The organism is Halobacillus sp. H74 (genome assembly GCF_052246715.1).
GTDB lineage: Bacteria > Bacillota > Bacilli > Bacillales > Halobacillaceae > Halobacillus > Halobacillus litoralis_A.
The window spans coordinates 288,357-346,027 of the sequence record NZ_JBQQCI010000002.1 but is presented as its reverse complement, the minus strand read 5'-3'; the positions used below and the strand labels follow the sequence as shown (position 1 = coordinate 346,027).

Below are 57,671 nucleotides of genomic sequence, written 5' to 3'. Positions count from 1 at the left end.
GAAGGCTTGGTAAGGATTCGTTTTCTGTTGTTGTTCTTCTACGAGTATATCCTTCAGATTGACTTGACGAGCTTCTTCAGCTTCAGCTTCTGTGATCTTACCGTGTTGTACCATCAAACTTAAAACGGTACTCATGCGGTCTTTAGCTAAATCCGGGTTATCAAAAGGCATATAACCACTTGGACGTTGAGGCAGGCCTGCTAATAAAGCTGCTTCTGGCAACGTCAACTTACTGATGTCATTTTTTCCGAAGTACGTTTCAGCGGCTTCTGCTACGCCATAGGCACCAGCACCGTAATAGTTCTTATTCAAGTACATCTCTAAGATTTTTTCTTTGGAATAATCCTGATCTAATTTTATGGCTAAGTACTGTTCTTGAACTTTTCGTTTCAACGTTTTGTCCGAGGTCAAAAAAGATTGTTTAACAACTTGTTGGGTGATTGTACTTGCACCCTCAGCCCCGAAACCTTCAGTGATGTTTGCCAGCACGGCACCGCCAATCCGGCGGAAGTCTATACCGAAGTGGCTATAAAACCGAGCATCCTCGGTAGCGATGACAGCATCCTTCAGGACAGTCGGAATCTCATCATAGGTTACTTTTGTTCTCCGTTCATCACCAGCCAGGTCAGCCACGAGTTCTCCATTTTCGTCATAGACTTTAGATGAGAAAGGAACAGATAATTTCGATTCGTCTAACTCTGGTGCAGCTGCTACATAATATGCGAATAATCCACCGACACCGAGCATTAAAACAATTCCTATAGTAAGAATTGTCATAAAGATTTTTTTGAACTTAGGAGACTTTTTACTTTTTTTAGATGTTTTCATTTGTTTTCTTCTTGCTGTTCGAGACTGGCTATCGTTTGCCATTTATCTTTCCTCCATTTCAGAAATAAAGCTTATCGAGAGCAGCAGCATAATCCACCCTTGCTTGGAAATGGAATGGTATTTGAATTCCTTCCTTTTCGACAAAAGCATATGGAATCGATTTTCTGCCACCATTCCATTGATCATCCCAATACAGGAAAAGTCCTGAGGAAGGGAGCAGGTAAACCTCATCAAGCGGAGAGAAGCAGAGAATCAGGAAGCTGATGCCTCCATGCTTTTCAATCGCCTTCATATGATCAATCTGGTGTTGGTGCACATTACTGAGGGGAAAAGAAGTTTTATTTTTTGTTTCTTTCGCCTCGAAATCAATGTACTTACCGCGATAAACTCCATTGAAGTCAGTCGTAGATGCTTGTTTGAAATAAGCTTCTTTAATGACGGCAGCACTCCGTTTAGGGTAATCGACATTCACAATTTGTACAGGCGTCGGTTTTTTATGAACGACAGCAATTCCTGCTTCCAAATAATATTGATTGGTTACATTGATATCCTCTTCTAATGACATCCCACGATTACTAAAATCAGGTTTTATCTTTCCTTTTGGGGCGTGACTTTGTTTAGTACTCCGCTTCCCATTGGGATAATTCAAACTTCATCCCTCCCTATAGCCATGAGAGTATCATATCAAAAATTCATGTCCAAGGATATATACAAAAGGTTCAATTACTTTAGACGTCTGTACAAGTAAAAGGTTTCATATTTCTATAAATTCGACAAAAAATAAATAGTACGCGTGAATAGTTCCCTGATTGGTTCGTCGTTAAACCCCAATTAATTCATTCGAATACCCAATACATTTTAAGGGGGAGATTACGAACTAAAGTGCAAGCGCCTTGTTCACCCCCGCCAAGCATAAGCAAACCTTTGAAGTGGCGATTTTTGCCTCATGAGATATTTAAATAATATAAGATGAAAAAAGCTGTTGCTAAAACGTTAGCAACAGCTGGAATGATACTTAAGTGGAAGGACGGTTTTCACCAGCTAATTTCGGGTTATCTGTCTTTGCTGGTGTGGGTTTTTTCTTTTTCTTTTCTGGCTTTTTAGCCATATGAAATCCTCCTTTTCTGTCGAAGGGTCAGGTCATATTTGACTTGTTTTGTTGCTTTAGTTCTAGTCTTGTCATTCACAAAGGAGTTATGCACCCTTTAGAGAATTTATTAAAGACCATAATAGAGGAGGAGATATGGATGATGAAAAGCAGGGTTGTCACACCGGAAGAATTTGAAGAACAATTGTCTCAACTGCGCGAAAAATTCTCCTTGCTTGAACGACGTTTATCCTTAAAAGCAGATGAAATTGTATTCACGATGACGGTATCCCACCGGAAAGAAGTGGACGATTTGAAAGATGAAGTGTTTTCTCTGAGGGATGAATTGAAGAAAATGAAAAAAGAACGGCAACATGCCTATTTAGGAAAGGTTGCGCAACAAGCTAAACGTAGATCTGTAGGTTAAAATATTGCTGACTGTCTCACCCTCATGATACAGTGAAGAAAAAAGGTGAGGGAAACATGTCTCTTAAAACAAATACAGAAAAAATCAAACAACTCATTGACCGACTCCATGAACGATTTCTCAATACAGAAGGTCCAGTGGACAAAAAAAGTCATGAATTTTTCAATAAAGTAAAAGAAGATACAGCTCCTATGTTCGAATTGACACAGACTTGGATGGAGGAAGCAGAGGAATTCGTCAAAAGCAGGAAAGCGAATGTCCATCCCAATCAAGTGAAATCGACACATGAAAATCTTGAAATGATTATCCTTCATAGTTATTATCTGGACATTCCCATGAAAAGGTACAAAGAATTATACCAATCCTCTCATTATGTCCTGGATATGATTTTAGACGATTTGAAGAACGCATGAATAAACACCTGTTTACCGAATAAGAGGAAGGGTGTAGACAGCACAAAATATCCCCTTACTGATATTTTATAAAACCCAGACGAACAAACTCCTTATAGTTGGAGTCCATTGCAACTTTTTGGATTATGCATCAAATAAAGAAGCCGAGTTTGACGATTTTATCGTTCAACTCGGCTTCTTTTATAATTTTGATGAAACTCTTTTCAGATGGGCCTCGTTGATTCCACGCGGAGCGTTCAGTGGTGACGCCTGCGGGAACAGCGCGAGCCGAAGATCCACTTGGTCAAAAGATCTTCTTGACCAAGTTAGCTGAGGCCGTGCCCGCGCAAGTATCCACCGGCAAGCAATTCGTGCGAAGAAACTATAAACTTTAACAGCTCCTCTAGACCGAAAAGATTTTTTCAGTTGGCTTCTATAGATGGGGAGCTTTTTTTCTTCAGGTTAAGACTTGGTTGCTGGCTTATTTGTGATTTTAGCAATGATCAGGTAGAAAGCAGGCACCAGTATTAAGGTGAGTACAGTAGAGAAGAGAAGGCCTGAGACGATGGATACGGCCAACGGCTTAAACAAGACATCACCAGAATAAATGATCGGTGTCAATGCAGCGATCGAGGTGAGTGAAGTCAAAACGATCGGTCTGATTCTTGCTCTTCCTGCTTCAATGACAGCTTCAACAATGCTGCTATAATCCTGTCTATTTTGTTCGATGAATTCAACCAATATGACAGAATTTCTGACTACGATTCCTGATAAGGACACAATCCCGAGGGTTGCCAAGAAACTTAATGGCTGGCCTGATACGAATAAACCGATTATAGCTCCTGTAATAGCGAGGAAGACAGTACCTGTAATCAGCATAGGCATCAACAAAGAATTGAATTGAATCGCGATCGTCAAATATATAAGGAATAGGACGATTACGAATAACTTCGAGACTTCGATAAAGAATTCAGTGGTTGCATCAGATTCCCCACTTTCAACAAGTGAGTACCCTTCCGGTAGATTTTCTTTTATTTGCTCGACTTTCTCCGAAGCCTTCGCTGAGAAACTTTCTTCCATTCCTTCTTCTGGATATGCTTCAATAGTTATCGTTCGTTTACCATTCAAGTGAGGAAGCACACCAATGCGTTGAGTTTGATCCACAGTAATGATCTCATCCAAAGACAATGTCTGTGGTGGTTGAGAACTTGGGGAATCACTTCCACCCCCTGCAATCTTCAAATCACTTGGCGCTACCCCCTCACTGTTGCCGTCAACTAGTATCACTTCCATCTGGAGACGGTTTCCGCCGTTGTCATACGTACCGAGAGGAATTCCGGTATTTGCTAATTGAAGTTGTGAAGTGACTTGATCGATGGATATATTGTTCTCAGCCAGTAACTCTCGATCCGGGTTATATTCTATAAAAGGCTGTTTTTCTCCCGCATTGATCGTAGCAATTTCAGCCCCTTCTACATCTGCAAGTCGATCGCGAGCTTTTTTCGCTTCTTCAATCAAGGGTCCAGTTTCGTTCCCTTGTATTTGCACCTGGATCGGCGGTGATGGAGGAGGGCCGGAAACGATGGTTTCTAAAAATATTTCAGCGTCAGGAAAGGCCTCTCTTAATGGTTTTTCCCATTCCTTAATGAAATTGGAAGCACTAGTTTGCTCCCGGTCAACCCTTATAAGCAATTGCCCTGTGTTTTCACCGCTCCTTTGTAAACCAGAGCTGAACAAATTAGGAAGACCGGATCCAGCATAAATGGCAGTTTCTGTAATATTTTCTTCGCGGTCTTCTAAAAATTGAACCATATCCTGCAATTGTGTCTGTGTTTCCTCTATAGGTGTCCCTTGTGGATTTTCAATGGAAACAGTAACTTCAGGTCTATCTGCCGCTGGAAAGAATTCGAATGGTATCCTAATGACTAAAAGAGCAAGGGCTGCACATAATGCTAAGCCAGTCACCGCTGTCACCCATGGCTTTTTGGTAGTCTTAGGCAAAATTTTATCTGCGTAGATATTTTCCATCCCATCGAATGCTCTTCCTAACACCCCTTTCTTTGTTTCTGAATTTCGTTTTTGGCTGCGTTTCCTTACGTATTGTACGGTGGGGATAAAGGTTAAAGCAATGACCGTAGAAGCGACGACTGTGAAAATCAGTACAGAAGGTAAAGCACGGATGAAGTCCCCGTTCGTACCTGATAAGAACATAAGTGGAAGGAAGCTGAAAATTATCATTAGTGTAGAAGTAATGATTGATTTTCCTACTTCCTTCACTCCACGAATGGTACCTTCCAGAGGGCCATCTCCAAGTTGAAACCTTCGTTGGATATTGTCGTTAACCACAATTGCGTCATCCACAAGGATCCCGATGGCGATGATCATGCCTATGATAGAGATTTGGTTCAAGTCCACACCGACATAAGGAAGAGGAATCAGTCCGATTAAAATAGATATAGGAATAGCTAAACCAACAAGGATTGCAGATGATATCGGAAGACCAAGAACCATAATGATGAAGACGGCAATTAATGAAATAGAAAATGATGTGACAAGGTTTGTAAAAACTTCATTAATGATAGTACTTTGTGTATAAAAACGGTCGACTTGTATAGAAGCAGGGAGTTCGTTAGATAACGAATCGACTCTATTTGTAATTTGTTCTTGCAGGGCAGATATGTTGACCCCATCTTCAGCCAGAATAGTTACAGATAGAGCGGATTTGCCTTCATGATTTATCAAATCTTCAGCGTCTTTATTTGTAATTTCGATGGAGCCGATGTCAGAAAGTGAGAGTACTTCTCCATCATTATTCTTACCTATAGAAAGGTTTGAAAGCTCCTCAATATCTGAATACTTATTGACTATCAATTGTTTGACCTCATTACCATCTTCTTCAGTCCCAATTGCGGCCGGCCCGATTTCTTCCCTTAGCAAATTGATGATAGAGAACGGCGAAAGTCGGTTTTCATTAAGCAGATCATTATCGAGTGAAATAGAAACCTGCTGCTCCGGGAGACCTTTAATCGAAATGGATTCGACACCTGAAATCTCAGTTAATTGATCTTCCCATTCATCCAGCTTGCTCCGGAGTTCATAAAGGGCGTTGGTGTCCTCCGCTAATAAGTGATAAGAGGCAACGGCTGAAGTGGATAAGTCAGTGTTAATATCAGGGTCCTGTACTTCGTCTGGAAAACTCCTGGCTGCATCGGAAACAGTCTGTCTGATTTTTGAGTTGACTGTATTACGGTCAGCTTCTCCACTAAGAGTAGCAGTGATGGATCCAAATCCTGTTGTAGAGGCAGAGGTTACTTCTTCAATCCCCTGGATATTTAATAGTTCATCCTCTATCGGATTCGTAATGGTTCTTTCGACTTCTATAGGAGTCGCACCTGGATACACGGTTGAGATAGACGCTGCATTAACGTCAATTTCCGGTATTTCTCTTTTGGGCAATTGTAAATAGGTGAATACCCCGGTGAAGATTAGTAATGCGATAAAAACCCAGACAATCTTATTGTATTTAAGTATCGACTTCATGAAGTCATTCCCTCCCCTTAAATTATGGTGACGCTGCTTCTTAGTATAAACGTTTATTTGACACTTGTGTCAAATAAACACTTTTTCAATGTGTTCTGTTCATAGTTGTGAAACCGCTTTACATTTTCGGGTTATTCATATATAATTGCTTTCCCATCATGAGGGAGGGATAACAATGGAATTAGGACAATTGATCGAAAAAGCTAAATATGTACGTGAGAAAGCTTACACACCCTACTCAAAGTTTCAAGTAGGCGCTGCCTTGCTAACTGAGGACGGTTCATTATACACCGGGTGCAACATTGAAAATGCTGCGTATCCTGTTACATGTTGTGCAGAAAGAGTAGCTATTTTTAAAGCTATTTCTGAAGGCCGATTTCACTTCAAAGAAATAGCAGTAGTAGCGGACACGAAAAGGCCAGTGCCGCCTTGTGGTTCTTGTCGCCAGGTGATGAGCGAATTCTTTTCATCCGATGTAAAGATCCACACAACTAATCTTCAGGGAGAAACGAAAACTTTTACAATGGAAGAGATTCTTCCCTTTTCGTTTGCATCATCTGATCTTCCCGAAGATCAGTCTTAATATTCATTTATACTTAAGATATAGGAAGGGATGAGAACTCATCCCTTTTTTTATTTGGAGTTCAAAGATACCATTCAAACACTTGAACATATTAATTATTCCGTAGATATGAGAATATCGCCCAGTACATTCGATGGTTTTGTGACATACGCTGATAAGGAATAACAGAACAAGGAGTGAAAGCATAATGCATAATCATTCAATGCAAGGTTCTTGTGGCTGTGGACCGTCTGGACCTGCAAGCAATCGTCGCCCGATCGTTTGTCCAATGCAACATTGCGTGCTGGATAATTACTTTTTAGAAAATCAAGACTATATCCACCCGACACACATCCTCGTGCAGAACCACCACATGCTGAATAACAACCATTACTTCCCTTATATGGTGTCTGAACAGAATAGCTTCCAAACACAGGATTTCGCTTTTCCTCAAGGGTCTTCCCCAGATTACAATTGGATGGATTATATGAACCCTCAGGAGATGGGTCAAATGCCAATGGGTCAAGGCCAAGGGCAAGGGCAAATGCCTATTATGGGTCAGGAAGACATGGGAGAAATGGGTCAAATGCCTATGATGAATCAAGAGGGTATGGACGGTATGGGCCAAATGCCTATGATGCCCGGACAAATGATGGGACAGGGACAAATGCCGATGGGGCAAGGTCAAGGGCAAATGCCTATGATGGCTCAAGGTCAAATGCCAATGGGCCAAGGTCAAGGTCAAGGGCAAATGCCAATGATGGGGCAGGGCCAAATGCCTATGATGGGCGGATCCGGATCGAACAGTTAACTCTAAATAAGCCACGTTTTAGTGGCTTATTTTCTTTTTTTTGATAGAAGTATTAGAATAGTAAGTGAGCGGATCACTTAACGTTGTTGTGGTTTAAGGAGGAATACACCATGAAAACCATAGTTGTAACTGGGTATAAACCGATGGAAATGGGAATTTTCAAGCCGAACGATCCGAAAATTGCTTTTATTAAAGAATCCATCAGGAAAAGATTGAGCGCCTTCATTGAAGAAGGTCTTGAATGGGTGCTTGTATCCGGGCAAATGGGTGTTGAATTATGGACATCAGAGGTGGTGTTAGATTTGAAAGAAGAATACGAGATCAAACTTGGTATCCTTCCTCCATTTGAGAATCAACAAGAGCGGTGGCCGGAAGATCTACAAATGATTTATGAAGAAGTAACGATGAGTGCTGATTTTTTTAAGCCAATCTACAAAAAAGGATACGACGGGCCTTATCAATTTAAAGCGAAAGATCAATTTTTAGTGGCGCATTCAGATGGGTGCCTCATATTGCTTGATGAGGATACGAAAGGGAGCCCCGAATTCTTCTTAAGAGCAGCTGAAAAAGCAGCTGAAAAAGAGGATTATCCAATTTTATACATAACACCTTTAGACCTGGAAGAAACCGTCGAGGAGCTGCGAATGGCGAATCCTGACTATTGGAGTCAATAAAATTTTTACACTTAAAATTGACATTTGCTCCACCTTTTGAAAAAATGAGTGTAATGTGTTAAACAGAGGTGAGGTTAAAATGAATTTAGAAGAGTATCAATTGAGCGGTAAGGATATACTTGAGAAAGATTTCAAAACATCCATGCGTGGGTATAATCAGGAAGAAGTCGATGAGTATCTAGATTTGATTATTCAGGATTACGATCGTTTTCAACAGGAAATTGAACGTTTGCAGCAGGAAAATGATAGACTGAAAAAGATGTCTTCACGTGAAACGACCCAAAGGCAGAGACAGCCGCAACCGTCTACGAATAATCATCAAGTCAATTATGATATTCTCAAACGTGTATCCAATTTAGAAAAAGCTGTTTTCGGTAACAAGTACGCAGATTAATCCCTGGTATTTCCATATGACAAAGCAATACGAATTTGTTATAATGGTTGAGCGTGTCTGTGATGACACCTTGAATGCACAATCAAAACAGATTTTGAATACTCGGGTAATCGCTGTATGGTTCACCATGCAGAGGAAAGTCCATGCTCGCACAAGCTGAGATGCTTGTAGTGTTCGTGCTTGACGAAACCATAAGTCAAGGGAGTTCTTAGAACTAACGGCAAGGAAAATTCCTACGTCTTTAGATATGGAATGATTACTTTGAAAGTGCCACAGTGACGGAGCCGTAGTAGAAATACTGCGGGTGGAACGAGGTAAACCCCACGAGCGAGCAACCCAAATATAGGTAGGGGCACTCTCTGAAAGGAAATGAACAGAAGGAGAGGTCGTTTTACGGCAGATAGATGATTGCCACCGGAGTACGAGGTTGACCACCGTTTGTAGTACAATGGAACAGAACATGGCTTACAGAGTATTCAAAAGGTCTTCATTTAAGTACAATACACCCTTCTGGAAAGCCACACGCTTTTTGGAGGGGTTTTTTATTGCCATACATATTTAAGGAGGTAAGAGTGAATGTCACAAAATGTAACATTAATCGCTACTGCAGCCATGGGGTTAGAAGCGATTGTCGGAAAAGAAGTAAAAGCACTAGGGTACGAGGATGTTCAAGTGGAAAACGGACGTGTTTTTTTTGAAGCAGATGTCTCCGCCATCCCACGTGCTAACTTGTGGCTGCGTACAGCGGACCGTGTCAAATTACAAGTCGGAAGGTTCAAGGCGACGTCTTTTGATCAGCTCTTTGAACAAACGAAGGCTCTCCCATGGGAAGATTTCATTGCAGAAGAAGGCGAGTTTCCTGTGGTCGGAAAATCGGTGAAGTCAAAACTTTACAGTGTTCCTGATTGTCAGTCAATCGTGAAAAAAGCCATTGTTGAACGCTTGAAAGTCAAACATGGAGCCACATCCTGGTTGAAAGAAACAGGTGCCTTGCACCGGGTCGAGGTTGCGATCCATAAAGACGAAGCCTTGCTGACATTAGATACTTCCGGGAGCGGCCTGCATAAGCGCGGATACCGTGTCGGCCAAGGGGAAGCACCATTAAAAGAAACACTTGCCGCAGCACTGGTCCAAATTACGAATTGGCACCCGGATCATCCTTTCGTCGACCCCTTTTGTGGGTCTGGCACAATTGCTATCGAAGCGGCTCTGATCGGCCAAAATATCGCTCCAGGTTTCAATAGAGAGTTTGCTTCAGAAGACTGGCACTTCATTCCACAACAAGCTTGGGAGGATGCCTTTCAGGAGGCTGAAGAAGCAGCAAACTATGATCAGCCCTTGAACATTGTTGGATCTGATATCGACCCGGAATTAATTGATATCTCTAAGAAGAATGCGATGGAAGCAGGTCTTGGGGATTTGATTTCGTGGAAGCAAATGCAGATCAGTGATTTCAATCCGAAGCAGGATAATGGCTATGTTGTGTCTAATCCTCCTTATGGAGAGCGGATGGGCGAACGTGAAGAAGTGGAGCAGATGTATCGTGATCTTGGGACAATCATGCGCGATCATCCTTCCTGGAGTATTTACGTGTTGACTTCCCATGAAGGCTTCGAAAAACTATACGGGAAACCTGCTACGAAACGCAGAAAGCTCTTCAACGGATTCATCAAAACCGATTATTATCAGTATTTCGGAAAACATGTGAAGGCAAAACCCACTAGTGGCAAGGGTTTCAGCGTCTGAAAATAATCGGTGCTTTCTTTAACTAAAGTGATTTGAGTTGACCAAATTCTTTTTCAAATTAGAAGAAGGATGTGGTCTTATGTTATTGAAGTTTGCAATTCAAGAGTTTTTGCAAGACAGAGAATTTCAAAACCTTTCTAAGTACACCATTAAAATGTATCGACAGAACTTAAGGTTGTTGCAGGACTATTGCACAGAGAAAAGTATTGCAAATGTGGAGGATATTAATTCGTCAGTAGTTAAAGGTTTCTTAGTTGATGCCAAGCAACAAGGAAACCAACCATCAACTCTGAACAACAAACTGCGTTCTATAAAGATTTTCTTCAATTATTTAGTTAATGAGGATATCCTCGAGCAAGGATATCACCCAACCTTAAAATTGAAGCCTATAAAAGAAGAAATCAGAATAGAGGTTCTGAGCGATGCTCAGATACAAAAGATACTGAAGTATTACGAACGCTTTAGCTTCAGAAATAACTCCTTCTATGCGTATCGTAGCCGCATGATCATTGTATTCCTCTTATCAACTGGGGTGAGAAGGGGAGAGCTTGTGAATTTAAAGTGGTCAGATGTTGATTTCAACAACTATGTCATTCATGTGTATGGTAAGAAGCGGCAAGTAGCCAGCATACCTTTCACAAGAAAACTTTCTAAGGAACTAGCTGAGTATAAAGTGTATTTAGAGACTTTTTATGGTGATACAGGAAGGCTTGACTATGTCTTTCCGAGCACAAGACAAGGTAAGATTAGTGATGAGACTATCTCTAGTATGTTTAAACGCTTAAAGAAGGTAATGGACTTTAAAAGTGTGCGTTTGTCCTGTCACACCTTTAGACACACTTTTGCACACCGATCTTTAATGAATGGTATGGATGTATTGACTTTACAGAAAATTCTTAGACATGAAAATTTAGAAATGACTCAGAGGTATGTGAACTTATGGGGAACAGCCTTGAAAGAACAAAATGACAGATATAACCCACTAAATAACTTAGATATATAAATCCAAAAAAAGAAAATGTCTTGAATTAAAAGGAGTAGTTGTTTCTACTCCTTTTTTTACTGGTTCTGTTAAAGATTATTGAACACACCCTTTAGGTGAACACTCGAATCAGAGATAACTTTTTCATTTTAGATAATTTACCGAAATTTTCGAGTATTTACTCCTATTTCTTATCTACATTAACTCCTATAAGAAAACGCACCAGCAATACTAAATACCCCTCCCAAATATTTAGTATAACTGCTCCGTTGAATAACCTTGCAAAAACTAAGGTTTATTTTGGATTTAGAATATTATGGTTTATTTTCCAATACTCGTATAGTAATATTATATTACCTAGATTAAGAGAAAAATGGAGGATTTTATGTCAAATTCAGGTAATGTATCGCAAAAAGGAACTATGGAGGGTTATGTTAAAACACTAACGGAAAAAAGGTTTTCAAATGACGGGAAAGATGTACTTTTAGATCAGTTAAATGAGGTCTGTAAAGTCCTTGTTTTAAGAGCTGAAGAACATTGTCTGTCTTCTGGTAGAAGCACAATATTTAAAGAGGATCTACATAAAGCATATGAAGAACTAATGAAGCCACATGTATTTGTGGAAGAAATAACATTAAAATTAGAGAACCAAAAAACAGAACTACAAGAGCTTGCTGAAAAATCAATTACAAGATTTTTAGAGGATGTTTAATGTATGGATATAAGTTTAATTGATAAAGACAAAAGCACATTCTTTTTTAGGAAAGGTGAATACTCAGCTAAAGAAATGACAAAAAGAATATTTTCTGAAGATATCATTGAAGAGTTCAAAGGCTACTCTAGTGAAGGAGCTTCTCCAACTAAAAAAGGATGCTTAGTTGGATTGTACGAAGCAAATCAAGAGAATGAAGAAACCTATAGAGAAAAAATAAAGCATGCTTTCATAAAAAAAGGGAGAAGAGGAGATAACATGAGTCTTCATCTATACAGACTTTTGATCGACTCCCTAAATATTTCATATGAAGTGGAAAGCTCTATTGCAAGTATTTGCTCTTCTGGACAAAATTTAAAGTTATCAGGTTCTTTATCTAATGGAATTAATTACGATTTATATATTGATGATTTATTTATTAATGAAACCCGAACAATACTAGATATAAGATTCAAATCAGTGACCAATGACGTGATAGCCGATCCCTATCCGATATTTAAGGAAAGAGAAACTTTTATCGAAACAAGGCTGTATGTTAATTCTGGAATCGTAGCCTTATATAATTCATCAGATAACGAGTCCATAGAAAAAGACATACTTAGTATTCTATTTTATTTTTTTCAACGTCACTCAAAAAGATATGAAAAAGTTAAGTTGGATGAGTCACAGTTAATGATGACAAAGTTGAGTATGAATGGTGAAGTATTGTCACCTAAATATAGGTCGGAAGACCCCGATAACGCATTTCGTTTAGATATGTACGGAGTTACCCCTGAACACGAAGGTCACGAAGTCGTAAAATTTATTGGCGACTCACACTTGAGCATGTATGAATTTTCAATTAATTGCGTAATAGAAGGATACAATTGCAGACTTAGAATTACTGAAGATGGTGGTTTATTTATTTCTACACCAGTCTCTCCGAAAGTCCTTGATGCAATAGTTTCCATTTTATCTTGGGTTATATTGAAAGAAGACTATTATGAAGGCACTGATCGAACAATATCAAAGCTCATGAGAACAAAAAAACCCTCTGTTTTAGAATATAAGATAACTCAAAAAATAGAAAACGTTTCAAATAATATAAGAGAGCTAATAGCTCAAAATGGTGGAAGTGATCAGGAAAGAAGGTTGTTCATTACAGTATTAGTAAACATTAGTTTTATGATGATTTCGGAAGGATATATATACGCAATAAAAGAAAACTATTCTGAACTAGAAGATAATGAGAACGTTGGCAAAAAGAACTTTAGAGCTTTAATTGTAGATTATTGTGTTTTTTACGAGAACATTCAATCTGATGAAGCTTTAGAGTACGCAGAGTTATTACTTAAGTTTTTGGTGCATATCTTATTACCATCAGCTGTAAATGTAGTAAAACTTATTGTGAATTTTGAAGACATGCAAAAGGAATGGTCTCAATGTTTAGCAGAGAGAACATCATAAATATTAATGAAATAAGTTTTTTAGATAGTATCTTCCATTTAAGTGGCTATAGAGACTTAAGTAATTTAACAGTGAGAAAAGATGTATTAGTTAAAGATTCTGAAGATCACCAAAATTTGGACTCTCTCCGTGCAAAGGGTGTATTAAACATTGAAAAAAAGTCCTTCCTAGATGAGAAATCTCTTGAGCTACAAGAAAAGACTATTGAACTTGTGAAACTTTCTGTCAAAGGACTTTGTGTAGCATGGCTGAACACCATCATGGTAAGAAGTGGCAAAGATATGGGGGAGGCTAATATTACTGATAATGGAGATGGTGTCCACGTATCTGACTTATCAGTGGATAATATAAGTATCAAATTAGTTTTTATTACCAAAAAAATAAATGACGTTTCCTTGTTAACTAATAAAGACTCCTTGTTTATTTCGTTTGTACCTGTAGTTCAAAATATTGATGAAAATAATTGTGTTGATTGGAATTTACCCCTAGAAGATTCTAAAACATTTCTTAGTCTTTTAAGAGAACATAGTAAAAAAGTGGGTTCTGATAATTTTGAATTTATTGACCTTCCTTTGGGTCTAAAAGATAAAGAAAAAGGTGAAATCATCAAATTAGTAAGAAGTTTTTTTAGTAAGGTAAACTATAGTCAATTGAATAATGTGGAAGAGTTTAAACCAGAATTAAATGATTATATGCTATCAATTAACCAAATTGATTTGGGGTTCAAGAGTCTTGGAGGGGATATCAAAATTTTTGTTTCCCTAACAGAAAACAGAATGCAATTTTACGTGTTTCAAAATGGAATTAAAAAGATTAGTGATAATGTTTATAAAGCTATCTCTCTATTAAGAAAACAGATAAACCAAAGATCTTCAAGTTTCATGAATATTCGAAAACAAGTGGAAGCATCTTTTCTTTCTGAAACGAAGAAATTCGTCTCAATACTTATACCCATGATTATTTCAACAGGTGCTTCTATCGGCATTTTACTACAAGATGTTTCTATACTCCAATCTGTTCAAAGCAGTAGAGTTTTTCTTGGAATTCATATCACCTTCGGATTCATTTCGATTGTTTTATTTATTATATTCGGAATAGTACCTACAATTCGATCTATGTTATTTTCGTGGGAGTGGAAACTTAATAGTAAAATTAAAGAAAGTAATCTTTAAGTGTTTACAGCCATCGATTTGACCCCAGTGTGCCATCTTTTTGATCCACGTCTGCCATAATATTGATCCATGTAAGACAGAGCTAATCCACCTATTGTATTTCGGCTAATACCTGCGCAATTTACTTGGAGAAACGTACATGCTAGCCTCAATAAGAACGGCATGATTACTTCTGGCAGGCGTTTAGAATATAGGCAGGTACGTAGAGGCTCCATGTCAATTGACTTAATTAGAGTTTGAATTCCAGTATCAAATCTACTCATTAAACACTAATGGTTCATTCATGGCACAGATGGATCATTTTCTTGTCCGAGGTGGGTCAAAAAGATGGCAGAGGTGGATCTAACCTATGTCTTTCTACATTTAAGTTCTATACAACTTTTAGTTTGGCATATATATAGAAAAAAAGATAAAAAGAGAGCAGTTGGGTGTCCCCTCCTGTTCTCTTTTTTAGCTCAATAACTAAAATATCACATCAAATCTCAAAAATTATTTAACACTAACACTAATGACATCATCTGTCCTCTTTTCTTCAAGGCTATTGATAATTATATGAGCGATGTCACAATATTTTTTTGAAAAATATGCGTAAATATAGGTTGAAATGTTTAATTGAGTATTTGTTATTAATCATTAGATTAAAATAATAGTATTTAATTAAGTATTTGATAATAAAAATTAAAATAAATTAGATAAAAGTATGGACAAAGTTTATTTTTTGTAATATTATCCTTTATGTGAACATTATTACATTCGGTTTGAAGGAGTTCATTCATTGCAGAAAACAAACTCAATAAAAGAAATAGAAGGCTACATTGAAAGTGATATAGCAAAAAATCTAGAAGAGGATGCTTTTATACAGACATTGAATTTTGCAGAAGAATTTTTAGAGGATGGAGAAAAGCTTTTTGAAAAAAGTCTCCAACTAAAAAGGAAAGATAACTCGATTGATCATAGTGAGGAAAGCAATATAGCAAGAGTGATTAACGCTGTTATGGGAGTGGGTAAATCAACTTCTTTAAAAACTCTCACAATAAAAACTATTGAACAAGAAGAGTTACCTCTACTGTGTGTATTCAATAATAATGACAACATGAATTCATTTTCCAATTATTTACAAAAAATTAAACACAATAAGCCTAGAAGCTTTATAAGAATATCAAGCGAAAATAATGATGAGCATCTGTTGCAAAATCTACATGATTATCAAGTTGTAGCTATAACCAAACAAAGACTTAGAGATTTAAAATTAGGCTACGGAAATCCAGATCAATATTTAAGTTATAAAACTAGATTCGATTTAGTACCTTATAAAAAAAGGTCAATTATAATTGATGAAATGCCAATATTCACTAATAGCGAAGAGTTTGACTTAGGTAAAAATCATAATTGTTTAGATTGGTACGATGAAATGGCAAAACAATCCACTGATATTAGTGAATATGATTTGTTAAGTGTTAGAGCAATCATTCCAAGTCTGGTTCTTAGAGAGGTAGTTGAACTTCATAGGGAAGAGAATGGGGATAAAGTGTCCATACCAACTCAAAACTTATTAAGAAATGTAAGAGAGGAAGATAAAGAATTAATAAAAAAAGTAATAAGTTCTCTTGAAGATATTTTCGTAAGCTATGAATTTAGAAGAAGATTTAATTGGTTCAAGCGGTTATTAGTTGAAGATGGCGTAGGCGTAGTATATAAGACTAAGGGGAAAGGGTCTATCATTTGTTCTGAGTGGATTGATTACACCAGCTTAGGAAATGTATTGGTCTTCGATGGAACTGCAGATATTAATACTGTCTTGTATAAGCGTGGCGGTTACGAAATTAAATACGTTAAAAACCCTCATGACTATAGCAACCGTCTCTACCTTAACCATAGAATAGTGAATTCTTCAAAGAAAAAAAGAAGTGATGATACTTATTTGAATAAAGTAAAGGAAGATATAGAGAATATCAGGAAGGACTCCAATGATACAGCTGAAAGTCTACTAGCGTTACCCATGAAAGGGGATGTTGAAAAGTTTGTCAAGAACGGGGTCATCACTCCTGAACAAGAAAAAGACTTTTTTAGTGCAAGGGCTTTTGACAGTGATTCCATGGCACTAAACTTGTTAAATACTACAGGAAAAAATGAACTTTCTAAATACAAGAAAATAGCTCTATTAAATTTACCGATCAAGCCACCAGTTTATTACATTAAACTTGCTTTAGCTGTACATGGAGTTAATATAGATTTATCAATAGGTAATCAAACTGCTTCAAAGCGGAACACTTATGGATCAACCGATTGGTTTAGTGGAGTGGAAGTTCAAACACTGTACAAACAGGATTTATTGGCAGAAATAAGTCAAGTTATTCACCGCACAAATATTAGAGAGGTTAAATCTACTAAACGTATTGATGTATATATTTATACTAAAAGGTCTGGCTGGATCAACGAGGTTAGAAAGGTCTTTAAATTACCTCAAACCAATAATAGTTCAAAAGCTATCCAGTTATCATCCAAGTTTACTGACACGTGTGAAGAAAGACTAGAAATGGTGAAGGAAACTTTTGATGTTAAAGAAACAGTAACGTATATTATGGCGAGGGATTTTGGGGCAAAAGTTAAGAATTGGCTAAATGAAAACTGGAAATCACATGCACATAGAGAGCATATAGAGCTCGAAGCTGAAGATAAAGGAATAGAAATTATACAAACAAAAAATGGGAAAATGTTTAGACTGGTAAACTAGTGATGGAGTTGAATTATATATTAGAGAAAAATCCCATCAGTTAATCTACACCTCGTAATCCAAACTTGTTTGGGTTACGGACAAGCACCTTTTTTCTAGGTGCGCGTCAGCAGCACCCGCGAAGCGGAGTGCAAAGTATAATGTGTATTCGGTGACATAAAAAGTGTTACTTTGCGATTTTCTTGTTTCCGCTAGCGCTTCAACAGAAAATTGAAACCAACACTTTTTATGCCACCATGTAAACTCTGATTATTGCTAATACATTTTATATTCTAGACAATTAATATTTTGAAAAAAATGAGGAGTTTGCATATGAAATACTTATCAAAAGTAAAAAAGCAACATGTACTAGATGCATTAAAGGATGACTATGGTATTAATTCTGATTTGTTTTTATATGATGCTGTATTATTAGGGAGTGCTGGGAATATGCACTCAGCAAACAAGATACTTAATTCTGCATGTATAAAAGCAAATTCATTTAAAAAGTCAAAAAGTATAAAATTTGATTTAAATGAAGGTATAGAACTATTAAGAGAATACGAATTTACTGTGCTCAGTGTAGATAATGATTTTATAAAAGAATTTGATGGTCCTGATTTCAAAATGTTAAAAAGATTATTCCATAAAGACGTTCGTGAGTGTTTTTCCCAACATTTGTTTTCCCCCCTAATAGACGATGATATTAAGGGAAATGGATTGAAAAAAGTGGTGGGTAAAAACCAATTTATATACGAGAAGGTCAATTTAGGATTACTTTATGATTTCTCACTTGAAGTAATAGAAGAATTTGGTGGAGTAGAAGTTGCTAAGAAAATCCTCCATAGTAATAGGTTAACTGAAGAATTCGTAGATTGTTGGAAGGATGATTTACTGCACAAGACAGTTGAAGCTAAAGTCTCAAAACCTGTTTATTCTCATTTATTTACTAAGGAGGAGATTTCGGTTGCTAAGCGGAGAGTAGAAGAGGCAGGAAAATTAACTCATAATACATCTCCAGATATAACTGCAGCACACACTTTGAAAGAAAGTGAAGAAGCATATGCAGAAGGTGACACTTTACTAAAGACTCACAAAATAAAAGAAAGAGATTCTAGGGTCATAAAACATTCTAAGGAAAGCTTTAAAAAAAACAATGGAACCTTAATATGTGAAGCTTGTGGCTTTGACTTTGAAAAAGTGTATGGAAAAAGGGGAAAAGACTTTATCGAAGCACACCATAATAACCTAGTATCAAAAATGAAAGAAGGAGATAAGACTAGAATTGAGGACATTACAATGTTATGTAGTAATTGTCATAGAATGATCCATAAGAAACCTATGATGACTTTAAAGCAATTGCGGGATTTGCTGAATACCAATTGAAATAAACTTGTATGAATTGGAAAAGGAGCGGTGTAGATTTAATAACCGCTCCTTTTCTGTGAGTGAAGCTATGATATACCCATCCTAGACCCTGAGAAGTTTACGAGTGGGCATATTAGTAATTATACGATTAAAATAAAATGAGTCAAACAATTAATTATAGTGTTTAATTGAGTATTTGTCAATGGGTGATTTTAAGTGTATAGTAGATATTAGCTTTATGAAGGCTACAAGAAAAGATTTTTCCTTTTACCAACGAGCGATAAAATTAGATGTATGGAGACCTTAAATTTTGTTTGAAAACATGTTTTTGTTAAGGGATTCTTCGATAACAAATTTTATAATTGATTAAGGATCGAGTCCATTATTGTGGTTGCTTTTTGATAACCCTAGCAAATAGCAAATAATTTTAACTCGTTGAGGTGATTGAATGAGAAGTTGTAATTACTGTGAAAACTCCTTTGTACCTAAAAGTCCGACTGAGAAATACTGTGGCGACGAGTGTAGGCGCAGAAACACGAATGAAGTTCACAGAGAGAACTATAAGAGGGATAACAGTATTAAAAATCTTGAGGAAAATTTCAATTGGGTAGTAAAAGCCCCTCACCACCTAACAACAAAGGGTTTTGAATCAGTATCTGAAATAGGTGTGAGATCATATGCAAGGTTGTTTAAAGTGAAGAATTGGATAGAGGTAGTAGAGCAGGTGGGGTGTTATTCAACTTTATATAATTACATTGTAAAAGAATACACTGACTATATTGAGGTACATATGAAACAGAACCTTCACGTGTTTTGTAAAAACCATCCTTATATTACGTACAGGTTTTTGCAGACTATCGGGTTAGATAAAATAAGACGGGATGCTGGTGTGAAGAAATTAAGGTACTCCAATGATGACTTAGAGAAAAACTTTTATAAAGTTATGAACCAATTATGTTCAGTACCTACTTTTACTGAATTCAACGAAAGAAGTGAGATAGCTCTATCAACATATGCAGATCGTTTTAATTTATTCAAGACTGAGGGGAAGGTATATGCAAGAGTTGTAGAACAATACTGTTCAGAAGAACAGAGTGTAATATATGAGCAAAGGAGGTCTGCCCATAAAACAAGAATTGGAAAGGAAACTGGTAAAATGGCTGCGATATATGATGATTCTGATTTTGAGGAAGAGTTTCATAGAGTATTTGATTATTGTAATGATGAGTTTGGAGAAGCCCCTACACGAAGGGGCTTCAACTTGCTTTCAAAATTTGATGATAGTATGTATAGATACAAATTCAAGATTTCATGGACGGAGGTCTGTGAAAAATATGGTTATTATATAGAGCAATCTAATAAAACAGAAAAGCAACTACTAAGGCTAATTAGTGATATTCTAGGAGCACCATACGAAGCACAAAAACAGTTTCCATGGTTGTTAGGTGCAAAACATATGCCACTAAGGTGTGATGGGTATTTTGAAGCGTTTAAATTGGTAGTAGAATATGACGGAATTCAGCATTTTGAACCAGTGGAGTATTATGGAGGTGTTCCTGCATTTATTAGGACACAAAAAAATGATGCTATTAAAAATGAAAAAATTTCTGAAAATGGTTTAAAATTACTCCGAATACCTTATTCTTCTCCTTGGCTTGATAGAGATTTCCTCAGTAAAGAAATAAATAATATATTATCTTCATGATAAACTTTCACTTTAATAAAACATGAATTTTATTGAATTGTGAAATAAGGTACCTTTACGAGTTATGTTACGTTATCTTATTTCTTTAACATATTTTCATTGAGATATCCTTGTACAGATACAAAAGGTGATTGCATGGCTGGAGCCTATCCTGAAAACTTAACTCATGTACTGGTTATAAAATGCTCCGACTAGAATATATATATATTGGATAAAAAGAGGAGGAATTTTATGACAATAAAGTTTGATCCTGAAAACTTCCATATTGATCTTGAAAAGTATGACCATGGTTCCAGTAAAATCAAAAGAATTGAGATTGAGATGACCGAAGACGGACAACTTGAAAATGTTCGTGTAGAAAGATATTTAGCACCTCAGAAAAAACAAAAATTATTTATGGAATGACTGTACTCACCTACTAAATCATAACTTGCATCATCTTGTGATGCGATGCAATGCAAATGGATATAATCAGGAGTGTCGGACTTTAGTGATGGAAAAGAAGACAGTTATATAGATTTAGGTGGGATCAGTGACTCTTTTGATAATTCACAATCAGACTAACACTACGTGTGTTAGTTTTTTTATTTGGAGAAGGAATTACAATTAATTGTAGAGAATATATTGATTTATCAAACAGAGGAGGGGTAAATGAGTGTGGAAAAAATTATTCTACAATGCTTCTAAGAACTTCGCCAATGATGTGTCAAGAAGTTATGGTAATAAAATGAAGGAAAAAATGGTTAAAGACAGAATAAAACAATCTGAGACAGACTATAGGAACAGTATTGTTGCTGAATATCAAGACGATATAGAAAAGCAGCATGAAGTAGAGTTAATTGATGAAGTTTTAGAAGTGTTACTATCAACTCATAGGTTGTGTTTGTATGCTTTTCAATTTGTGGATAGTCCATTTGGGTGCGACCAAGATTTAATATTCGATAGGATTCATGAACAACATGCGCAACTCATAATCAAATCAAATAACTTGCTGAAAATAATTGATGATGAACTTGACGACCGGCAACAAATAATAATTAAGGCAACTTCAATCTACCCTGAAATTATTGGTCTAATTTTTGGTGAAGAAGAGGAACAATCAAGTGGAATTATAGGTGTTATAGCAGAAGTGATGGATTATATAGATGACGATTCAGTTCACGCTTTATGGCATGCTACGCAAGATCGAACACTCGACCTCCTTAATGACACAATTGATCAGCTTAAGGAAATGTTCTTAGAATACAAAAAATATCAAATAGTATCTTATGCATTTTACGATGTTACAGGTGAAGTTGATTTTGGAGCTTATACTTTTAAAGATTTTGTTGATAATCAACAAATAATTCAATATGGCTAATTAAACTTATCAGTCTAACCCATTCCTAAATTTAAGATTTTTTGTAGAAGAGACTTTGAGTATTGTTTGAACAGTAATCGGTGGGGGCTTAATATTAAAAAGGAGTGGTATAGATTTACCACCCGCTCCTTTTTTGTTTTTTGATTTTGAAAGTGAAGTGTATGGTTTACTAGTCATTACAAAGACCTTATTTCCGCATTATATACCCTTCCAAATCATCGACTATAATACAGGTGTAGGGCAAGATATATTAGCTGTAGAAAATGGTAAAGAATTCAGCGAGGAGAATTGTTACTTAGTTGAGCTTAAACTTGAATTGTCATCTGTTATAAATCATGCGCTTACAAATGTTAGATATGTGGTATGTTGGCAGATAGACAAAAATTACAGGAAAAGAATGCATTGCTAAAAGCATTAGATGGTGAATATAGGCTAGTAGGTAATAGGGGGAAATGGGAGTTAGTCAATGATGATAATCACGAAGTAGAAGTTTTAGAGTTAAAACGATTAATACAGAGTATATTGAACTTGAATTTTAAGCCTTGTTAAATCAACCTTCAACGTTACCTTTTAAATATATATGTAATACTGGTTACAGCCGATTCACATATCTAGAGAGCGCTGCACGTTATACAATATGAGTAAGTATAAAAAGATTAGAGTTTACAATAAAACCTGAATTTTATTTGAAAATAATTGGGTTATCCCATAACTTTATATAATTAAATTACACAAGAAAACGCAGAGGTTTTAACACCCCTCTGCGTATTTGTTATTCAACTAACGTCCCCGTTAGTTATAAATAGTCTAACGAAGTAATTGTTCTTTCATTCATTCATTTATTTTGTCTCAATTTCCTAGAGACCTACTCTCCAACCATTCCGTCTCCATCATTATCTCGCATGTATGGGTATAACCAATGGTCATCCGTAATAGGCATACTGAAACCAGCATCTTTCGCTTCCTTGATTGTCACTTGCCCATTACCATTAGTATCAACGCTAGAAACATCACCTTTTTCATCAGAAATAGAGTCATCTGAACTAGAAGATTCATCACTATCTGTTAAACCTAACGACTCATTTATTTCATCGGGATTTACATTGTCGAAAGTATCTACAATCTCGTTACCGTTTATCGTGTATGAATACTGATACATTGAAGGGATTTGTGTGTCTGTATCTGAGTAAGAGATGACTGCTTCAAAATTAGTTGCACCACCTGCTTTACGTATCGCATCCTCCATGTACGCTTGGTCACCATGTCGGTTGAGTGTAATTTCTTGAGGTGTAATATTATAAGCATTTGATACCCCTCCTAAAGAGTCAGCTATAACATGCCCCTCATCTAACACATCACTTTCGACACCTGAAACTTTAGCCTCGTCAGAGTAGTATCTACCACTCGATAGGACTGGTTCAGCATTATCATCTTGCAGAATAATTTCGTCAGCAACTACTCTCACTAATTGACCATGTTCATTAGTGAATGCCCAATACTCCCTATCTCCATAACCTATATCTACTACCACACTTGATTCTCGTACTCCGCTTAGGTCTCCGCCATCTATCCCTATCAGCTCGTATCCTGAGAACAGTTCGTCATTTGTTTCGGTTGTTGTTTCCTCTGCTGCTGGCTCATTATCAGCAGTAGTGGTAGCTTTTTTATCTTCGTCCTCATTTGTATCAGCTGTGGTTACTTCTTGTGAATCTGTTTCTCCATCTGATTCACTATTCTTATTAGCATTAACTGTGGCTTCTTCTTGTGGAGCTGTTTTTTCATCTGTAATGGATGCATCTTCTGTGTTGTTGCTGCACCCAACAATAAAGATGATCATTAAGAATAATATAAAAAAGTTCCTTTTCTTTTTCATTTTGATCCTCCTAATTGTATTTTTCTCTATGTCCTTTCTTTTATAAACCTTTCAATGTATGGACAATAGCTATTGTTCAGTTGTTAAAAACTATGCTAAAACCGTTACTATTTTCAATGTCAAACCATAGAAAATCCTTCTCATATCATTAAAAAGAAACAAGCAATTTTTTGTGCGAAATCGCTTGTTTAAATGCCTGTTTTTTAAATTTTCTATCTCTGAACCGAACTTTTTAAAATTAACTTATCGCTCCTTTTCTTTTTAAATTAAGGAGTGTTGCTTCTTATTGTATTTATGAATTTTTGAAGTTGCTCATTCTCGAAAATTTCATCAAACTCTAGCTTCTTAGTACCATATTGAACTAAGATCCCTTTCTCAATAAGGCTATCTTTAAAGGAACTAACACTTTTTATTGTTTGATATCTGAACTTTTGGTTGAATCTTAAGTCTTTTGATACAAACCATACTCTTTTTGTAGTAGCCAACAAGTAACCCTTTATTTCTTGTTTCTTAGTCTTATCAAATTCGCATTGAACGAAAGTTAGACCTTGTTCATCATCCTCAAAAACTTCTTTCAACACTCTCGTGAAAAAAGTCTTGTTCTTCTTTACTTCATTAAACTCATATATTGTATACTCTTTACTATCTAAATCTACAAATTTAGTAAGTATCTGCATGACTTCTTTCCGTTCTTGCTCTTCTTTTAACTCCTGTTGTTTCTTCTTTTCTTCAATGCGTGCCTGTGCTTCTTCTTTTTTCTTTCTCTTGATTGTTTCTTTATTTTCTCTATAAGAATGTACTTTGTACTCTACTTCTTTTTTATTTTTATCTTTCGTAATGATTTTAACGAAAGCATCTTCCGCTTTGTAACACAATGTTTGATAAATTCCCACAATGACCGCCTCCTAAGCTACCATTTTTTTAGCTACATAGAACCTACGACTAAGCCAACCTAAACATAGGACTCCAAAAAAGAGGGAAGTGTTAACTGCATCTTCTCGTTGTTGTTCTTTATACTCTTCTAAACCAACCTTGTAGTGGTGTTCATAGATTTCTTTTGAAGCAATATGATCTTCTGGCACGACCATCTCTTCCCCTTTTAACCCCATTTCGTATGCTAAGTCTTGGATTTTCAATACTTCTTTGTTGGATTGGAACCCTTGCTTGTACCAATCTATATACTTAGGCTTTTCTAAAGAGGGTTCTTTGTATTTGAGCAGTATAAAAGCATCTTCGTAGCCTTTAGTGATATATGATTCCATTAATTCGGTTTGTCCTTTATTGAAACCTTCTTTATAAGACTCTACGTAGCTTTCTTCAACATCATTAGGGGAGTTATCTTCATCGTTTTTACCATCCTCATATCCCGCTGCATTGTATTCTTGTTCTTTTTTCTTTACCTTTTCTTCAATTGCTTTGTTAAAGCCTTCTTCGAAAGCAACTGACAAAAGCTTGTTATTACTATAGTTAGAAGGTACTTTCAATTCATCATTTTGTTTACCAAATGCATATCCGCTTTCTTCAGCAGTCTTCTTCTCGGACTCAAATTTGGCTTGACCTTCGTTGTAGCCTTTTAAGTATCCATTTTCATATCCGTCTTTATATGACACTGATCCTTTATCTGTTGAAGCATTCTTACTTTTATCCGAAAAACCGTCTTTATATCCAATTGAATAGCCATCGTCTTTGCCATTACCCTCTTCTTTTTTTGCTATTTGAGCAGAGCTATTGTTAATCTTTGAAATGTCATACGTAGAAGGTGGCTCACACGGTATTCCATCATCGACTGTATTCCCTCTGCCATCCAGTCGTTCTGGATCGTAGTCTTTTGAGTAACCTTTATTGTTCCAATACTCAACCACCTCATCGTAGGAAGAAAAGTCATCACAGTCCTTATCAGAAGGTTTCGGTGTAGTTGATTTAGGAGTGGACGAACTAGAGCCTGAGTTAGAAGAAGATGATGAGCTTCCACCATTGTGATAGTGGTATCCAGTACATAAACCTTTTTCAATCGACTTTGCTGAGCAGTTGTGACCACCGCTGCTATCCGTTCTACCAGAGTGGGCAGAGGCATAATCTTGAAAGCCTAAAACAAGCAACAATAGAACAAAAATCAAAGTAAAACCTTTAAATCTTTCCATATTACATCTCCTTAAAGTAAGTTCATACTCTATTTTACAATGAAAAATAATCATTTAGTAGAAAAAATTAACAAATTATAAAGAAAAAAGTCTTAACACATATATTGTATATCTTACAATAGGTTCAGAGTGTTATTTTAATAATCTAACTGATACCTAAACTCTTCAAGGTAGATAATTAGAAGCGGAACAAGGATGATATGTATCAAGTTTAGAAAAAACATGTTACAAATAAAATTCTTTTAAAAAAACTCCTATATAAACGGTGTGGTATAATCTACCTATATACTAAATAAGAAGGTGTTTATGTTGCTAAATAGAACAACTTCAATCAATTTCCTCAACCATTTTCGGCTTAAAGCAGAATTCGGTTACAATTATTACCTCCATTTTAAACTCCCAGACAGAGGAGGTACACATATAATCAAATTTAACGAATGTAGGAAAGTGCATGATGCCTTATTTCTCATTCAGTATTATGAGTGGGACAACAAATTAAATAACATATCCAACTTCACAGGACATCAAATGCATGTAACTGAAGACCAAATAGTTAGAATCACAGTGAAGGATAAAAATGAATATTATCCTAGTTATGTAATCAAATAGTATTTCACTTTACGAAGAAGTTTAGGAGGAGGGGAACGTTTTTTAGCTTATTTCCAAGTCAATTAATTATTGACCAGAATAAATACACATAACTGTAATTATATGAATTTTTTCAAGGGGGGGATGGTTTACAGTTGTGCTGAGATATTATTAACGAGCATTGCAGACAGTAGATCATCCGCGACAGGTTGAAGAGGTACTGATATTATGCAAAAGCCAATGTAAGTGATTTTTGCACAAAGGAAATTTTAAAACTTTTTTAGTTGTCTTGAAGCAGGTAATAATTCCCTTTTTATTGAAATAGTGTAGAAAAGAAGGGAGGTTGTATAAAAGTGGAAAATCATAAGATTGAATACCAACAAGGCGAATATATTAAAAGTAATACACCAGTTGAAACCAAATCACTTTCCGTTTACGCTGATATTCCTTTAAGAATAGTGCAGAAGGATAAAGGAGGCAATCATCTTTATTCCTCTGATATCATATTTGCAGAGAACAAAAATCAGGAATTAACTTTGGACGAAGATACAAAACATATAGATGTAATAGCTCTAGAAAGCGGAAAGTCTATTTATCCTATTACTGTATCTAATTATTAATATCTATATTTAAAGCATCCCAACAGGGGTGCTTTTTTATTTGTGTGGATAATTGCCATACTAAACCTAATGCGGAGGTAGTTTTTTCGGGCAGCCCTACGAAATAAAAAAGTAAAACTTATGAAAAACAGCTCGCCGATATGGATATACGATTAAAATGAAGGATTAAGACTAACTCTCTATCTCACAGAAGATGTGATAGCTATAGACAGTAGAGATGACTAAACACCGATAGCATCAGCTTAGCCTATAAATATTGGCGTGGAGAGTATGAAGAATAGTAAGTATCTTATAAGATTAAATTGAAGGCTCATTTTTGGTTTTTTAGTCATATAGAAGGAGGTATATGGAATTATTATGTAGAAATAGATATAAAAGGGGAGAAGTCTAATGAAAAAGGTATTATTATTGTTCGGTTTATTTTTACTATTTGGTTGTGGAGTGGTAGAAACTCAAGGTGCAAAAGAAGAAGAAGGTTTGACTGAAGCGGAGTATGGTGCAAAGTTAGAACAAATTTCAACTGACATCATAAATAGTGGAGCAACGGCTGAGGAGATGCTAAATACTTATTCACAACTATGGAGTATTGCAATTGAACGTGACATTACAAAAGATGATCTTAAAACCGTATTAAATATATCCGTTAATGACATGGAAGAGTATTTCAACTATGATTTTTATGATCCACTACCAGTATCTACAAAAGGTGATTTTGATACGGTGATTATTGGAACTGAAAACTTCTATAATGGGACTGGTAAAGTGGAGGAATTGCAAAGTGGTTCTTCTAATATTGAAAGTGATTTAAAGGAATTAAATGATCCACCTGAACAATTTCAGAAGGTTTATGATGAAACGCTGGAATTGTACGGTAATTATAAAGAGTTTGTTTCTTTAGCAGAAAGTCCTACTGGCTCATTACTGGAATTTAATAAAAAGTTTAGTGAATTATCTACTGATATTTTAAGCAGTGTAGACAAGATTGAAGTTATGATGCCGAATATTGATTAATATAAGGGGGGCTTATCATTAATTGGAGAAGTGATTTTAAGTAACAGGCAAAAAATGAAGCACCTATCGGAAATGATGAAAGTAAAATAGTAGATGTGTCTATAATGAGCGATACTATAAGGTGAAAACAGTATTGTCACTGTAACGCTTGTAGAATGATTTTTGCAGCTTTTTCCAATACCGGCGCTCTAGGCTCTTTAAATCTATTTGGTACTAAATTTATCACCATGTTATCTTGATTCTTGATACAATATTCTGGAAAGGATGTGTTGAGATCATGGATTCGTGGGTTCAAATCATTACAGGTCTATTTACATTATTAGGGGGAATAAGTGGGGGTTGGATAACTTCCTATGTAAATGGAAAAGCACAAAAAGATAAATTATCGATTGAATTCTCTAGAGAACGTGAAAAAGAGAAACAGCTAAAAGAAGAAGAAAAAATGGAAATTTATAATAGTGTATTAAAAGTTGATGGAGAGCATATTATGGTAACTCATATTGGTGGTCATTTTACAGAACTGGATACAAAAATATACAAAAGGGAAATCAGACCAATTCTATATCAGAAATTACACTTAATTAATAAAGATGTAGCCAACACCCTGTGGGCTATTGATAATAAACTTGCTGAATGCGAATTTAATGAAGATATTGAGCCTGAAGATGATTCTTATCTTTCCAATGAGTATTGGACTTTAATTGAGAATATTAGAGAGCATATTGATGATTACCGAGATAAAAAGGCTAGGGAGATATAGTAAGACTTGAATTAACAGATGTCATTATTGGAGTATTCAATTCAAGCTTTGTTAGTTCTCCGGCACATATTCAAATTTAAGATACTTTTCTTCCTTGTCTTTACGGAAAGAATTAATAAAAAACTTCATAAAAGTATCACTTGCAATTTTCAATTCTAGGGAAGTGTTTAAGGGGTATGTTGCAATTAAATATTTGTGCATTGCAATCAGTAGATTATCCGGGAGAGGTTAAAGGTAATATGATGCAATGGTCGATGTACTGTTTTTGGAATGGGTTTGTAGATGGGGGCTGTATCACCGCAAGCTCCTTTTCATATATAAATTAATCGGTATCTCCATTATCATTTCCAAATACTTCATCAAAAGTGTAGTAGTTACCTTTTGCTATCTCTCTTTTTGCCCTTTTAATATTTTCAATTTCGATTGGTGTTAATATATCCTTATCCCACGCAAAATCTTTTAACAATTCCAATAGGTCATCTAAGTCTTTACCATTTGTACTATCTACAATTACATGAGCAATTTTGCGCTTTTCCATTTTTATTCATCTCCTAATGAATTAGGATATAACAGCGGCTGTTTAAGCCGCTGTTATGCCCTTTGCAAAAAAGTAAGCTCACTCATGTACCCTAACAAAGTTCCTGAGTTGGCTACATAGCAATAATATCATAAATCTATATTGTTTATATAGGTATTTGTGACTAAATTTATTAAATAGTGTTTAATTAAGTATTCGTTTATGGTAAAATTACTAGCTATTTTTAATGTATGTATATGTTCGTTATAGAAAATTCCCCTTTTAGAGTGAGGGAGCATTCTGTAGATTAGTCTTATTTGAGATAGAGGACATGTACATTACCTTAAGTGGAGCGGCATTAACTGCCTTTAATGAAGACGGACTTAAATAAAGTTACTACGCCAACTAATAAGCTTGTGGAAGAGGTTTATTTACAATGCCCCTATAAGATTTCTAACGATGCATTAAGAAGTTTTAGGAATTTAGTGACTGAACACGAATTAAGTCAAGAAATGAAACTGGAATTTTTTTCATTCTAAAAAATTTATAAAAATACAACGGTTCTTAATTAGCTCCTCAAGACCTCTTTTATCGTTGAATTGGTAGTAGTATGAAAGAGTTTTATTGAACTCTTCTAATAACTCTTTGGGAAATGTAACAATTCCTAAACCATTCATTATTAAAAACTTATTTGCATTGATTACACTTGTGCGTTTATTACCGTCCCAAAATAACTGTGATTTCATTGCCCACAACATAAATGATATCGCTCCATCTATGTTTCTTTCTTTGAAGAAAAATTTTCTTATGATCACTTCCACTTCATTTTCATTAGGTATCGGCGGCTTATAATTTGTACCAGTTATCCCGACCTGCCCCCATCTTAATACTCCCCATTCAATGCTTTCATTATATGCAACGAAGCGGTTCACATTTTTAATGAAGGTTAAATCCAAAGGTATAGATATATTGTCTAACATGTACTTCCAAGCATATATAAGGTTCAAGACTTTTTGTAAATCGTCTACACGCACACCTGAAACAGACTGTCCCTGTAATAATGTAATGACTTGTGAATGTGTAACAGGTACTCTTTCTAAAAGAGCACAATTGTAAACTAGAGTAGGTAATGATTTTTCAGCTAAGGATAAATTAGCTTCAAAGGAGAGGGCATTTTTCTTCATAGTGTTAAACCCCTTTATATATCGTTAATTTAATCATAATAAGGAAGATAAGTTTGAACAACCTTTTTATATAGTTTTTTATTTAAAAAAGCGGATTGGTAAATAAAGGGTATATGAGTACCGATTATTAGTAAATTAACCAGATTATTGGTACTATAAATTTAGAAAAAGATATTTTGGTCAACTTGATGATTACACTTTATTTTGTGGCTAATTGATATCGCTAAGAAGAATGCGATGGAAGCAGGTCTTGGGGATTTGATTTCGTGGAAGCAAATGCAGATCAGTGATTTCAATCCGAAGCAGGATAATGGCTATGTTGTGTCTAATCCTCCTTATGGAGAGCGGATGGGCGAACGTGAAGAAGTGGAGCAGATGTATCGTGATCTTGGGACAATCATGCGCGATCATCCTTCCTGGAGTATTTACGTGTTGACTTCCCATGAAGGCTTCGAAAAACTATACGGGAAACCTGCTACGAAACGCAGAAAGCTCTTCAACGGATTCATCAAAACCGATTATTATCAGTATTTCGGAAAACACGTTCGATAAAGGGGAGATGAGATTTTGAGTCAGTCGACAGAAGGAAAATTCATGGACCTATTGAAAGAACAATCCTCCTATGGGGAAGCAATCGGTTTAATGGCATGGGATATGCGGACAAAAGCTCCGAAAAAGGGGATAGAAAGCCGTTCAGAAGTACTAGGCGTCTTATCGCAAAAAGTTCATGAAATTCAAACTTCTGCGGAAATGCGTAGTTATATTGACGAGTTAAAAGGAAAAGTGGCTGATCCTATTGTGCAGAAGTCATTAGAAGAAGCGGAAGAAACCTATGATAAAACGGCAAAAATTCCTACAAAGGAGTACCGTGAATACGTCACTTTACAATCCAAAGCGGAATCAATGTGGGCAGAGGCAAAAGAAAACGATGATTTCGAAAGTTTCCGCCCTTACTTAGAAAAGCTTGTTGAATACAATAGGAAGTTCGCTGATTACTGGGGCTATGAAACCCATCGCTATGATGCCCTTTTACACAATTATGAACCAGGGGTTACAGTGGAAGTTCTGGATGAAGTGTTTCCTAAAGTGAGAGAAGCATTGACGGAATTATTGCAACAGATCCAGTCAGCTCCTGAGCAACCTGATCCCTCGGTATTAGAAGGACATTTTCCGAAGATGGAGCAAGCTCAGTTCAGTGAAGAAATATTGAAAAAAATGGGGTATGATTTTGACGCAGGCCGATTGGATGAGACTTTACATCCCTTTGCAATCGGTTTGAATTCTAATGATGTCCGGGTCACGACGAAATATGATGAAAGTGACTTCCGCACTGCGATATTCGGCACGATCCATGAAGGCGGTCATGCCCTTTATGAACAGAACATTGATGACAAATTAGCATTTACGCCGCTGGCAACAGGTACATCCATGGGGATACATGAATCCCAATCACTTTTCTGGGAGAATTTCATTGCCCGTAGTGAAGGGTTTTGGAAGAATCATTATGAGCTATTTCAAGAATATGCTCCCGTACAATTCAAAACACTTTCATTAGGTGAATTCTATCCAGCCGTCAATGAAGTAAAACCTTCTTTAATTAGAATAGAGGCCGACGAATTGACGTATTGTCTGCATATTATGGTGCGGTATGAGCTTGAAAAAGCTTTGATTGCAGGTGAAATTGAAGTGAAGGACCTACCAGAAATGTGGAATCAGAAAATGGAGGACTATGTGGGCATCAGACCTGAAAGCAACGCAGAAGGCGTCCTTCAGGATATCCACTGGTCTGGCGGAGATTTCGGTTATTTTCCTTCTTATGCATTAGGATATATGTACGCTGCTCAATTGGAAGCACAAATGAGAAAAGAACTGGACGTTGATCAATGTATAGAAAAAGGTGATTTCCAACGAATCAAAGCTTGGTTGACAAAGAATGTCCACCAATACGGTAAAATGAAAAAACCGTTGGAAATCCTTCATGATGTAACTGGCGAAGGCCTTAATCCAGAATATCTAATTGAATACTTGACGAATAAATACAAAAATATTTACAAGTTTTAATGCATAAAAGATGGGAGCAGTTCACGAGGCCACTGAAAAACCCTTCTTAATCTAGAGGAGTTGTTAAAGCTTGTTGTTGCTTCTCACGAATCGCTTGTCGGTGGATGTTTGCCGCGGGCACGGCCTCAGCTAACTTGGTCAAGAAGACCACTTGACCAAGTGGACCTTCGGCTCGCGCTGTTCCCGCAGGCATCACCACCGAACGCTCATCGTGGAATCAACGAGGTCCACCTAATAAGAGTGATTTTCTTTGATTTAAAATCAAAGAAATCACTCTTTTTTCCTTGTACATTGAAAGAAGCCGATGTGAACGATAAAATCGTCCACATCGGCTCCTTTATGAATAACTCAAAAAGTTCTAGTTCATCAGTGGCCTCGCAGCTCACTCCTATCTTTTTTACTTTACTCAATTTAATCAGATGGACTATGAAAGTTGTGATTTTCGATATTGAATGATTATATCGGATAACTTGGAGTTCTCCAGAAATAATAGTAAATACATAATCCTGAATAGAAATAATTAATGCTTTATAATGGATGAAAGTTGTTGGGGAGTCTCAAATTCATGGAGTGTAAAACGATTGACAACTCAGCGGTTCTGCTTTAACATCATAAAAGCGATAATACGCATAAACTTACTTGGTTTTAGGAGGAGTAGTAATGAAGAAATCTGTATTAATCTTAACTTTTATAGCTATGGCATTGGTATTGATCGCCTGTGGTGGAAATCAAGAAGAACAATCGTCATCAGGTGATTCGAATGATAAAGAGTCCGGGGACCAAACTCTCCTTGAGCAAGTTAAGGATAGTGGAGAACTTGTCATAGGAACAGAAGGCACCTATCGTCCGTATACTTACCATAATGAAGAAGATAAATTGACTGGCTTTGATGTTGAAATTGCAAGAGAAGTTGCTGATCGACTAGGAGTCAAAGCTGTTTTTAATGAAACGAAGTGGGATTCGATGTTTGCGGGGTTGAATGCTGAGCGTTTTGATATGGTAGCTAACCAGGTTGGGATTACTGAAGAGCGCCAGGAAAAATATGCTTTCTCCGATCCTTATATTCAATCATCTGCTGTCATCGTCACTCACGAAGAAAACGACTCCATTACTAGCTTTGAAGATTTGGAAGGGGTAAATACAGCTCAATCGATGACAAGTAATTTTGCTGATATTGCCAGAGAGAATGGAGCTGAGATCACAAGTGTGGAAGGGTTCAATGAATCCATGCAAATGCTTGCCACAAAACGGATTGAAGCTACTGTGAATGACCGGTTGTCTGTATTGGATTATAAGAAGCAGCGACCAGACACCCCTGTTAAAATTGCAGCTCGACAAGATGAAGCTTCTAAAAGCGGGCTTTTATTCAGGCAGGGCAATGATGAGCTTGTACAAGCTGTAAACAAAGCTTTACAGGAAATGAAAGATGACGGGACGTATTTGGAAATATCTAAGAAATGGTTTGGCGAAGATGTATCTAAGTAATATATTCACGAACCCAGCAATGCAAGAAAGGTATATGGATATTTTAGTCAGCTCTTTTCTCCCTTTGGTGAAAGGGGCTTTCTATTATACGATTCCATTGACCTTGATAACGTTTGCTATCGGGCTGATTTTGGCAATAATTACAGCTTTAATGAGGCTTTCCAGTGTAAAAGTTCTCCAAGTTATTGCACGGATTTATGTTTCCATCATCCGTGGAACTCCGTTATTGGTACAATTGTTCATCATATTTTTCGGTTTGCCATCCGTGGGAGTAACCATCAATCCGCTTTTTTCTGCAATTATCGGATTTTCTCTAAATATGGGCGCTTATAATTCTGAAATCATCCGAGCTGCCATTCTGTCTATACCGAAAGGGCAATGGGAAGCAGCTCACTCCATAGGTATGACGAATTTACAAGCTTTAAGAAAGGTGATTTTACCGCAAGCGACAAGAGTTTCTATACCACCTTTATCCAATTCATTTATCGGCTTGATCAAGGATACCTCTTTAGCTTCTACGATTACCTATACAGAAATGTTCAGGAAAGCACAGGAAATCGCTGCGCAAAATTATGAATTTTTACTCGTTTATACCGAAGCTGCTATGATCTACTGGGTCATTTGCGTAGGACTATCCTTTGTCCAGGACAGCGTGGAAACTAGATTAGAAAGATATGTTGCAAAATAGGAGGATTCGATGATTACAGTCAAAAGCTTAAACAAATATTTCGGGGACTTGCATGTGTTAAAAGACATCAATATGGAAGTAGACCGGGGAGAAGTGGTTGTCGTCATCGGGCCATCGGGGTCCGGCAAAACGACGTTGCTCAGGACATTGAATATTTTAGAAACACCTGAAGAAGGGGAAATTACGATAGGTTCTCGATTCATGAATTTCGCCCGACCTGTACAGAAAAAACAAGTAGTTGAATTCAGAAAGCAAACCGGGATGGTCTTTCAAAACCATAATCTTTTTCCACACCTGACTGCACTGGAAAACGTGATGGAAGGGCCGGTAACTGTGCAGAAAGTAGCCAAAAGTAAAGCGAAAAAAAGAGCTTCTGATATTCTGACGAAAGTCGGTTTGGGCGAAAAACTGAATGTTTATCCGCATCAATTATCTGGCGGGCAGCAACAGCGTGTAGGAATTGCTCGCGCCCTTGCTACAGGTGTTGAAGTGATTCTATTTGATGAGCCGACTTCTGCTCTGGATCCTGAACTTGTCGGTGATGTTCTTGATGTAATGAAGGAATTAGCAGAAGAAGGGATGACTATGGTAGTCGTCACCCACGAAATGTCATTTGCTGAGGAAGTCGCTGATCGTGTGCTGTTTATGGATCAAGGAGAAATTGTTGAAGAGGGTTCTCCTGAACAAATCTTCCATAATACTCAGCGCCAAAGAACCCAGCAGTTCCTGAAGAGAATTCGTAAGTGATTCGGAAATGTTTCTCTGTAAAAAATCATGGAAATTTGGTACTTTAAACAGCAAAGCAAAAACCCCGACGGTAGCCGTTGGGGTTTTAACTTGAGCGATCATATTTTTTTAAGATAACTCTTTCATCATGTCAGGTGCCAGCAGCCCTGCATCTTCATAGAGTTGTCCGAGTTGATCATTGAATTCTTTGAACTTTTCTTCTGCTTTTGAAAGGTCAGCTTCTTCAGCATTTTCCTCCAAGGCACTTGCAACTTCTTCGTAATACGATTGAAGGGAAGTCAAGGAATCTTCGAACTGTGTTTTCATTTCTTCAGGCAGTTCCGTTTCAACTGTATAATCCTTGGCAGTTTCTGCAGCTTCTTTTGCTGCTGATTGAGCCTCTTCACCTGCAGATTTGATTGCTTCAGCATCTGGTTCCTCAGCAGAAACTTCTGCTTGATAGCCAGCTATTTTCGATTGATATTCTTTGAAAGTGTCTTTCAGTTCCATTTGAGCATTAAGTAGTTCTTTTTTAACGTTTTGCCCATTGTTGTCTTTACTTTCATCAGTCTCTTCTGTGTTATTGTCTGTGTCCCCGTTTGTATTCTCTTCAGAAGAGTCGCCATTACATCCTGCTACTACAAGCACACTAGTAAGACCTAGCGCTAGCAACCATTTTTTCATATAAATGCCCCCTTTTAATACTTGACGTCCTAATTTTATTGTAATCTTGTTGTAATGTAAATAATTAGCAAAAATGTTATAATATACAGAAAATTCCTTCGTTTGTGAAAATGGAAGGATCGTTCATCATTACTACTTAAAGAAAACTCCATCAAATAAAATAGGGGGCTATTATGTACTTACCAAGTTTCAGGTTAGACGAGAAATTATCAGTGATTACCGGAGGGACGAAAGGGATCGGAAAGGCAATTACTTTAGCTTTTGCAGAGGCAGGTTCCGACGTCATCATAATTGCCAGGAATGAGGAGGACCTTTCCAAGGCTAAGGAAGAAGTGGAAGGGTTGGGACAGGAAGCCTACACGATTTGTAAAAATATTAATCAGTATGAAGAGATCAAGCAGGAAGTCGAGTCGATCAGAGGAGGTAGACCCCTCGACATTTGGGTGAATAATGCCGGCATGAATATCCGTAGTGAAGCTGAAAATGTTACAGAAGAAGAGTGGGATACTATTGTGTCCACTAATATGAAAAGTTCTTTCTTTTTATCCCAGTATGCAGGCTTGGTTATGAAAGGTGAAAAACAAGGGAAAATCATCAACATTTCATCTGTTGGGGGCCACACAGCGCTTAGAACGGGAGTGGTTTACGCCATGACCAAAAGCGCTCTCATTCAAATGACAAAAAATTTGGCGATTGAATGGGGCAAGTATAATATAAATGTCAATGCCCTCGGACCGTGGTATTTTCCAACCTCATTAACAGAACAGTTGTTGCAAGATCAAGACTATGTCCAGTCGATCCTCGATCGGACACCGCTCAATCGGATTGGAAAATTGGAGGAATTGAGTGGAGCTGCTGTTTTCCTGGCATCAGATGCGGGGAATTATATGACGGGACAGACATTGTTCGTAGACGGTGGGATGACAATTTATGGATTTTGATTGAAGTCAGCGAGTTATTCATGCTCTTTTGTATCACAGATCCAGACCATAAGAAAGAAGGCCCATTCAATACTGGATGGCCTTTTTTTCTTTTAAGCTTTCGTTTGTTTTTCTTCAATCATGAGTACGAGATGAAGAGTATGATTTTCTTGGAGATTCACAGGAACTTGAAAACCTCGTTTGAACCCGTGAACTTCAGCATTCCCTTCAATGACCGTCGGGGGAGTAATATCAAGTGAAAGATTTCGTTCAGACACATTCGTGGCTAAGTGGCCGGCGATCATGTTAGCGAGCTCTCCCGTAAATGAAAAAAGCATTTCGCCTTCAAGCGGCATGCCATACATTTTCTCCCCAACATAACCGAAGCTTGAGTTTGATCCTTCAATCATCAATTTGCCCGTCACATCACCTGTCACCCCTATTAAAACAGCGAGTTCGCTATTATTTTGAGGTTCGTGAAGAATAGAAGGTTTCTCTATTGTTAATTCAAAGGGCATGATGCTATGTACAGAATCTACACTTCCATTCAATACAGCTGTTATTGATTCACTTAAAGACACACGGATCCCCTCCATAAAAAGACATCAATAGACTTAGGTCAATCATATCACATTATCCCGCGATAATAGTCATATTTCCTCCGATTTCTGCGCATATTAACAAAAAGGAGGAAAACAATGCCATACATACTATCGACAGGAATTAAAGTTGCAGATTTCAGCTACCCCCAAGCAACAATCCAGCAATTCGTTTATGACCTTTTTCCATTGAAACGACATGAAAAAAAACGGCTGCTACCGATTTTTGAACATGCTGAAATCGATAAGAGACAGTTTGCTGCTCCTCTAAAGTGGTTTCATAAACCACACGGATTAAAGGAGAGAAATGATCTGTACCATGAAAAAGCATTACAATATAGTATTGGTGCGATCCGTTCCTGTCTATCTAATGAGGAGTTGTTGGAGCAGCACATTTCTCCTGCATCGATTGATCATATTCTCTTCGTTTCATCCACCGGCATCTCCACACCTACCTTAGATGCATACATCATGAATGAACTGGGTTTTCGTGAATCTACCACCCGTACACCACTTTTCGGACTCGGGTGTGCTGGTGGGACGAGTGGTGTGGCACGCGCTTATGAGTGGCTGTTGGGAAACCCAGAAAAAAACGTCTTGGTAGTTTGTGTCGAATTATGCAGCCTCACCTTTCAACCGGATGACTCCAGCGTAAGTAATTTTGTGGGAACTGCTTTGTTCGGTGATGGCGCTTCAGCTGTTCTTATTACAGGAGATAATTCGCAATTATTAAAACAGCGTACGGGTGCCGTGCCTGCTATTCTGAACTCGAATTCACGAACAAAGCGTCATAGCGTTGATGTAATGGGATGGAAGGTAGTGGATTCGGGATTTGAAGTAATCTTTAATAAAAGCATTCCAAGACTTGTCAAAGAGTTCTGGAGTCTCCATGCAGAAGAAGTGGTTCATCAAAACGGATGGACGATAGACGAATTTCCCCTCCTCATCGCGCACCCTGGAGGCAGGAAAGTATTAGAGGGATATGAAGAAGTTTTCAAACTAAAGGAAGGTGTGTTAGAGATTCCTAAGCAGATATTGGCGAATCATGGAAATATGTCTTCACCTACCGTCCATTTTGTATTACATGAGGCTATGAATAAACATTTGGAAAAAGGAACAAGAACAATTATGACTTCTCTTGGGCCTGGGTTCAGTTCAGAAATTGTAAGCTTGGAGTGGATGTGAATTGGATATCTTGTTATGGATGATTTTCGCCTTTCTCATTTTCCAAAGGTTAGGCGAGTTGGCATTAGCCGATCGGAACAGGAAATGGATGCTTGAACGAGGGGCTATCGAATCAGGGCAGGGCCACTATTTTCTCTTCGTTCTTCTCCATACACTTTTTTTCCTATGTCTCATGGGTGAATTTTTATGGACCACATATGTCTTTACGGCTTTTTTTTACTTAGCATTTAGTGCATTTCTTATCCTGCAAGCACTTAGGGTCTGGTGTATTCGGTCTTTAGGAAAAAGGTGGAATACAAGAATTTTAGTATTGCCAGATGAAGCCCCTATAAGGAAAGGCATATACCGCTATATAAAACACCCCAATTATGTCATTGTGTTTTTTGAGCTGCTTATCATCCCTCTATTGTTCCATGCTTATATGACTGCGGTGGTTTTTCCATTTTTTCATTTACTCATCCTGGCTGTAAGAATCCCAGCCGAAGAGCAGGCGCTCGAAAAAAGAGTATGAATATTCTGATAATTGTTGCGTGGACTGCATGGGTTTGCTATAATCTAATCAGTAATGAAAATCATTTTCAATTAGAAAGGTGAGAACGACATGCTATTGATCATTTTAATGGTAGTCGCTGTGTATAGTGGTTTGATGGTTTACCTTTTAGCTAAAATAGGGTGTACACCTGCGAAGTCTGTTATTGATGTCATCAGAGAAAGTGCTGGACGTTCTCAAGTGGAAAAGAAAAAAGCATATGAACGGACTTTTTCAGCCAGGTGAATCCACTTGGCTTTTATTTTTTGATATGATGAGATAAATGATGAGAAATGTCGAAAAAATAGAGGGACAGCTTATATGCCATTGTTGTAAAAGAAACGAACGTGATAGGATATAAGGAGTTGAAAGGGGAAAACGCAGTTACTCATGAATTCGGTAAGGAGCGACTTATGGATAAGAAGCATGCATTAGCCTATTTTCTTGAAGATTTGTGGACGAAAGGGTTTAAGTTAAGTGATGAAGATGTCCGGTTCATCTATTTTGGTAAAAATTCAACGAATGCTACAGAATGGAAAACGATCATCGCTGTCCGTACCACGTTGAAAGTCCAACAAAAATTCGACCCCAGCTTTTTCATCAGTGTCTTGGAACATATCGCAAAGCCACATATCAACAGTAAACGCCAAGCTTATCAATCCATAGAAAAGCGTTTATACTCCGCATCAAGTGGATAACAAAACCCAGCTCATCTTTGATCTGGGTTTTGTGTTTTTTGCAGACACTTCCTTGCAAGGCGGTCAGCATTTTTATTTTGCTTATCAGGAATCCACTTATAGAATACATATGGAAAAGCTTGTTGTAATAATTGAATACGTTGAAATAAAGGAGAGAATTTCACATTCTTCGTAAAGTTATTTTCCATTGTATCCACCGCTACTTTAGAATCGGAACGGATGGAGAGGATTTCACCGGGGAACTGTTCTTGACAGATTTCCAACGCACGGATAATCGCCAAAAATTCTGCCTCGTGATTTGTCCAGGTTCCTAAGAAATATTGATATTCATGGATGGTTTGCTGGTGCTTTATGACGATTCCGGCTGCACTTAATCCCGGTTCTCCGCTGCACGCTGCATCTGTATAGACTTCGATCACGACAATGCCCCCCTTATTCTGAATGCTGTATTTTTTTGGCTGCATAAAAGAACGGTGTGTCCAATGCAGCAACGATAAACTTAATGATATAAGTGGTAACAAAAATTTCAATCCACACGTTCATTGGGTAAAGACCGTAAAAAGCAATTAAACAGAAAATACTTGTATCCAGCAGTTGACTTATCATTGTACTGCCATTATTTCTGATCCATAAGGAACCATCACCCGGGAAGAGTTGCTTCAATCGGGAATAAAGCCATACATCAAAATATTGACTGATGATGTAAGCAATCATACTTCCAAGCGCAATCCGGGGTACAATTCCGAATAAAGTTTCTAAGGCAGGCTGGGCGATATCGCTCTCTCCAGGCGTAAACTGCAATGCCATTTGCATAATGACAGTCAGGATAATCAATGTGGTAAAACCCATCCAAACAGCTTTTCGGGCATCCTTCTTGCCATATTTCTCATTCAATATATCTGTAGCTAAAAATGCAGTACCATAAACAATATTGCCAAGTGTAGCATTCAGACCGAATATTTCCACAGTTTTTACGACTTGAATGTTCGCGATAACCGTAGACATCCCAATCCAGACGAACAGACCTTGTTTACCGAATATTTTGTAAACACCTAATAATAATCCGAAATTGATAATAGCGAATAATATCCATAACCATTCATTGGCCATTTTTAAATTTCCTCCTTAGTTTTGATGTCGCGGGAGGTTTCGAACCGCGGGTAATTCAAACCAACAGCCCTAAATTATACGATGGAATGAACCAGTTTGCAAGAAAGCCCTGATTTTCAAAGAAAAAAGCAACCTCCTTCGAGGTTGCTTCAGGATTTTATTTATTCTTTCACAACGTTGGCAGCTTGAGGGCCGCGGTCGCCTTCTACAATTTCGAAAGTTACGGTTTGACCTTCTTCTAGTGATTTAAAACCTTCTTCTTCGATGGCAGAGAAGTGCACAAATACGTCGTTTCCACCTTCGACCTGGATGAAACCGTATCCTTTTTCTGCGTTAAACCATTTTACTGTACCATTTTGCATAATAAGATCCTCCTAGAGCTTTCACGTAAAACGTGGAAAATTACAAATAACTGATGGAATTAAAATTTCCCATAGCCATGCGGCGGAAAAATAAATTCCGGAGCACTTCTATGGGAAAACACCTGTCATTTATGATTCCGATCACGTTATTTGCTTAGTAATAATATACCGTAATCAAAAAAGAGCGTCAACATTCTGACTATATTTTTTAGTGAAGATTATGGACAGAAATTTTGTGACAGGCATGGCTATTTCTCTTCTCTCGAGTGGGGTACAATATAAGTAGTTGATTAGGAAAGGGTGCATTGAAATGAAATCCGATATTGAAATTGCAAGCCAGGCTCAAATGAAACCTATCCGATACATAGCAGAAAAACTATCATTGACCGAAGAAGACTGGGAACCATACGGCCATTATAAAGCAAAGCTTTCTGATGACTTATTGGAAAAACTCTCCGATAGACCTTCGGGGAAAGTGATTTTGACGACCTCCATCAACCCCACACCTGCAGGGGAAGGGAAATCAACAGTGACAGTCGGTTTAGGGCAAGCATTGAACCACTTGAATAAAAAAGCGATTATAGCATTAAGGGAACCCTCCCTCGGGCCAACGATGGGGATCAAAGGTGGAGCTGCTGGAGGTGGGTATGCGCAAGTCGTACCTATGGATGAAATCAATCTTCATTTCACTGGAGACATCCATGCAATCACGTCTGCAAACAATGCTCTTGCGGCTTTTATTGATAATCATATCCAACATGGCAATGAACTGCACATTGACCCTCGTCGAATAGGGTGGAAACGCGTCATGGACATTAACGATCGTGCATTGAGAGAAGTCGTCGTCGGTCTAGGCGGTCCAGGCAAAGGAATTCCGAGGCAGGATGGCTTCAATATTACGGTAGCCTCGGAACTGATGGCTATCCTTTGCCTTGCTGCAAATTTACAAGACATGAAAAGGCGTATCGGTAAAATCGTCATTGGTTATACATATGAAAAACAACCAGTTAATGTTGAGCAGTTAGGTTTTGAAGGAGCCTTGACCCTTTTGTTAAAAGACGCCATCAAGCCGAATTTAGTCCAAACCTTAGAGAACACCCCGGCGCTCATCCATGGAGGTCCGTTTGCTAATATCGCTCATGGATGTAATAGTGTTATGGCTACTAAACTTGCTTCGAAATTAGGAGATTACGTGGTTACTGAAGCAGGGTTCGGTGCAGATTTAGGTGCAGAAAAATTTTTAAACATCAAAACAAGAGCAGCTGGCCTGGAACCGGATGCCGTGGTGATCGTTGCTACCATCCGCGCATTGAAAATGCATGGAGGATTGAAGAAAGACCAACTTAACTCACAAGACCTTGAGGCACTGAATAAAGGAATGGAAAACTTAAAAAAACATATCGAAACAATAGAGCAATTCCAGCTGCCATTTATTGTAGCAGTAAATAAGTTCCCTGCAGATACCCAGGAAGAAATAGACTTGCTGACAAAATGGTGTAAAAAACAAGGCGTGGAGGTATCTCTAGTCGATGTTTTTGCTGAAGGTGGCGAGGGGGGACTTGATTTAGCGGGGAAAGTCGTTCGTCTCTGTGAAGCAAAAACTACATCCCTTCAATATTCTTATGGATTGGATGATCCAATTGAATTGAAAATCGATAAAATCGCTAAGAAAATATACGGTGCTGGGAGTGTCGAATTCTCCAGTAAAGCAAGTGAGCAAATGGTTCAAATGGAACAATTGGGTTATGGAAACTTGCCTGTTTGTATGGCGAAAACACAATACTCACTTTCTGATAGACCTGAAAAATTGGGACGGCCAAGAGACTTTACGATTACAGTCAAGGAGTTCCACCCATCTGTAGGAGCGGGATTTATCGTCGCTCTGACAGGTGATGTAATGACAATGCCCGGTTTACCGAAGAACCCAGCAGCTCTCAACATGGATATCACAGAAGAAGGGGTCATCAAAGGGCTCTTCTAATATTCTTGTTGGTCATGGGTGGATGGCTTTTGCTACAATGTTTATGGTATGGATACATATGAAGAAGGAGGAAATAGTGTGACCGTTCAGATTGGTTTGACTGGATGGGGGGATCATCCTTCCCTATATGTGGATAAAGTAAAGCAGGAGAATAAGCTTTCAGAATACGCTTCACACTTTCCTGTTGTAGAAGTGGATACTGCCTTTTATGCGATTCAGCCTGTGACTCACTATCAGAAATGGTTGAAGCAGACACCTGCGTCTTTCTCATTTGTCATCAAAGCATTTCAACAGCTGACTGGCCATGACCGCGAATCACGATCCGCCCAGGAAGCACGTGATTTAATGAAACGATATGAAGAATCGATTCAACCCGTCTGGGAAGCTGGGCAAGTGAATGCACTGCTTTTCCAGTTTCCTCCATGGTTTGATGTTAAAAAGGAAAACATTCGGAAACTCCGCTATATTCGTGATTGGATGGAAGATTACCCGATCGCTTTAGAGTTCCGGAATCGAACATGGTTTCAGCCTTCCTATAGGGAACAGACTATAACATTCATGAAAGATCAACAATGGATTCATAGTATTTGCGATGAGCCTCAGGCTGGTGAGGGATCCGTCCCTCGAGTACTTATCCCTACTCATCCTGAGAAAACCTTAGTGCGTTTTCATGGCAGGAATATTCACGGATGGAATAAGAATGGACGAAAAGACTGGCGTGAGGTGAGGTTTTTGTATCGTTATAATGAAGAAGAGCTTACAGAATGGGCTGGCAAAATCAAAGAATTGAAAAAAGTTACTCCGGAAATCACCATGCTGTTCAATAATAATTCCGGCGGTGACGCAGCGGATAATGCCAAACAAATGCAAGAAATACTGAATGTTCATTATGAAGATTTAAACCCCAGACAAATGAATTTGTTTAATTTTCAGGAGGGAACATGAACAAAATTATTGTACGAGATGAAATTCGCAAGTTCGTAAAAAATAAGTTCAGGAAAGATTCCACAGGGCATGACTTTGAACATATGGCACGTGTAGCTCGCTGGTCAGATAGAATAGCTGAAGATGAAGGGGCAGATCGTTTCTTATGTGAAGTCGCCGGCTGGCTTCATGACGTCGGAGATCCGAAGTTGTTTGTAAACCCTGAAACGGCCCTGGAAGAAAGAACCCAGTTATTAAAAGGGCTGCTTTTCAACGATGAAAACATCGACCACATTAACGGGGCTATTGAGACAGTGTCATTCAGTAAAGGGAAAAAGCCGATGACGCTGATGGGGAAAATCGTCCAGGATGCAGATCGTTTAGATGCAATCGGTGCTGTCGGAATCGCCAGAACGTTTGCCTACGGAGGTGCCCGTGATCAGCCTGTTTATAATCCGGATGATAAAAAAGGACATTCGATCGGCCACTTCGAAGAAAAACTACTAAAACTATGTGAGTTGATGAATACAGATAGTGGAAAACTGGAAGCAGAGCATCGACATGCTTTCATGGTTGAATTTTTAAAGGAGTTTAATCGCGAACAGAATACAAAATACAGCATAGAGGAGAATGGCTATGACTAAAAATGAACAAGCCTATTTGGACTTGTGTATGCATGTCATGCAAACAGGGGCTGAAAAACATGACCGGACCGGGACAGGGACCTATTCAGTATTCGGTCACCAAATGCGATTCAATTTAGAAGAAGGATTTCCTTTGATGACAACAAAGCGCGTGCCCTTCAAACTGATCGCAAGCGAGCTGCTTTGGTTTCTCAAAGGAGATACGAATATCCGCTATCTCCTCCAGCAAAACAACAACATTTGGAACGAATGGGCATTCCAGAGATGGGTGGAAAGTGAGGAATACGAAGGGCCGGATATGACAGATTTCGGCCGGCGAAGTCAGCAGGATCAGGAATTTAAAGCCGTTTATGATGAACAGATGAGTATTTTTAAACAGAAGATTTTGGATGATGACCGCTTTGCTGATGAATTTGGTGATTTGGGAGCGGTTTATGGAAAACAATGGCGCCATTGGCAGACAAGCCGGGGAGATACGATCGATCAATTGAAAAATGTGATTGAAAGTATTAAACATAACCCTGATTCAAGAAGACATATCGTGACGGCATGGAACCCTGAAGATGTGCCATCAAATATGGCTCTGCCTCCGTGCCACGCTCTTTTTCAATTTTATGTGGCTGATGGGAAGCTCTCCTGTCAACTGTATCAGAGAAGCGGAGACATCTTCCTTGGAGTACCCTTTAATATAGCGAGTTATGCCTTACTTACCCACTTGATTGCCCATGAGTGTGACCTTGGTGTGGGAGAATTCATTCATACACTTGGGGATGCTCACATTTACAGCAACCATACGAAGCAAATTAAAGAACAACTATCACGGGAGCCCGGTTCACTCCCGAAATTATTATTGAATAAAGAAAAAATAAGTGTTTTTGATTTCGATTTGGAGGATATTAAAGTGGAAGGCTATGATCCTCACCCGAGCATAAAAGCACCTGTAGCTGTTTAGTAAGGTGAAGAAAAGGAGAGGGAAAGATGATTTCTTTTATTTTTGCAATGGACCGAAACCGTTTGATCGGGAAGGATAACGATCTCCCATGGCATATCCCGAATGATTTTAAGTTCTTCAAGGATATGACTTGGGGCAAGACAATCATCATGGGAAGAAAAACATTTGAATCTTTCGGAAAGCCGCTGCCAGAGCGTGAACATATTGTCATTACTCATAATGAGGAATATAACCGTGAAGGCTGCACAGTGATTCATTCTATTGATGAAATTGTGCAGTTGGAAAGGGACGAGCCGGAAAGAGAATGGTTCGTCATCGGAGGCAGCGTACTTTTTGAGAAAATGCTTCCTTATGCCGACCGGATGTATTTAACTTTGATTGACGATGAGTTTGAAGGGGATACGTACTTCCCTGCGTATAATGAAGCAGAGTGGGAACTCATCTCAGAAACAAAAGGGAAAAAAGACGAAAAGAACCCATATGATTACTATTTCAGAACTTATGAGCGGAAGACTTCTTGATGTCTGCAGGCACAGTGTGTGGAGTTGTCCTTAACGGAGGCGGTTCGACGCGGATGGGAAGAGATAAAGCAGATTTGCTTTTAGGAGATGTACGTGTGCTCGATCGTATTACATCAACCCTTTCGAGTATTACTTCTCAGATTGTTATCAATCAGAATCAGGAGTCGCATCTGTTGTTTCCTATTATTGAAGATCGATTCGATGACGCTGGCCCACTCGGGGGGATTCATGCTGTGATGAAGGAGCGGGGGGAGGAGTGGTTCCTTATAACTGCTTCAGATACGCCTTTCATAAGTGCAGAAGTTTATCACTCCATACTGCGTTTTCGGGAGCAAGACAGAGATGCGATTATTCCGGTCTTTGAAGGGCGTATTCATCCATTATCAGGCCTTTATAATCGCCGTATTTTACCAGAATTGACTGGATATCTTGAAAGTGGGGATCGTAAAGTTGCAGGGTTACTTGAAAAGATCAACACCTATTACATGGAGGAGTTACTAGATATTCCTGAAAGTGATGTGTCTCGCCATTTTTTTAATATGAACACTCCCGAAGAATATGAGCGTGCGGAAGAATTATTGAAAAATGGGAGCAAATAGAGACATGGCTTGGGCGGACGTGGTATGATGGGGAAGAAACAGGTATTTCATGAACAATTTGTGTCCTTGTTTTAATTCGAATGCTACTCTTGTATAATAGTCGATAGAACCATTAAAAGGCGGTGAATTTACATGCTGTCAAGTATCGGAATACCAGGACTGATTTTGATATTGACCATTGCTCTAGTCATTTTCGGACCGAAAAAATTACCGGAAATCGGTAAAGCAGCGGGGGATACATTGAAAGAGTTTAAAAACTCAGCCCGTGATCTTACAGATGAAAGCAAGGAAGAAAAGACGGAGAAATAACATAGTGAAGTTTTTGAACACATAACAGATGGAGTGATCAACCATGTTATCAAGCATCGGTGTACCAGGTCTTATTTTAATTCTGATCATTGCACTAGTCGTCTTCGGCCCTTCAAAACTGCCTGAAATCGGAAAAGCATTCGGCAGCTCTTTGAAAGAATTCAAAAAAGCCACAGGAGACATTATGTCTGATGATGAGAGCAATAAGACTGAGAAGAAAAACAAAGAATAAATGAATAAAGAAGGTGTAAGGGACGCCCCTTACATCTTCTTTTTGTCAGGCTCATCAAGGCCTGGAGGTGAATGCATGTCTGAAGAAAGAATAACAGAAGATATTGAGATGAACGTAACGGATCATTTAAGTGAATTAAGGAAAAGGGTCATCTGGACACTTGCATTCTTCATTCTATTTTTCATTGCAGGTTTCCTTTATGTCGAACAAATCCAAACCTTCTTCATTAAAGATCTTCCTTTTGAATTGAATATGACAAGTCCTGGGGAAATCATTTGGATCATCTTTACGATTGCAAGTATTGTGGCCATCATAGGTACATTACCAATTCTAGCCCTGCAGTTATGGTTATTTATCAAACCAGCTTTGACACCTAAGGAGAGGCGGGTTTCCCTATCCTATATTCCTGCCATTTTCCTGTTGTTTTTAGGTGGATTAACATTCGGATATGTCATATTCGTCCAGTTGATCCTGCCGTTTCTTTTGTCCTTGAACGATGGAATGTTCAATGAGATTTACACGGTCGAACGTTATTTCCGTTTCCTGTTCAGGGTGACGATTCCTTTTGCAGTACTTTTTGAGATTCCTATTTTAACGATGTTTTTGACCAGTCTTGGTATCGTTAATCCTGTCTTTTTAGTGAAAGTCAGAAAATACGCCTATTTCGTTCTAATTATCATTGGTACAATCATCTCCCCACCAGATTTCATTCTTCAGCTGGTGGTTGCTGGACCACTGATCATTTTATATGAAATCAGTATCGTTTTATCGAGGATCGTTTACCGGAAAAAAATTAAAAATCACCGTGAATTCATGGAATCCGATTAATATAGAAGAATCCTCTTATATAGAGGGTTCTTTTTCTTTAGAATTGGATTCTTATCTTTTGATGATACGAGTTTATCGTGATAAAACTAAGATAGATATAACCGAGGAGGAAAATTACGATGAGATCTTTTTATCATTATATGATGCGTTACCGTGGAAATCGCACAGATGATGAAGAAAAGCAATTAGCCGAGTGGATGTTCGGAGATCACAGCTTCCCGAAACAAGCCAAAACTTACGATGAGATCAGTCGCTATTTAGAGTGGAATGCTCCCTTTCCAAGTGCGCTTTCTGCTTTCGACCGTCTCTATGAAATGTATAAAATGGAAGAGGACTGAATGAGGAGAGGTGTAAAAATGAAACTATTGCATACAGCAGATTGGCATTTGGGTAAAATTGTCAATTATGTACATATGACAGAAGATCAAAGGTCTATTCTGCATCAGTTTATCCAAATCGTAAAAGAAGAAAAGCCTGATGCCATTCTTATTGCAGGGGATTTATATGACCGATCCATTCCACCGAAACAAGCGGTAGAATTACTGAATGATACACTCACCACATTGATCAATGATTTTCAAATTCCGGTCCTGGCTATTTCCGGTAATCATGATAGCCCGGATCGACTCCAATTCGGCAGTGAGCTCTTTCGTAAGCAAGGTTTATTCTTAGATACAAAATTAAAGAAAGAACGGCAGCCCGTAACTCTTTACGATGAACACGGGCCGGTACATTTCCACCTGATTCCTTACATAGAACCTGCTGAAGTGGCCTATGTTTTTGAGGATAATGAAATTAAATCCCATCACCAGGCAGCGAATAAGTTGGTACAGGACATCCAAAACCGCTTTGATATGAAAGAGAGGCATGTATGGATCGGCCATGCTTTTCTGGCTGGTGGCATGGAATCAGAGTCAGAAGAGCGTCTTTCTATGGTCGGGGGGAGTCCATATGTAGATGCGAATTTATATAAAGACTTCCACTACGTCGCTCTTGGACACCTTCATCAACCCCAGCGTGTCACTCGCGAGTGGGTGCGGTACAGCGGTTCTATTTTAAAATATTCTTTTTCTGAAGTGAACCATCAAAAATCAGTGACAATTGTAGAAATGGATGAGGCAGGAAATAATGAGATTCAACAAATACCTCTTACGCCACAACGCGACTTCGAAGTGATTGAAGGTTATTTCGAGGAATTATTAGCAGGGGGCGCAGCTGAAAACCCTGAAAATTACCTACATATCCGCCTATTGGACGATGGACAATTGGTCGATCCAATGGGCAAACTCCGTCAAATATATCCGAACATCCTTCACTTGGAGAGACGTAAATCGAGGACGAATCCTCGTTTGGATGAATTGAATCAAATGAAAGAAAGACAAAAATTATCTCATCATCAATTATTTGCTTCGTTTTATGAAGATATCAAAGGGTCTCAACTGCCCGCTGCACGTAGAGAGCTGATAGAAAAAGCTGTACATCACATAAAAGAAAAAGAAAGGGGGCAATAAGGTGAAAGCTCTATCTATAACCATGGGCGCATTCGGCCCATACCGGGATAAACAGACCGTAGATTTCACCTTTTTAGGCGAGGAAACGATATTTCTGATTACAGGTCCGACTGGAGCAGGTAAAACTACGATCTTCGACGCGATGTGTTTCGCGTTATATGGTCGTGCAAGCGGAAGTGATCGTGATCAGGATACTATGCGAAGTCATTTTGCCCCTCCAGACGAACCTACATATGTAGATTTTCAATTCGAATTACGCGGCAAAATGTATCGTGTAGTCCGTATGCCTAAACAACAGAAGAAGAAAGAACGGGGAGAGGGCTGGAAAGAAGAACCGGCACGTGCAGAATTATATATGACACATGAGAATTCAGAAAAGCTGATTGCTTCTAAAATAAAAGAAGTGAATGAGCATATTGAAGAGATCATGGGACTTGATTACGAACAGTTCAGAAAAATGATTATGATCCCACAAGGGGAATTCCGGAAACTCATCTCTGAAAATAGTAAAGAGCGGGAAGAAATACTACAAAGAATATTTAAAACGGAGTTTTTCTCTCAACTCACGGACTATTTCAAAAAACATTCTAAAGAATTGGAAAAAGAAATTCAGCAATTCGAATGGAAAATAGAGCAGGAGATCAACAAAATCCAATGGGGAATGGACAGTGACCATGCAGTAGAAAATGAAGACCTCTCTAAAATAAGGGAACGCCTTAAACAACGGATCGACTCTCAAGAAAAGCTGGTTTCAGAAGAAAAGGAACACTTAGATCATTTAAGACGAAAATCAGACAAGTTACAAAAACAGCTTTATGAAATGAAGCAAACCGCTGAACTTTTTGAGGAAAGGGATGCATTACTTAAAGAGAAATCTGAGCTCGATGAAAACAGAAAGCATATCGATCGATTAAAGCATGATGTTTCCTTAGCGAACAACGCTGCAGAAGTTTTCCCATATGAAAAACAATACGAAGAGCGTAAACAGGAGTTCAATCAGTGGAAGAAGAAACAGAAAGAAAAAGAGGAAAGATTAGTTCAAGTAAAAGCTGATTTCGAAGAGCTTGAAAACAAATATAGAGCAGAAATGGAAAAAGAGGAAGAGCGGCAGCAGTTAAAAGTAGAATGGGATAAGAAAGTTGAAGAAAAAAACAAGCTGGATGAATTTCTTCAATTGGCAGATAAGCTTAACCATGCTGAAAAAGTTATGGAAGAGAAGAAAAAGCATTCAGAATCACTTCAGGCGGAGCAGGCACAGCTCGTGAAGAGGAAAAAAGAACTGAGATCAAAGACTGCAGAAGAGCGAACGGTAGCTCAAGCTCAATTTGAGAAAAAAGAAGAACGTCAAAGACTTCAAACCAGAATGCAGAGCCTTGGTCAATTAGATGAAGAGTGGGCAAAGTTGAAAAAAATGCGCGTGAATTATCAAACATTCATGAAGCAATTCCAACGGATTAAAAAGAAACAGGAAGATTCAAAAAAAACTTACGAAGTTGCCTTAGAAGAAATCAGAAAACATCACGCATACACATTATCCTTGCAGTTGGAGCCAGGTGATCACTGCCCTGTCTGTGGATCAAAAGAACATCCTTTTCATGCGGAAAGACCTTCTAATATCATTGATGAGGAGGCGCTGGAGAACTTAAAGCATACGTTCGAAAAGGCGGATCGTGAGTATCAAAAGGCTCAGGACAATGCGGTGAAAGTGAGGTCTGATGGAGAGAGCCAAAGGCGAATTACCGAGAAAGTGTATAGAGATTTGGCAGAGCATGTGGAAGACTTGAATGATGAAGCAATCTCAACAGCCATGAAGCAATGTCAAAAAGAGATGAATGAGTTGGAAAAAGTCAGTCAGGAGCTTGAGAAAAAAGCGAATGATATTTCCTCTGCAGTTAAGCAATTGGATGATCTGGAGGAGAAGGAACAACAACTCCAAGTTAACATTGAAAAGGTCCGCAACGAATTTTATGAGAAACAGCAGGAATTGACTTCACTGGAATCCGATCATAAAACGATGAAGGAAAAATATCCATTCTCCTCCACGGATGCACAGGTCCTCACTGACGAAGTGAAAAATAAAGAGAAGGCATATCGAAAGGCATTGAAAGATTGGGAAGAAATTCAAAAATCATATACAAACAAACGCGATGAATTTCATCAAATGCAGACAATGGTGAATGAGGGAGACAAGTATTTGCAAGAAGCTGAAACGACACTGGCTCAAAGAGAAGAGGAATTTGATCAAACGCTTGTTCAATTTTCCTTTACGTCCGTAGAATCATATCATAAAGCACTTAAATCCACAGAAGAATTAGAGGATTTAACTAGTAAAATAGAAGTCTACCAAAAGCGGATTGACCTTGTTGCTGCACGATTGAGAGAACTTGACAGGAAACTGGAGCATCAATCAAAACCTGATATTAAAGAGATTGAACAAGAATGGAATGACATTTATGAGACCTTGACCGCCCAACAGGAAAAATTGAATGAAATGAATATTTCCTTGCGACAAAACCACACCATCCAAGATAGCTTAGCTACTCTTGTGGAAGACCAGGGTGAATTGGCAGCACGGTATTATGATATTGCAGAATTGTCACAGCTCGCCAGTGGGGATAATCATCTTCGTCTATCATTGGAACGCTATGTCCTAGCTTCATTTCTGGATGAAATATTGGTACAGGCTAATCTGCGTTTAGATCAAATGACTGACCACCGCTACCAGCTTATACGGAGTGATGCTGTTGCAAAAAGAGGAGCACAAAGCGGACTCGATCTGGAAGTGATTGATCACCATACAGGTCAACAGCGCTCGGTAAGAACACTCTCAGGCGGGGAGGGATTCAAAGCTTCTCTCAGTCTTGCTTTAGGTATGGCTGATGTTGTCCAATCCCATGCTGGCGGGGTCCAGCTTGATACATTATTCATCGATGAGGGATTTGGAACGTTGGATGAACTATCGTTGGAGCAAGCCATCGGTTGTCTCCGCAGTTTGCAGGATGGGAACAGGATGCTGGGCATCATTTCCCATGTGCCTCAATTGAAAGAAGAAATACCGGCGAAATTGCAGATTGATTCCGGCCCGAAAGGTTCAACGGTCGCATTTGTATTTCAGTGAATTTCCGTTTAAAAGTCAGGGGGATTTGAAGCAATATTCCCCAGTTATACTCGGAGATCAATATTAAGCGCCTATCATTCGCAAAAAGCTAAGCGACTTTTCACAACTATCGAGGACTCTCGCTATTATCTGTCATTTACTGACGTCGCTTTGAATGGAGGCCTGTCATATCCTGCGCTTGCCCGGGAAATATCAACACGAATAAATAGGAAATATAATCAGTCTTTTTGAAGGAAGGTGTGCACGATTAAGATATTAAATAATGACTGGGATTTCCACGTGAAAGAAGAATTTGATAAGCCTTATTACCTTCGGTTACGAGAAAAACTTAAAGAAGAATATCAGAATGAAACCGTCTATCCGAATATGTATGAAATTTTCGCCGCGCTTCAGGCTACCTCTTTCAGTGAGACGAAGGTGGTCATTATCGGGCAGGACCCGTACCATGGAAAGGGACAGGCGCACGGCTTCAGTTTCTCGGTACAGCCCGGGGTGAAGATACCACCTTCTCTTAGGAATATTTATAAAGAACTGGAAGATGATCTGGACCTTCCGACTCCTGAGCATGGCCATTTGCTTCATTGGGCCAAACAGGGAGTATTGTTACTTAATAATGTGTTGACGGTAAGAGCACACCAGGCGCATTCTCATAAAGGAATCGGGTGGGAGAAATTCACGGATGCTGTCATAGAAACTTTGAACCGAAGGGAGCGACCGGTGGTTTTCCTCCTATGGGGAAAACAAGCGCAAAAAAAAGGGGCTTCGATAGACACAAGTAAACATTTGGTCCTTACTTCCTCACATCCGAGTCCTTTTGCTGCTCATAAAGGGTTCTTCGGGAGCCGTCCTTTTTCAAAAGCCAATCAATTTTTAATGGACAACGGTGAAAAGCCAGTGGATTGGCGGTTGCCCACAAAACCTGATGAGGGAAGCGCCCATACCAGTTGAAAAATCAGGCATATGCTACAGTATTCTAATGTTTCGGAGGGGTTTTTATGTTTCCGACAGGTCAACCACCATACCCTCCCATGGGTCAATTTCCTGGTTTTCAACAAGCAGCAGCTCCTCAAAATATGATGAGGTCCATCGCTCCATTCATGAATGCAGGAGGAGGGGGACTCAGCGGTTTTGGGGCTCCAGGGATGTGGGGGAACGCTGGTCTTGGAACTCCGGGTTTCTTCGGAGGGGGTTCAGGTTTAGGCACGAATGTTTTGGGCGCAGCAGGTAATGCAGCTAAAGCTGGAGGTGTCGGATGGCTTGGTCATATGCAAACTGCATTGAAAGCAATGCAGTCAGCTGCACCAATGATGCAGCAATATGGTCCAATGCTTAAGAATATTCCAGCAATGATCAATATGATGAAAATCATGAATGAACCGGATGAAGAGGAGACTTCAGCCGATGAAGAGCTAGAGTCTATTTCTGGGGATAGGGAATCAAGCAGTATAGCCAGTTCCCGACAATCGAAAAATAGAAGTCAAGGTGCATCACAGCCCAGGTTATACATTTAGGCTGTGCATGTAGCTTGATTTTTTTTTGTGAATTAGCAAGAATAGGAACATGTACTATAATAAAAGGAAGAACCTACGTTTGAGGAGGTTTTAATATGAATCAACAACAATTAGAAACGGCAACATTCGCAGGCGGGTGTTTTTGGTGTATGGTCGAGCCCTTCGATGAAAGGCCCGGCATTGAGTCGATCGTATCTGGTTATACAGGCGGACATACAGAGAACCCGACTTATAGACAAGTCATTACTGAAACCACTGGACACCGGGAAGCGGTTCAGATCACATACGACCCTTCAATCTTTCCATATGAACGGCTTGTGGACCTTTTTTGGAAGCAAATCGATCCTACGGATGCCAGTGGACAGTTTGCTGATCGAGGGAAGTCCTATACAACAGCAATCTATTACCATAGCGAACAACAGAGAGAGATAGCTGAAGAAAGCAAAAAACAAGTAGAGAATTCCGGAATCTTCAAAAAACCGATTGTCACTGAAGTCTTACCAGCAGAAACTTTTTACCCAGCAGAGGACAAACATCAAGACTATTATAAAAAGAACGCTTTTCATTATAAACGGTATAAGAAAGGATCCGGACGAGCAGATTTCATCAAAGATCGCTGGAGCTATCCAAAAAACCAGGAAGAGCTTAAAAAACGTCTGTCTGATGTACAATATAAAGTTACTCAGGAGAATGCGACAGAACGTCCTTTTCAAAACCACTATCATGATCATGAGGAAGAAGGTATTTACGTAGATATTGTTTCCAAAGAGCCGCTATTCAGTTCTAAAGACAAGTATGATGCTGGATGTGGCTGGCCGAGCTTCACAAAACCGATTGAAAAACAACAGGTGAAGGAAGAAGTTGATACCTCTCATGGTATGTTCCGGACAGAGGTAAGGAGTGACAGTGCGGATTCTCATTTAGGTCATTTATTCGAGGATGGGCCGAGGGAGCAAGGTGGTCTTCGATACTGTATCAACTCGGCCGCTCTCGAATTTATTCCAAAAGGTGAAATGGAGCAGAAAGGGTATGGTTATCTGACCTATATGTTTGAATGAAACACAGATTTAGAAAATAGATAGGCAGCTCCTCTCATGCTATAATAGAAGAGGGATGAGGAGGAACAGCTTTGGGTAGAAAACGGATATTGTCGAAAGAAGAAATCATGACGGTCACAGGTGAAGTTTTACGTGAGGAAGGGATCAAAGGCGTTCACTTCAAGAAGCTGGCCGTGATGTTAGATGTAAGTCGAAGTACTCTCTATGAATATTATGACAATAAAGATCAACTCATCCTTGCATATATGAAGGCTATGATGGACGAAATGGGTCGAAAAATAAAGGACATCCCAGCGGATGATCCACCGAATGATAAATTATATCAACTCCTCCTTGTTTTATTGGAACATGCACAAATTCATCATATCGATCAAATGATACGTGAACTGCAATCCAGTGATAAAAATTTAGCGATGTTTTACAAAACAGAACTGCATGAGGATCTGATGATTACTTATGAAGAGATGATGATATGGATCCGGGAAGCGAAAGAGCAGAAGATATGGGAAACAGAAGCGGATGAAGGACTGATTGGTGACTTGATTTTCCATTCGATTCTATTTCCAAATCGTCAAAAAATGGGTGTCCAGGTTATGGCCACTCAATTGTTTAATATGATTGAACATGGAATTTTGAATAGGAAAGATTAAGCCGCTATCCTTATAAAAGGAAGCGGCTTTTCTCCAATTGGAAGGGGTTGCGCAATTCGGTCAGTAATCCATAAGGCCAGGACTCTTCATCTTCCAGATAACTCTCTGGATTGGTCTGAGTGGAGATCTTCTCGATTTTAGTCGTTCCGCTTGCGGTCATCACCGCACCTGTATATGATTATATTTCTTCTATATCGCGTCGTCTCCCTAAAACCACTAGTCCATAATGACATTTCATTATAGTATTAGGCACTGATTTTTTGAAAGGAGGGAAGTTGTTGAAGAGTCGCTCCATGTATCTCACCTATTCGATTGCTTGGTTGGGCGGTTGGCTTTTTTCCTTATTACACGTGCCTATTCCCTGGATTTTAGGGCCTGTCACTACCATTATTTTTATGAAATTTTTTGGGAAAGCTGAATCGAAGGTGCTGCCAGGGGCCAGGGACCTTGCATTTACACTGCTTGGTATCCAAATCGGGCTTACTTTTTCTTCTCACACCTTTACATACATTGTTCCCTATCTGGTACCTTATACGATACTCTCGCTTTTTATGATTGTTGTAAGTTTGATGATCGGGTTGTACATATCAAAAATGACGTCAATAGACAAAACAACGAGTCTTGTGGGTAGTTCCCCAGGGGGTCTATCTGCAATGATCGCCGTAAGTGAATCATTAAATGGAAATAGTGCGCTCATCACGATTTTTCATACATTGAGACTTTTGAGCGTGCTATTCATTTTACCTTTCTTTGTCACGCATATGTTAAGTGAATCTTCTAGTGCAGCTGTTGAACCGCATACTCTGGCGGTAAATGACGGTTCCATATGGACTATTCTCATCTATTTATTCGCTTTTGCCCTGGGCTGGAAATGGCAGCATCGTATTCCTGCTTCTTTAGTCATCGTCCCGATGCTGCTGATCGGTTTCTTACAGACGGTGGGCCTTACTTTTTTTCAGTTACCAGATTTCCTATTCGTTTTGGCTCAGTTACTGATTGGAACTTTTCTAGGGCACACGATTTCTTTAGGTGACATCATAAAAGCAGGGAAAACGTGTCTTTATTTTTTAACTTTGGCTATCTTTATGATTGTCCTCGGCATCGGTTTATCTTTTTTACTGGCAGCCTGGACCGGGATGGACATCATTACAGCGGTGTTGTCGTTAGCCCCGG

General features: G+C 38.4%; 60 protein-coding genes, 1 other RNA gene and 1 pseudogene (2 of these 62 cut by a window edge). 48 read left to right on the top strand and 14 right to left on the bottom strand.

What is annotated here, in order from left to right:
• Together ACTWPX_RS04965 and recU are read right to left on the bottom strand one after the other, a co-directional pair.
• Positions 1-870, bottom strand: partial view of a PBP1A family penicillin-binding protein gene (locus ACTWPX_RS04965; RefSeq protein ID WP_443118745.1) — the start only. It extends 1,779 nt beyond the left edge of the window; 870 of the gene's 2,649 nt are visible here — the first part of the coding sequence; it begins with the start codon at positions 868-870; the stop codon falls past the left edge of the window.
• Between the two features lie 16 nt (positions 871-886).
• Positions 887-1,477, bottom strand: coding sequence for a Holliday junction resolvase RecU (gene recU / locus ACTWPX_RS04960; RefSeq protein WP_443118744.1), 591 nt, complete (start codon positions 1,475-1,477; stop codon positions 887-889).
• A 598-nt stretch (positions 1,478-2,075) separates the two neighbouring features.
• Here recU and ACTWPX_RS04955 point away from each other — a divergent pair.
• From ACTWPX_RS04955 to ACTWPX_RS04945, 3 genes are all read left to right on the top strand, one after another.
• Positions 2,076-2,342, top strand: a complete 267-nt coding sequence (locus ACTWPX_RS04955) for a hypothetical protein (protein WP_128522578.1) — start codon at positions 2,076-2,078, stop codon at positions 2,340-2,342.
• Between the two features lie 56 nt (positions 2,343-2,398).
• Positions 2,399-2,755, top strand: coding sequence for a YppE family protein (locus ACTWPX_RS04950; RefSeq protein WP_443118743.1), 357 nt, complete (start codon positions 2,399-2,401; stop codon positions 2,753-2,755).
• 239 nt (positions 2,756-2,994) lie between these two features.
• Positions 2,995-3,129: a hypothetical protein gene (locus tag ACTWPX_RS04945; RefSeq protein ID WP_443118742.1), complete on the top strand. Its 135-nt coding sequence runs from the start codon at positions 2,995-2,997 to the stop codon at positions 3,127-3,129.
• A gap of 67 nt (positions 3,130-3,196) precedes the next feature.
• Here the strand turns inward: ACTWPX_RS04945 and ACTWPX_RS04940 are convergent, their stop codons facing one another.
• Positions 3,197-6,274, bottom strand: coding sequence for an efflux RND transporter permease subunit (locus ACTWPX_RS04940; protein WP_443118741.1), 3,078 nt, complete (start codon positions 6,272-6,274; stop codon positions 3,197-3,199).
• A gap of 175 nt (positions 6,275-6,449) precedes the next feature.
• Between ACTWPX_RS04940 and ACTWPX_RS04935 the strand changes: the two genes are divergently transcribed.
• The 15 genes from ACTWPX_RS04935 (at position 6,450) to ACTWPX_RS04865 (ending at position 21,919) form a co-directional block, all read left to right on the top strand.
• Entirely contained in the window at positions 6,450-6,857 is a 408-nt protein-coding gene (locus ACTWPX_RS04935) for a cytidine deaminase (RefSeq protein ID WP_443118740.1), read from the top strand.
• Between the two features lie 187 nt (positions 6,858-7,044).
• Positions 7,045-7,647, top strand: a complete 603-nt coding sequence (locus ACTWPX_RS04930; RefSeq protein ID WP_443118739.1) for a CotD family spore coat protein — start codon at positions 7,045-7,047, stop codon at positions 7,645-7,647.
• 110 nt (positions 7,648-7,757) lie between these two features.
• Positions 7,758-8,321 carry an SLOG family protein gene (locus tag ACTWPX_RS04925; protein ID WP_443118738.1) on the top strand — a complete coding sequence of 188 codons (564 nt, stop codon included), beginning with the start codon at positions 7,758-7,760 and terminating at the stop codon, positions 8,319-8,321.
• A gap of 79 nt (positions 8,322-8,400) precedes the next feature.
• Positions 8,401-8,715 (top strand): cell division regulator GpsB, encoded by a 315-nt coding sequence (gpsB, locus tag ACTWPX_RS04920; RefSeq protein WP_128522584.1) that lies wholly within the window; start codon positions 8,401-8,403, stop codon positions 8,713-8,715.
• A 98-nt stretch (positions 8,716-8,813) separates the two neighbouring features.
• Positions 8,814-9,188, top strand: an RNA gene (gene rnpB / locus ACTWPX_RS04915) — RNase P RNA component class B.
• 103 nt (positions 9,189-9,291) lie between these two features.
• Complete coding sequence (locus tag ACTWPX_RS04910) at positions 9,292-10,461, top strand: THUMP domain-containing class I SAM-dependent RNA methyltransferase (RefSeq protein ID WP_443118737.1); 1,170 nt, start codon at positions 9,292-9,294, stop codon at positions 10,459-10,461.
• Positions 10,462-10,540: 79 nt separating this feature from the next.
• The gene (locus ACTWPX_RS04905) at positions 10,541-11,464 is read left to right on the top strand and encodes a tyrosine-type recombinase/integrase (RefSeq protein WP_443118736.1); all 924 of its coding nucleotides are present in this window, start codon (positions 10,541-10,543) and stop codon (positions 11,462-11,464) included.
• Positions 11,465-11,828: 364 nt separating this feature from the next.
• The gene (locus ACTWPX_RS04900) at positions 11,829-12,155 is read left to right on the top strand and encodes a hypothetical protein (RefSeq protein WP_443118735.1); all 327 of its coding nucleotides are present in this window, start codon (positions 11,829-11,831) and stop codon (positions 12,153-12,155) included.
• A 3-nt stretch (positions 12,156-12,158) separates the two neighbouring features.
• Positions 12,159-13,601 (top strand): hypothetical protein, encoded by a 1,443-nt coding sequence (locus ACTWPX_RS04895; RefSeq protein WP_443118734.1) that lies wholly within the window; start codon positions 12,159-12,161, stop codon positions 13,599-13,601.
• Entirely contained in the window at positions 13,577-14,773 is a 1,197-nt protein-coding gene (locus ACTWPX_RS04890) for a hypothetical protein (protein WP_443118733.1), read from the top strand. The genes ACTWPX_RS04895 and ACTWPX_RS04890 overlap by 25 nt, the downstream gene beginning before the upstream one ends.
• Positions 14,774-15,548: 775 nt before the next feature.
• Positions 15,549-17,507 (top strand): hypothetical protein, encoded by a 1,959-nt coding sequence (locus ACTWPX_RS04885; RefSeq protein WP_443118732.1) that lies wholly within the window; start codon positions 15,549-15,551, stop codon positions 17,505-17,507.
• A gap of 312 nt (positions 17,508-17,819) precedes the next feature.
• Positions 17,820-18,872 (top strand): HNH endonuclease, encoded by a 1,053-nt coding sequence (locus ACTWPX_RS04880; protein ID WP_443118731.1) that lies wholly within the window; start codon positions 17,820-17,822, stop codon positions 18,870-18,872.
• Between the two features lie 430 nt (positions 18,873-19,302).
• Entirely contained in the window at positions 19,303-20,559 is a 1,257-nt protein-coding gene (locus ACTWPX_RS04875; RefSeq protein ID WP_443118730.1) for a hypothetical protein, read from the top strand.
• Positions 20,560-20,790: 231 nt separating this feature from the next.
• The gene (locus tag ACTWPX_RS04870; protein WP_443118729.1) at positions 20,791-20,964 is read left to right on the top strand and encodes a hypothetical protein; all 174 of its coding nucleotides are present in this window, start codon (positions 20,791-20,793) and stop codon (positions 20,962-20,964) included.
• A gap of 250 nt (positions 20,965-21,214) precedes the next feature.
• The gene (locus ACTWPX_RS04865; protein ID WP_443118728.1) at positions 21,215-21,919 is read left to right on the top strand and encodes a hypothetical protein; all 705 of its coding nucleotides are present in this window, start codon (positions 21,215-21,217) and stop codon (positions 21,917-21,919) included.
• Positions 21,920-22,784: 865 nt separating this feature from the next.
• On the opposite strand, the gene ACTWPX_RS04860 is transcribed toward ACTWPX_RS04865, so the two are convergent.
• From ACTWPX_RS04860 to ACTWPX_RS04850, 3 genes are all read right to left on the bottom strand, one after another.
• Entirely contained in the window at positions 22,785-23,792 is a 1,008-nt protein-coding gene (locus ACTWPX_RS04860; RefSeq protein WP_443118727.1) for a DNA/RNA non-specific endonuclease, read from the bottom strand.
• 266 nt (positions 23,793-24,058) lie between these two features.
• Positions 24,059-24,685 (bottom strand): hypothetical protein, encoded by a 627-nt coding sequence (locus ACTWPX_RS04855; RefSeq protein ID WP_443118726.1) that lies wholly within the window; start codon positions 24,683-24,685, stop codon positions 24,059-24,061.
• 12 nt (positions 24,686-24,697) lie between these two features.
• Positions 24,698-25,933, bottom strand: coding sequence for a YHYH domain-containing protein (locus tag ACTWPX_RS04850; RefSeq protein WP_443118725.1), 1,236 nt, complete (start codon positions 25,931-25,933; stop codon positions 24,698-24,700).
• A 941-nt stretch (positions 25,934-26,874) separates the two neighbouring features.
• Here ACTWPX_RS04850 and ACTWPX_RS04845 point away from each other — a divergent pair.
• The 3 genes from ACTWPX_RS04845 to ACTWPX_RS04835 all read left to right on the top strand — a co-directional run bounded on the left by ACTWPX_RS04845 (position 26,875) and on the right by ACTWPX_RS04835 (position 28,912).
• A complete protein-coding gene (locus tag ACTWPX_RS04845) occupies positions 26,875-27,141 on the top strand; it encodes a hypothetical protein (RefSeq protein ID WP_443118724.1) in 267 nt (88 codons plus the stop codon).
• A gap of 390 nt (positions 27,142-27,531) precedes the next feature.
• On the top strand, positions 27,532-28,152 hold the full coding sequence (locus ACTWPX_RS04840) for a hypothetical protein (protein WP_443118723.1): 621 nt from the start codon (positions 27,532-27,534) through the stop codon (positions 28,150-28,152).
• A gap of 277 nt (positions 28,153-28,429) precedes the next feature.
• Positions 28,430-28,912: a hypothetical protein gene (locus ACTWPX_RS04835; RefSeq protein ID WP_443118722.1), complete on the top strand. Its 483-nt coding sequence runs from the start codon at positions 28,430-28,432 to the stop codon at positions 28,910-28,912.
• A 322-nt stretch (positions 28,913-29,234) separates the two neighbouring features.
• Here the strand turns inward: ACTWPX_RS04835 and ACTWPX_RS04830 are convergent, their stop codons facing one another.
• Entirely contained in the window at positions 29,235-29,450 is a 216-nt protein-coding gene (locus ACTWPX_RS04830) for a hypothetical protein (protein WP_443118721.1), read from the bottom strand.
• Positions 29,451-29,959: 509 nt separating this feature from the next.
• Positions 29,960-30,613 (bottom strand): hypothetical protein, encoded by a 654-nt coding sequence (locus ACTWPX_RS04825; RefSeq protein ID WP_443118720.1) that lies wholly within the window; start codon positions 30,611-30,613, stop codon positions 29,960-29,962.
• A gap of 210 nt (positions 30,614-30,823) precedes the next feature.
• Here ACTWPX_RS04825 and ACTWPX_RS04820 point away from each other — a divergent pair.
• Both ACTWPX_RS04820 and ACTWPX_RS04815 read left to right on the top strand, forming a co-directional pair.
• Positions 30,824-31,165, top strand: a pseudogene (locus tag ACTWPX_RS04820) (class I SAM-dependent RNA methyltransferase); the annotation flags it as partial.
• 42 nt (positions 31,166-31,207) lie between these two features.
• Entirely contained in the window at positions 31,208-32,674 is a 1,467-nt protein-coding gene (locus ACTWPX_RS04815; RefSeq protein WP_443118996.1) for a carboxypeptidase M32, read from the top strand.
• Between the two features lie 46 nt (positions 32,675-32,720).
• Here the strand turns inward: ACTWPX_RS04815 and ACTWPX_RS04810 are convergent, their stop codons facing one another.
• Positions 32,721-32,873, bottom strand: coding sequence for a hypothetical protein (locus ACTWPX_RS04810; protein WP_443118719.1), 153 nt, complete (start codon positions 32,871-32,873; stop codon positions 32,721-32,723).
• Between the two features lie 461 nt (positions 32,874-33,334).
• Here ACTWPX_RS04810 and ACTWPX_RS04805 point away from each other — a divergent pair, with 461 nt between their 5' ends.
• From ACTWPX_RS04805 to ACTWPX_RS04795, 3 genes are read left to right on the top strand one after another with little or no spacing between them, the layout of a single operon-like run.
• On the top strand, positions 33,335-34,159 hold the full coding sequence (locus ACTWPX_RS04805) for an amino acid ABC transporter substrate-binding protein (RefSeq protein WP_281975492.1): 825 nt from the start codon (positions 33,335-33,337) through the stop codon (positions 34,157-34,159).
• A complete protein-coding gene (locus ACTWPX_RS04800; protein ID WP_443118995.1) occupies positions 34,146-34,847 on the top strand; it encodes an amino acid ABC transporter permease in 702 nt (233 codons plus the stop codon). The genes ACTWPX_RS04805 and ACTWPX_RS04800 overlap by 14 nt, the downstream gene beginning before the upstream one ends.
• A 9-nt stretch (positions 34,848-34,856) precedes the next feature.
• Positions 34,857-35,594 (top strand): amino acid ABC transporter ATP-binding protein, encoded by a 738-nt coding sequence (locus ACTWPX_RS04795; RefSeq protein ID WP_443118718.1) that lies wholly within the window; start codon positions 34,857-34,859, stop codon positions 35,592-35,594.
• Between the two features lie 108 nt (positions 35,595-35,702).
• On the opposite strand, the gene ACTWPX_RS04790 is transcribed toward ACTWPX_RS04795, so the two are convergent.
• On the bottom strand, positions 35,703-36,257 hold the full coding sequence (locus ACTWPX_RS04790; RefSeq protein WP_443118717.1) for a hypothetical protein: 555 nt from the start codon (positions 36,255-36,257) through the stop codon (positions 35,703-35,705).
• 173 nt (positions 36,258-36,430) lie between these two features.
• Between ACTWPX_RS04790 and ACTWPX_RS04785 the strand changes: the two genes are divergently transcribed.
• Positions 36,431-37,198, top strand: a complete 768-nt coding sequence (locus ACTWPX_RS04785) for an SDR family NAD(P)-dependent oxidoreductase (protein WP_443118716.1) — start codon at positions 36,431-36,433, stop codon at positions 37,196-37,198.
• A 92-nt stretch (positions 37,199-37,290) separates the two neighbouring features.
• On the opposite strand, the gene ACTWPX_RS04780 is transcribed toward ACTWPX_RS04785, so the two are convergent.
• Positions 37,291-37,758, bottom strand: a complete 468-nt coding sequence (locus ACTWPX_RS04780) for a chemotaxis protein CheX (RefSeq protein WP_443118715.1) — start codon at positions 37,756-37,758, stop codon at positions 37,291-37,293.
• Positions 37,759-37,875: 117 nt separating this feature from the next.
• Between ACTWPX_RS04780 and ACTWPX_RS04775 the strand changes: the two genes are divergently transcribed.
• The 4 genes from ACTWPX_RS04775 to ACTWPX_RS04760 all read left to right on the top strand — a co-directional run bounded on the left by ACTWPX_RS04775 (position 37,876) and on the right by ACTWPX_RS04760 (position 40,188).
• A complete protein-coding gene (locus tag ACTWPX_RS04775) occupies positions 37,876-38,961 on the top strand; it encodes a type III polyketide synthase (protein ID WP_443118714.1) in 1,086 nt (361 codons plus the stop codon).
• 1 nt (position 38,962) lies between these two features.
• Complete coding sequence (locus tag ACTWPX_RS04770) at positions 38,963-39,472, top strand: isoprenylcysteine carboxyl methyltransferase family protein (protein ID WP_443118713.1); 510 nt, start codon at positions 38,963-38,965, stop codon at positions 39,470-39,472.
• Between the two features lie 90 nt (positions 39,473-39,562).
• Complete coding sequence (locus ACTWPX_RS04765) at positions 39,563-39,736, top strand: hypothetical protein (protein WP_443118712.1); 174 nt, start codon at positions 39,563-39,565, stop codon at positions 39,734-39,736.
• A 167-nt stretch (positions 39,737-39,903) separates the two neighbouring features.
• Positions 39,904-40,188: a DUF6123 family protein gene (locus tag ACTWPX_RS04760; protein WP_128522593.1), complete on the top strand. Its 285-nt coding sequence runs from the start codon at positions 39,904-39,906 to the stop codon at positions 40,186-40,188.
• An 11-nt stretch (positions 40,189-40,199) separates the two neighbouring features.
• On the opposite strand, the gene ACTWPX_RS04755 is transcribed toward ACTWPX_RS04760, so the two are convergent.
• The 3 genes from ACTWPX_RS04755 to cspD all read right to left on the bottom strand — a co-directional run bounded on the left by ACTWPX_RS04755 (position 40,200) and on the right by cspD (position 41,660).
• Positions 40,200-40,607, bottom strand: coding sequence for a ribonuclease HI family protein (locus ACTWPX_RS04755; RefSeq protein ID WP_443118711.1), 408 nt, complete (start codon positions 40,605-40,607; stop codon positions 40,200-40,202).
• A gap of 13 nt (positions 40,608-40,620) precedes the next feature.
• Positions 40,621-41,298: a queuosine precursor transporter gene (locus ACTWPX_RS04750; RefSeq protein ID WP_128522595.1), complete on the bottom strand. Its 678-nt coding sequence runs from the start codon at positions 41,296-41,298 to the stop codon at positions 40,621-40,623.
• 161 nt (positions 41,299-41,459) lie between these two features.
• A complete protein-coding gene (gene cspD, locus ACTWPX_RS04745; RefSeq protein ID WP_281975500.1) occupies positions 41,460-41,660 on the bottom strand; it encodes a cold-shock protein CspD in 201 nt (66 codons plus the stop codon).
• A gap of 310 nt (positions 41,661-41,970) precedes the next feature.
• On the opposite strand from cspD, the gene ACTWPX_RS04740 reads away from it, so the two are divergent.
• The 17 genes from ACTWPX_RS04740 to ACTWPX_RS04660 form a co-directional block, all read left to right on the top strand.
• Positions 41,971-43,641 (top strand): formate--tetrahydrofolate ligase, encoded by a 1,671-nt coding sequence (locus ACTWPX_RS04740; RefSeq protein WP_443118710.1) that lies wholly within the window; start codon positions 41,971-41,973, stop codon positions 43,639-43,641.
• A 78-nt stretch (positions 43,642-43,719) separates the two neighbouring features.
• Positions 43,720-44,586: a DUF72 domain-containing protein gene (locus ACTWPX_RS04735; protein ID WP_443118709.1), complete on the top strand. Its 867-nt coding sequence runs from the start codon at positions 43,720-43,722 to the stop codon at positions 44,584-44,586.
• The gene (locus ACTWPX_RS04730; RefSeq protein ID WP_443118708.1) at positions 44,583-45,209 is read left to right on the top strand and encodes an HD domain-containing protein; all 627 of its coding nucleotides are present in this window, start codon (positions 44,583-44,585) and stop codon (positions 45,207-45,209) included. Before ACTWPX_RS04735 ends, ACTWPX_RS04730 begins: the two co-directional genes overlap by 4 nt.
• The gene (locus ACTWPX_RS04725; protein WP_443118707.1) at positions 45,202-46,161 is read left to right on the top strand and encodes a thymidylate synthase; all 960 of its coding nucleotides are present in this window, start codon (positions 45,202-45,204) and stop codon (positions 46,159-46,161) included. The genes ACTWPX_RS04730 and ACTWPX_RS04725 overlap by 8 nt, the downstream gene beginning before the upstream one ends.
• A gap of 26 nt (positions 46,162-46,187) precedes the next feature.
• A complete protein-coding gene (locus tag ACTWPX_RS04720) occupies positions 46,188-46,682 on the top strand; it encodes a dihydrofolate reductase (RefSeq protein WP_443118706.1) in 495 nt (164 codons plus the stop codon).
• Complete coding sequence (gene mobA, locus ACTWPX_RS04715; RefSeq protein WP_443118705.1) at positions 46,682-47,281, top strand: molybdenum cofactor guanylyltransferase; 600 nt, start codon at positions 46,682-46,684, stop codon at positions 47,279-47,281. The genes ACTWPX_RS04720 and mobA overlap by 1 nt, the downstream gene beginning before the upstream one ends.
• Before the next feature lie 132 nt (positions 47,282-47,413).
• Entirely contained in the window at positions 47,414-47,590 is a 177-nt protein-coding gene (locus tag ACTWPX_RS04710; protein ID WP_443118704.1) for a twin-arginine translocase TatA/TatE family subunit, read from the top strand.
• A gap of 43 nt (positions 47,591-47,633) precedes the next feature.
• Positions 47,634-47,822, top strand: coding sequence for a twin-arginine translocase TatA/TatE family subunit (locus ACTWPX_RS04705; protein WP_128522604.1), 189 nt, complete (start codon positions 47,634-47,636; stop codon positions 47,820-47,822).
• A 75-nt stretch (positions 47,823-47,897) separates the two neighbouring features.
• Positions 47,898-48,650: a twin-arginine translocase subunit TatC gene (gene tatC, locus ACTWPX_RS04700; RefSeq protein WP_128522605.1), complete on the top strand. Its 753-nt coding sequence runs from the start codon at positions 47,898-47,900 to the stop codon at positions 48,648-48,650.
• A 119-nt stretch (positions 48,651-48,769) separates the two neighbouring features.
• Positions 48,770-48,988 (top strand): YozE family protein, encoded by a 219-nt coding sequence (locus tag ACTWPX_RS04695; RefSeq protein WP_128522606.1) that lies wholly within the window; start codon positions 48,770-48,772, stop codon positions 48,986-48,988.
• 18 nt (positions 48,989-49,006) lie between these two features.
• Complete coding sequence (locus ACTWPX_RS04690) at positions 49,007-50,161, top strand: exonuclease SbcCD subunit D (RefSeq protein ID WP_443118703.1); 1,155 nt, start codon at positions 49,007-49,009, stop codon at positions 50,159-50,161.
• A 1-nt stretch (position 50,162) separates the two neighbouring features.
• Positions 50,163-53,279, top strand: a complete 3,117-nt coding sequence (locus ACTWPX_RS04685) for an AAA family ATPase (protein ID WP_443118702.1) — start codon at positions 50,163-50,165, stop codon at positions 53,277-53,279.
• A 246-nt stretch (positions 53,280-53,525) separates the two neighbouring features.
• Positions 53,526-54,227: a uracil-DNA glycosylase gene (locus ACTWPX_RS04680; RefSeq protein WP_443118994.1), complete on the top strand. Its 702-nt coding sequence runs from the start codon at positions 53,526-53,528 to the stop codon at positions 54,225-54,227.
• A gap of 47 nt (positions 54,228-54,274) precedes the next feature.
• Positions 54,275-54,790 carry a VrrA/YqfQ family protein gene (gene vrrA / locus ACTWPX_RS04675; protein WP_443118701.1) on the top strand — a complete coding sequence of 172 codons (516 nt, stop codon included), beginning with the start codon at positions 54,275-54,277 and terminating at the stop codon, positions 54,788-54,790.
• A 95-nt stretch (positions 54,791-54,885) separates the two neighbouring features.
• Positions 54,886-55,848 (top strand): peptide-methionine (R)-S-oxide reductase MsrB, encoded by a 963-nt coding sequence (gene msrB, locus ACTWPX_RS04670; protein ID WP_443118700.1) that lies wholly within the window; start codon positions 54,886-54,888, stop codon positions 55,846-55,848.
• A 71-nt stretch (positions 55,849-55,919) separates the two neighbouring features.
• Positions 55,920-56,498: a TetR/AcrR family transcriptional regulator gene (locus ACTWPX_RS04665; protein WP_443118699.1), complete on the top strand. Its 579-nt coding sequence runs from the start codon at positions 55,920-55,922 to the stop codon at positions 56,496-56,498.
• 278 nt (positions 56,499-56,776) lie between these two features.
• On the top strand, positions 56,777-57,671 hold the 5' portion of the coding sequence (locus tag ACTWPX_RS04660) for an AbrB family transcriptional regulator (RefSeq protein ID WP_443118698.1). It continues 146 nt past the right edge of the window; 895 of the gene's 1,041 nt are visible here — the first part of the coding sequence; its start codon is at positions 56,777-56,779; the stop codon falls past the right edge of the window.

Bases quoted from the DNA above. Each gene is read 5' to 3' on its own strand.
- ACTWPX_RS04955 (WP_128522578.1), top strand. From the start codon at position 2,076: ATGATGAAAAGCAGGGTTGTCACACCGGAAGAATTTGAAGAACAATTG.
- ACTWPX_RS04950 (WP_443118743.1), top strand. From the start codon at position 2,399: ATGTCTCTTAAAACAAATACAGAAAAAATCAAACAACTCATTGACCGA.
- ACTWPX_RS04940 (WP_443118741.1), bottom strand. From the start codon at position 6,274: ATGAAGTCGATACTTAAATACAATAAGATTGTCTGGGTTTTTATCGCA.
- ACTWPX_RS04935 (WP_443118740.1), top strand. From the start codon at position 6,450: ATGGAATTAGGACAATTGATCGAAAAAGCTAAATATGTACGTGAGAAA.
- ACTWPX_RS04930 (WP_443118739.1), top strand. From the start codon at position 7,045: ATGCATAATCATTCAATGCAAGGTTCTTGTGGCTGTGGACCGTCTGGA.
- ACTWPX_RS04925 (WP_443118738.1), top strand. From the start codon at position 7,758: ATGAAAACCATAGTTGTAACTGGGTATAAACCGATGGAAATGGGAATT.
- gpsB (WP_128522584.1), top strand. From the start codon at position 8,401: ATGAATTTAGAAGAGTATCAATTGAGCGGTAAGGATATACTTGAGAAA.
- ACTWPX_RS04910 (WP_443118737.1), top strand. From the start codon at position 9,292: ATGTCACAAAATGTAACATTAATCGCTACTGCAGCCATGGGGTTAGAA.
- ACTWPX_RS04905 (WP_443118736.1), top strand. From the start codon at position 10,541: ATGTTATTGAAGTTTGCAATTCAAGAGTTTTTGCAAGACAGAGAATTT.
- ACTWPX_RS04900 (WP_443118735.1), top strand. From the start codon at position 11,829: ATGTCAAATTCAGGTAATGTATCGCAAAAAGGAACTATGGAGGGTTAT.
- ACTWPX_RS04895 (WP_443118734.1), top strand. From the start codon at position 12,159: ATGGATATAAGTTTAATTGATAAAGACAAAAGCACATTCTTTTTTAGG.
- ACTWPX_RS04890 (WP_443118733.1), top strand. From the start codon at position 13,577: ATGTTTAGCAGAGAGAACATCATAAATATTAATGAAATAAGTTTTTTA.
- ACTWPX_RS04880 (WP_443118731.1), top strand. From the start codon at position 17,820: ATGAAATACTTATCAAAAGTAAAAAAGCAACATGTACTAGATGCATTA.
- ACTWPX_RS04875 (WP_443118730.1), top strand. From the start codon at position 19,303: ATGAGAAGTTGTAATTACTGTGAAAACTCCTTTGTACCTAAAAGTCCG.
- ACTWPX_RS04870 (WP_443118729.1), top strand. From the start codon at position 20,791: ATGACAATAAAGTTTGATCCTGAAAACTTCCATATTGATCTTGAAAAG.
- ACTWPX_RS04860 (WP_443118727.1), bottom strand. From the start codon at position 23,792: ATGAAAAAGAAAAGGAACTTTTTTATATTATTCTTAATGATCATCTTT.
- ACTWPX_RS04850 (WP_443118725.1), bottom strand. From the start codon at position 25,933: ATGGAAAGATTTAAAGGTTTTACTTTGATTTTTGTTCTATTGTTGCTT.
- ACTWPX_RS04840 (WP_443118723.1), top strand. From the start codon at position 27,532: ATGAAAAAGGTATTATTATTGTTCGGTTTATTTTTACTATTTGGTTGT.
- ACTWPX_RS04835 (WP_443118722.1), top strand. From the start codon at position 28,430: ATGGATTCGTGGGTTCAAATCATTACAGGTCTATTTACATTATTAGGG.
- ACTWPX_RS04830 (WP_443118721.1), bottom strand. From the start codon at position 29,450: ATGGAAAAGCGCAAAATTGCTCATGTAATTGTAGATAGTACAAATGGT.
- ACTWPX_RS04825 (WP_443118720.1), bottom strand. From the start codon at position 30,613: ATGAAGAAAAATGCCCTCTCCTTTGAAGCTAATTTATCCTTAGCTGAA.
- ACTWPX_RS04815 (WP_443118996.1), top strand. From the start codon at position 31,208: ATGGACCTATTGAAAGAACAATCCTCCTATGGGGAAGCAATCGGTTTA.
- ACTWPX_RS04805 (WP_281975492.1), top strand. From the start codon at position 33,335: ATGAAGAAATCTGTATTAATCTTAACTTTTATAGCTATGGCATTGGTA.
- ACTWPX_RS04800 (WP_443118995.1), top strand. From the start codon at position 34,146: ATGTATCTAAGTAATATATTCACGAACCCAGCAATGCAAGAAAGGTAT.
- ACTWPX_RS04795 (WP_443118718.1), top strand. From the start codon at position 34,857: ATGATTACAGTCAAAAGCTTAAACAAATATTTCGGGGACTTGCATGTG.
- ACTWPX_RS04790 (WP_443118717.1), bottom strand. From the start codon at position 36,257: ATGAAAAAATGGTTGCTAGCGCTAGGTCTTACTAGTGTGCTTGTAGTA.
- ACTWPX_RS04785 (WP_443118716.1), top strand. From the start codon at position 36,431: ATGTACTTACCAAGTTTCAGGTTAGACGAGAAATTATCAGTGATTACC.
- ACTWPX_RS04775 (WP_443118714.1), top strand. From the start codon at position 37,876: ATGCCATACATACTATCGACAGGAATTAAAGTTGCAGATTTCAGCTAC.
- ACTWPX_RS04765 (WP_443118712.1), top strand. From the start codon at position 39,563: ATGCTATTGATCATTTTAATGGTAGTCGCTGTGTATAGTGGTTTGATG.
- ACTWPX_RS04760 (WP_128522593.1), top strand. From the start codon at position 39,904: ATGGATAAGAAGCATGCATTAGCCTATTTTCTTGAAGATTTGTGGACG.
- ACTWPX_RS04750 (WP_128522595.1), bottom strand. From the start codon at position 41,298: ATGGCCAATGAATGGTTATGGATATTATTCGCTATTATCAATTTCGGA.
- cspD (WP_281975500.1), bottom strand. From the start codon at position 41,660: ATGCAAAATGGTACAGTAAAATGGTTTAACGCAGAAAAAGGATACGGT.
- ACTWPX_RS04740 (WP_443118710.1), top strand. From the start codon at position 41,971: ATGAAATCCGATATTGAAATTGCAAGCCAGGCTCAAATGAAACCTATC.
- ACTWPX_RS04730 (WP_443118708.1), top strand. From the start codon at position 44,583: ATGAACAAAATTATTGTACGAGATGAAATTCGCAAGTTCGTAAAAAAT.
- ACTWPX_RS04725 (WP_443118707.1), top strand. From the start codon at position 45,202: ATGACTAAAAATGAACAAGCCTATTTGGACTTGTGTATGCATGTCATG.
- ACTWPX_RS04720 (WP_443118706.1), top strand. From the start codon at position 46,188: ATGATTTCTTTTATTTTTGCAATGGACCGAAACCGTTTGATCGGGAAG.
- mobA (WP_443118705.1), top strand. From the start codon at position 46,682: ATGTCTGCAGGCACAGTGTGTGGAGTTGTCCTTAACGGAGGCGGTTCG.
- ACTWPX_RS04710 (WP_443118704.1), top strand. From the start codon at position 47,414: ATGCTGTCAAGTATCGGAATACCAGGACTGATTTTGATATTGACCATT.
- ACTWPX_RS04705 (WP_128522604.1), top strand. From the start codon at position 47,634: ATGTTATCAAGCATCGGTGTACCAGGTCTTATTTTAATTCTGATCATT.
- tatC (WP_128522605.1), top strand. From the start codon at position 47,898: ATGTCTGAAGAAAGAATAACAGAAGATATTGAGATGAACGTAACGGAT.
- ACTWPX_RS04695 (WP_128522606.1), top strand. From the start codon at position 48,770: ATGAGATCTTTTTATCATTATATGATGCGTTACCGTGGAAATCGCACA.
- ACTWPX_RS04690 (WP_443118703.1), top strand. From the start codon at position 49,007: ATGAAACTATTGCATACAGCAGATTGGCATTTGGGTAAAATTGTCAAT.
- vrrA (WP_443118701.1), top strand. From the start codon at position 54,275: ATGTTTCCGACAGGTCAACCACCATACCCTCCCATGGGTCAATTTCCT.
- msrB (WP_443118700.1), top strand. From the start codon at position 54,886: ATGAATCAACAACAATTAGAAACGGCAACATTCGCAGGCGGGTGTTTT.